Here is a 54,841-nt window from a genome sequence, read left to right on the forward strand (position 1 = left end):
GAGATGGTCATGCCCGGTGACAATATTCACATCACCGGAGAGCTGATCACCCCGATCGCGATGGAGGCTGGTCTTCGTTTTGCGATTCGCGAAGGTGGACGCACCGTTGGCGCTGGCGTTATCAGCGATATTATCGAATAAGAGGAGTTCTGATGATTCCCACGGATAAAATTCGTATCAGACTGAAGGGATACGATCATAAGCTGCTTGATCTTTCTACCAAGGAAATTGTTGATACTGCCAGACGGACTGGTGCAACTATTGTTGGACCTATTCCGTTACCGACCAGCATTAATAAATATACTGTCTTGAGATCTCCGCATGTTGACAAGAAATCTCGCGAGCAGTTTGAAATGCGTACCCATCGCCGTTTGCTGGACATTTTAGAACCAACCCAGCAAACGATTGATTCGCTTATGAAACTTGAACTCTCGGCAGGTGTCGATGTGGAGATCAAGCTTCCTTAAGGATGTTCGGATAAAGAACGCAGCTTGCGCTTTTGACATAGCAACATCCAAGTGACTAAGAACTGAATTCAGGTAGACAAATGCCGAAGACAAAAGGAATATTAGGGCGTAAGGTTGGCATGACCCGTGTGTATGACGAAAATGGTCGGTCCATACCTGTTACCGTCATTGAGGCCGGACCCTGCACGATACTGCAGAAAAAGACCGTTAATAAGGAAGGCTACAATGCTATTCAAGTTGGCTTCATTGAAAAAAATGAGTCACGTTTGAATAAGCCTGAAGCAGGTCATTTTAAGCGATCCGGTGGCAAGGGATATTATCATATTAAAGAATTCAGAGTTTCGGACCCTGAATCTTATGAAGTCGGGCAACAGGTTACCCTAACCGATGTATTCTCGATTGGCGATCTTGTCGATGTCTCGGGAAAGAGCAAGGGGCGCGGGTTCCAAGGTGTTATCAAGCGCCACGGTTTTGCCGGCGGTCGCAAGACACATGGTTCCAATTTTCATCGCGCACCCGGATCAATAGGATGTAGTGCTTGGCCTTCAAGGGTGCTTAAGGGAAAGCGGTTGCCAGGCCGCATGGGCAACGACTTGGTCACTCAAAAAAATTTGAGAGTGATCGATATCAGGACCGAGGAAAACGTTCTGCTTGTCCATGGCACAACACCTGGGGCTAAGAACGGCATTCTGAATATTTATTCAAAAGCGTAATCGCCAAAACTGCTTTTAAGGAGATTCTCATGGCAGTTTGTGATGTCTTAAATACTCGAGCTGAAAAAGTTGGCGAAATCGAACTGAACGACCTGCTCTTTGGCGTAGAGGTGAATACTGGAATTTTGCACGAAGTAGTTTGTATGCAGCGTGCAAATCGTCGAAGCGGAAATGCCTGCACAAAGACACGTGGTGAAGTGAGTGGTGGCGGTGCAAAACCTTGGCGGCAAAAGGGTACCGGCCGTGCTCGCTCGGGAAGTAGGACTTCACCTCTTTGGCGAGGTGGTGGCACTGTTTTTGGGCCGAAACCTCGTGATTACAGTTATACAATGCCCAAAAAGGTTAAGAGACTTGCGCTGAAAATGGCGATGAGTGCTCGGCATCAAGAAGGAAATCTTGTGATTGTAGATGCTTTCGAATTGCAACAGGTCAAGACAAAAGACTTTGTTGGCATCATGAAAAATTTCCAGTTTGAAAATTGCTTGATCATCACTGGCGATGTTGATGAAAAAGTCTCTTTGTCTGCCCGAAACGTAGTCGGTTTCAAGGTGTTACCTGTTGCGGGACTCAACGTCTACGATATTTTAAAACATTCCAAGCTAATGTTGGTACAGACAAGTCTTGCAAAAATAGAAGAGAGGCTGATGGCATGAAAGCGATATACGATATTATTAAAAGCCCTTGTTTGACCGAGAAAGGTAATTTTTTGCAGGAAGCGCAAAACAAGGTCGTTTTCAAAGTTGATGGCCAGGCAAACAAAATTGAGATAAAAAAAGCTGTTGAAAAACTTTTCAATGTGAAAGTGTCTAAAGTGACAACAGCTAACATGACTGGCAAACAAAAACGTGTAGGGGCTAAATCCATTGGTAGGACTAGTGATTGGAAAAAAGCTTATATAACACTTGCAGAAGGAAAAATTAATTTCCTTGATGAGCTTTGATCTAGTTTGAACTGATTTAAATCTGCCGAGATTAGATTATAGGAATTGCAATGTCTATAAAAATCCACAAGCCGACATCACCCGGGAAGCGCCATCACGTATCGGTTCATCAAGACTATTTGTCAGATAAAGAACCGGAAAAAGCGCTCATCGCTACTTTGCAGAAAACCGGCGGTCGCAATGCCTACGGTAGAGTTACTGCACGACACAAAGGGGGCGGTCATAAGCGCAAATACAGAATTATTGATTGGAAGCGGAACAAGGCTGATATTCCAGCCAAGGTTACTGCCATAGAATATGACCCCAACCGTTCGGCTAATCTTGCTTTGCTGACCTATGCCGACGGGGAGAAGACATACATATTGGCTCCAAACGGATTGGCCGTCGGTGATACGGTTGTCTCCGGGGCAGGAGTGGATATCAAGTTGGGTAATTGCCTCCCCATGATCAATATTCCTTTGGGTACGGTAATCCACAACATTGAAATGAAGATTGGAAAGGGTGCTCAGTTGGTGCGATCTGCCGGAACTGCAGCTCAGTTAATGGCAAAAGACGGCAATCAGGTGCTTGTGAAGTTGCCATCTGGCGAGGTCCGCCGTTTTCACAAAGATTGCAGGGCATGTATTGGCCAGGTCGGCAACTCGGAACACGGAAGCCAAAAGCTCGGAAAAGCAGGCCGGTCCCGGTGGAAGGGGATTCGCCCCTCTGTGCGTGGCGTGGCGATGAACCCTGTTGACCATCCTATGGGTGGTGGCGAAGGTAAAAGCTCCGGTGGACGTCATCCTTGCTCGCCTTGGGGTATGCCGACCAAGGGATATAAAACAAGGAAACCTAAGACTTCCGATCGTGATATTGTCAACAAGCGGAGCTAGTGAAAGGAGAAGATTATGGCCAGGTCAATTAAGAAAGGTCCATTTGTCGATGATCATCTGATGAAGAAGGTCGAGCAAGCTCAGGAAACAGGGTCGCGTAAAGTTATTAAGACTTGGTCTCGTCGTTCTGATATTTTGCCTGAAATGGTTGGATTGACTTTTGCTGTGCACAATGGCAATAAGTTTATTCCCGTCTATGTAACGGAAAATATGGTTGGTCATAAATTAGGCGAATTTTCACCGACACGGACCTATTATGGTCATGCTTCGGATAAAAAAGGTAAATAAGCCTGCTTGATTTTACTGTGAGTCACTTTCAGGAGTGAAATGATGGAGACGAAAGCCGTCGCAAAATACATTCGCATTTCTCCCCAAAAAGCACGTTTGATTGCAGACGTCGTCCGAGGAATGAATGCTGAAAAAGCGGTAACCACTTTGCGTTTTATGCCTAAAAAGGCAGCCAGGATGATTCGGAAAGTACTTGAGTCAGCTGTTGCAAATGCCGACCAGATGGAATCGGTGGATGTTGACACTCTTTACGTTAAAGAGATTACTGTGGATGGCGGACCGATGCTCAAGCGCTTCAGTCCACGAGCTCAAGGTCGCGCTACACGAATTCTTAAGCGCACTAGTCACATTACTGTTGTTGTTGCCGAAGCCTAGCCTGTCACGCTGAATATTTCGAGATTAACTGTAGAGGGAACGGAGGAACATCTTGGGACAAAAAGTTAATCCCATCGGACTGCGCATCAACATTACGCGATCTTGGGAATCCATCTGGTATGCTGACAAGGAATATGCCAAGAATTTGCATCAGGACCAACTTATTCGGAAATTCCTGAAACAAAGGTTATACCACGCCGGTGTTTCGAGGATTGTGATTGAACGGACAGGCGATAAAGTTAAAATCAAGCTTTTTACTGCTCGACCTGGAATTGTTATTGGCAAAAAAGGCACTGAGATTGAAGGATTAAAAAAGGAACTCGAACAAAAATTTAATCGTTTTTGTTTTATTGATATTCAAGAGGTCCGCCGTCCTGAAGCAGACGCTCAGTTAGTTGCCGAAAATATCGCGACTCAACTTGAAAGGCGTATTGCTTTTCGCCGGGCAATGAAAAAATCTATTAATTCGGCGCTTCGTTTTGGGGTCCAGGGGATAAAAATTTCTTGCTCTGGTCGTTTGGGAGGTGCCGAGATGTCACGAACCGAGTGGTTTAAAGAAGGGCGAGTTCCTTTGCATACTCTTCGAGCTGATATCGATTACGGAACCGCAGAAGCAAAAACTACTTATGGAATTATTGGCGTCAAAGTTTGGATTTTTAAGGGTGAGATTCTCTCTGACACCACGCCGATTGCTGAACAAATTTCGCAAACAAATTGATCTGCTGTTGTGCAGTCTTATTGGGCGAAGCCTATAGGAGCTCAAAATCATGTTAAGTCCTCGCAAAGTTAAGCATAGAAAGCAATTCAAAGGAAGAATGCGCGGAGCAGCCTATTGCGGTTCTGATCTGGCCTTTGGAGATTTTGCCCTGAAAGCTTTAGGGTGCGGGCGGATGACTTCCCAGCAAATAGAAGCTGCTCGAATTGCTATCAACCGTAAGGTTAAACGTGGTGGGCAGCTTTGGATACGGATTTTTCCCGACAAACCAATTACCAAAAAACCTGCCGAAACCCGTATGGGAAAAGGAAAGGGATCTCCCGAATATTGGGTTGCAACAATTCGTCCGGGAAGAATTTTGTATGAAATCAAAGGAGTACCCGAAGAATTGGCCCTTGAAGCACTGAAATTGGCAAGTTTTAAGTTGCCTTTTCCAACCACAGTCATCAGCAAGAGTAATTCGATATGAAAGTTAAAGAACTTAGATCTCTTTCTGTTGAGGATCTTTTGAAAAAAAATGCTGAATTGCGTGAAGATCTCTTTAAATTGCGTTTTCAGCATGGTATTCGTCGGCTTGAAAATCCTGCCAAGCTTAGCTTGTTGCGAAAGGATATAGCTCGCATTCAAACCTTGCTAGCCGATAATAAAAATAAATAGTTGCCTAACTTCAATCATTGTTCTTGGATGAAAAAATGAGCGAACAAGTAAAGAAAACACGACAAGGCTTTGTTGTCAGTAATAAGATGGATAAGAGCGTTGTCGTGGTTGTCGAACGAAAGATACCGCATAAACTTTACGGGAAATATATTCGACGACAGGTAAGATATATGGCTCATGACGCCACGAACCAATGTCAGATTGGTGATTTGGTTCTAATAGAAGAATGCCGTCCATTATCAAAAAGAAAAAGATGGCTTGTGCGTAACATTATTGAACGCGCCGCTTAATGTGGCTTATGAACAAACGAACTGCTTAAGTGTCGATTCGAGTCGATAATCGGGTGAGGTCATGATCCAGACAGAAACTGTTTTAAATGTTGCCGATAACTCCGGTGCCAAAAAAGTGCTCTGCATTCGAGTCTTGGGAGGAACCAGGAAGCGGTACGCCAGTATTGGTGACATTATCGTTGTCACTGTTAAAGAAGCGATACCACACGCCAAGGTGAAAAAAGGCGACGTACTGAACGCTGTAGTTGTTCGTACCGTTAAGTCGATCAAGCGCCCCGAGGATACAAGCGTTAAATTTGACGAGAATGCTGCAGTTTTACTGGCGAATAACGGTGAACCTATAGGTACACGCATCTTTGGACCAATTGCAAGAGAACTTCGTTCTCTTGGATTTATGAAAATTATATCCCTTGCTCCAGAAGTACTTTAACTGAAATTTAATCATCAGAGCGATTGAGGACATATAATAATGCGTCAGGGACACACGAGCTTGCGGGTAAACGATAAGGTCGAAGTAATTGCCGGCAAGGACAAAGGAAGAGTGGGAAAAGTTTTACGCATCGACAAGGACAAGAGTCGTGTAGTTGTCGAGCGTATTAACATGATAAAAAAACACCAAAAAGCAACCGCTTCACAAGCCGGACAAATTATTGAAAAAGAAGCATCTATACATCTTTCAAATGTAATGCTTGTTTGTCCTGAATGTGCTGAAACAGTAAGAATTGGAATAAAATTACTGGAAGACGGAACAAAAGTTCGTGTGTGTAAAAAGTGCCAAGCAACAATTGCAACTGCAAGCAAATAGTTTTGTTTGTTTACGGAGTACATAATGGCCACGCTTAAAGAACAGTACGAAAAAGAGTTGAAAGAATCCCTTCAAAAGCAATTGGGTATAGCCAATGTCATGGATATACCTAAAATTGAAAAAATTGTTTTGAATATGGGCCTAGGGGATGCGGTTCAAAATCCTAAAGTTGTTGAGAAGGCGGCACAAGAGCTTACGTTAATAGCTGGCCAAAAAGCAGTGGTGACCAAAGCAAAAAAGTCTATCGCTACTTTTAAATTACGTGCTGGCATGCCAATAGGTGCTCGTGTCACGCTTCGCAAGGAAAGGATGTATGATTTTCTTTCCAAGCTTATAAATATTGCCTTGCCAAGAGTTCGTGACTTTCGAGGTGTATCTCCGAAGGGCTTTGACGGTAAAGGAAATTTTTCCATGGGTGTCACTGAACATATTATTTTTCCGGAGATCGATTATGACAAAATTGATCAAATCCGCGGATTGAATGTCACCATTGTCACATCGGCAAAAAACGATGATGGGGCCAAAGCGTTATTGGATGCTATCGGCATGCCATTCAGAAAGAAATAATATCCGTAGAGTTATCTACTTTTGAGGAGGAATCTGTGGCAAAAAAATCACTCATTGCCAAGGCGAGTCGTAAACCCAAGTTTTCTGTACGCGCATACAACCGTTGTCCACTGTGCGGGCGGGCTCGTGCTTATTTCCGCAAATTTGGATTGTGTAGATTATGTTTCCGCAAACTCGCTTCCCAAGGCGAGATAACCGGCGTCACCAAATCGAGTTGGTAAAGCTTGATCGTTGTGAGTAACCAGTAGTTAATCCAAGCAAGAGGAACGTTCAATGTCCATGAGTGATCCGTTAGCAGACATGCTGACAAGAATACGGAATGCCACAAAATCTCGTTTCCGCACCGTTGAAATGCCCCTTTCGAAGTTGAAAGTGAGTGTCGCCAGCGTTCTGAAGAGTGAAGGATTTATTGAGGAATACCACATCATTGATGATGGACCTCAAGGTACATTGAAAATCGATCTGAAATATGGGTCTAATAATGAGCGTGTAATTAGTGGTGTGCGCCGGGTGAGTAAACCGGGGCACCGTCAATACAAGCCAAGCGACCGGATTCCGAAAGTTATGAGCGGTCTTGGTATCGCCATTCTAACTACTTCCCAAGGCGTCATTACAGACAAGCAAGCACGTCAGTTGAATGTGGGTGGCGAAGTGCTGTGTGAAGTCTGGTGAGATACGATTGCATTTTGTGAAAGGAGAACAGCATGTCCAGAATCGGTAAACAACCGATACCAGTTCCTAATGGTGTCAAGGTTGAGATACAGGGGACAAGTATCAAAATTTCGGGGAGCAAGGGTGTCCTTGAGCGTTCTGTCCGGCCTGAGATCGAGATCAAGATGGAGGATAACCATCTCGTTTGTACGCCTAAGGGTACGAGTAAACGTGTGATGGCTTTTTGGGGGATGACTCGTTCGCTTGTGAGCAACATGGTTACCGGAGTCAACCAAGGGTTTTCCAAAAAATTGATGGTTGAAGGCGTTGGCTACCGAGCAAGCGTCGCTGACCGAACACTGTCCTTGAATGTCGGCTATTCCAGTGCGGTTGATTATGTTTTGCCCGAAGGTGTCTCTGCCACTGTGGACAAAGATAATTCGATCACCTTGCAAGGAATTGATAAAGAGCTCATCGGATTGACGGCTGCGCAAATTAGAGGCATTCGCAAGCCTGAGCCATATAAAGGCAAGGGTATTCGTTACGAAAATGAACACATCGTCCGCAAGATTGGTAAAGCTGGCGGTAAAAAATAACTTTACACTAGTGGTCAATTAGAATGGCTAAGACAAATCCAAAAGTTACAGCACGGAAAAAGCGAATTCAAAGAATTCGCGTTAAAATCTTTGGAACTGCTGAACGGCCTCGGATGAGTGTGTATCGGAGCAATAGGCACATTTATGTGCAACTTATAGATGACGCTCAAGGGCGAACTTTGGCTGCCTTGTCTACCGATGACAAGGCTTTTGATAGCAGTGAGTTGAACAGTAAATGTGAAAGAGCCAAAAAAATTGGTCTGCTCATAGCTGCAAAAGCCAAAGCTGCTGGAATCGATAAAGTTGTCTTTGATCGCAGTGGCTATTTGTATCATGGCAGAGTCAAGGCGCTATCGGATGGTGCTCGCGAAGGTGGGCTGGAATTCTAGCAGGCATTGTTCTTCTTTCATCGATTAGATAACCGAACGGGGGTGTTTCTTGGCTGAGTTTAAGCGAGCAAAGGAAGGAGTTCAGGAAGAACTCGTTGAAAAAATAGTATATATCAACCGAGTTGCCAAGGTTGTTAAAGGCGGTCGCCGTTTTAGTTTCAGTGCCATCGTTGTTGTTGGCGATGGGAACGGCAAGGTAGGCTATGGTTTGGGTAAGGCAAACCAAGTCCCTGAAGCAATTCGGAAAGGAATAGAACAGGCGCGTAAAGACATGCAGAATGTCTCGTTAACCGATGTGTCTATTCCTCATGATATAATCGGAAAGTTTAAGTCGGGAAGTGTTATGTTGAAACCGGCTTCTGACGGAACTGGCGTGATTGCCGGTGGAGCTGTTCGTGCGGTCCTTGAAGCAGCTGGAGTACAGAATATTTTGACCAAGTGCCTTGGTTCAAATAATCCGCACAATTTGGTAAAGGCAACTTTAGACGGCTTGAGAAAATTGAGAACCGCCGAGCAGATTGCAAAGTTACGCAACCAGAAAGTAGATGAATTGGTTGCGTAACATCTCATACGGGAAGAACTTGCCATGAAGGATACAGTCACATATTCGCAAATCAAAAGCTATATAGGCAGCACTCAAACTATCCGTTCAACTCTCATTGGACTCGGGCTCACGAAAATGCATAAAACTGTGACCCGAAAAAATACACCTGAGTTGCGCGGGATGTTGTCCAAGGTTCTGCACCTTGTCAAAATTGAGGAGTAACACATGCTCACATTAAATAATCTTGCACCAAGTGAAGGGGCTCGAAAAGCCAAGAAACGGGTTGGCCGAGGCCCAGGTAGCGGCAGTGGCAAAACGGCGGCACGTGGTCATAAGGGTGCCAGGGCACGGTCAGGTTACAGTGCCCGGGCTGGCTTTGAAGGCGGCCAGATGCCGTTGCATCGGCGGCTCCCCAAAAGAGGCTTCAACAATATTTTTAAAAAAATTTGCACCTTGATTTCTTTGGATCAGCTTAACGCTTTTGATGCTGGTACTGTTGTCGATTACGAAACATTGGTAGCCGCTGGATATGTAAAAAAAGCGGGTCCGGTCAAGGTGCTGGCCAACGGAGAGATCAGCAAGGCTCTCAAAGTACGAGTTGAAAAGGTGAGTCAAGGTGCCAAAGATAAAATCATCGCCGCTGGTGGTTCGGTCGAGGAGTAACGGATGAGCGGTCTTTTCAGCGCAGCCAGCATACCGGAATTACGCAAGAGAGTGATTTTCACTCTCTTGATGCTTTTGGTCTATAGAATGGGAGTGCAAATTCCCACACCCGGTATCAATGGTGATGCTCTTGCTGCTTTTTTTGAAAAAAATGCAAGCACACTATTTGGCATGTTTAATATGTTTTCCGGTGGTGCGCTGGAAAATTTTTCCATTTTTGCATTGGGAATCATGCCGTATATTTCGGCATCGATTATTATTCAATTATTGACCGTTGTTGTACCGCAACTGGAGGCTCTTTCCAAAGAAGGTGAAGCGGGCAAAAGAACCATTACCAAATACACTCGGTATGGAACGGTTGTTCTTTCCGTGATTCAGGGTTTTTTTATTGCGACTGGTCTGGAAAATATGACAAGTCCCAATGGTGTGCCTATCGTTATTGATCCGAGTTTGCAGTTTCGGCTGATGACTGTACTTACGCTCACATCTGGCACAGCCTTTATTATGTGGCTCGGTGAGCAAATGACAGAACGTGGTATTGGCAACGGCATTTCAATGATTATTTTTTCCGGCATTGTCGCCCGGATGCCTGCTGCGGTAGCCAATACGGTTGAGTTAATTAAATCAGGTGAGTTGTCACTGATTTTCTTGCCAATTATTGTGGCAATGATGTTTTTAGTGGTTGGTTTTATCATTTTTGTCGAGACATCGCAAAGACGTATCCCTATTCAATATGCGAAAAGAGTTGTAGGTCGGCGTGTATATGGTGGCCAATCTTCTCATTTGCCGCTAAAAATTAATGTGTCCGGCGTTATTCCCCCAATTTTTGCGTCATCAATCATGATGTTTCCCGCAACCATTGGTTCGTTTATTCATGTTGATTGGGTGCAACAATTTTCAGCGGCATTGTCGCCTGGAACCGTATACTACTACCTCATGTATGTGGGCATGATTGTTTTCTTTTGTTTTTTCTATACTGCTGTCACATTCAAACCAGATGATGTTGCTGAAAATTTAAAAAAGAACGGTGGTTTCATTCCTGGCATAAGACCTGGAAAAAAGACTGCGGAATTTCTTGATCATGCCCTTGTTAGACTTACTGTTGTCGGTGCTGTCTATTTAAGTGCAGTTTGCGTTATGCCAACATTGCTCATTCAGCAACTTAATGTACCTTTTTATTTTGGTGGTACAGCCTTGCTTATTGTCGTTGGTGTTGCCATTGATACCATTGCCCAGATTGAATCCCATTTAGTCATGCGTAATTACGATGGATTCATGAAATCCGGACGTATTAAAGGAAGGCATTGATCTGTCGTGGGGCACAATCGACCTGAGCAAGCGATAACAATTAAAACTCCTGAAGAAATAGAAATTCTTTTTCAGGCCAATCAGATTGTTGCTGGAGTCCTTGAACTTTTAAAGACAAAGGTCTTGGAAGGGATATCTACCTACGATTTGGATCGTCTTGCTGAAACATTTTGCTGTGATCATGGTGCGCAACCAGCGTTTAAAAACTACAAGGGGTTTCCCGCAAGTTTATGCGCATCGGTGAATGAGGAAGTAGTTCACGGAATTCCTTCAAAAAAGAAGATTCTTCGATCGGGTGATATTATTTCCCTTGATTTTGGTGTTTATTATCAAGGGTTTTATGGTGATGCCGCAATCACCGTTGCGGTGGAAAATGTCGTACCAGAAGTTTCGCTTTTGATGGAGATAACGGAGGCGGCGCTTTTGAAAGGTATCGAGCAGGCCAGAATTGGCAACAGAATTTCCGATATCTCCCGTGCGATTCAGGACCATGTTGAGTTGCATGGCTTTTCGGTGGTCCGGCAATTTGTTGGCCATGGTATAGGCTCCAGCCTTCATGAGCCCCCTGAAATTCCAAATTTTTATCAGCAGCGGCAAGCATCGCCAAGAATTGTTGAGGGCATGGTATTGGCCATTGAGCCTATGGTCAATTTGGGAGGGGCAAAGGTTAAAATTCTACATGACCAATGGACGGTGGTCACGGCCGACCGAAAACCTTCTGCCCATTTTGAACACTCAGTAGCTATTTGTTCCCAGGGCCCAAGAGTTCTCAGTCAGAAGCCTTCGGTGTGAGCTTTGTGGGTGGCAATTAAAAATGCTTGAAAAAACATTCTTAATTCGATATTAGTAAAAGCTTCGTTTGATTGACTAGGAGTAGCAGAGATTTATGGCAAAAGAAGAGGCCATTGAAGTTGAGGGGACTATCATCGAACCCCTGCCCAATGCCATGTTTCAGGTTGAACTAGACAATGGACACAAGGTATTGGCTCATATTTCCGGCAAGATGCGTATGCATTACATAAAGATTTTGCCGGGTGATAGAGTAACGGTCGAGCTTTCTCCTTACGATTTGACACGAGGAAGAGTGACTTTCCGGGCAAAAGGCGGAAAAGGCAAGAGCAAATAATATAGTTAGAGGCGTTCTTATGAAGGTTCGGTCATCTGTTAAAAAGATATGCAGCGAATGTAAAATTTTGAAACGAAAGGGCGTCGTTCGAGTCGCTTGTGCGAATAAAAAACATAAACAACGCCAAGGATGAACGGGTCTGTAACTAACCTGAGCAAGTTTCGATAAAGGAGCACGAATTTGGCACGCATAGCTGGTGTGGATTTACCACGCAATAAACACATGGATCGAGCACTGACCTATATTTACGGTATTGGTTTGACAACAGCCCGCCAAATTCTTGATAAGGCAGATCTTCCTTATCAGATGAACAGTGATGATTTAAGTGCTGACGATGTCAATCGGGTTAGAACTATCATCGAAAATGAATATGTCGTGGAAGGTGACAGACGGCGTGAGGTATCCATGGATATTAAACGCCTTATGGACCTGGGTTGTTATCGGGGCCGGAGACACAGAAGAGGGTTGCCTGTCAACGGACAGAGAACAAAGACAAATGCTCGCACTCGGAAAGGTCCTCGCAGAGGGGCAGCTGTTCGGAAAAAATAATTGATGTTTTATTGAACCTTTGCTAGGCGGATCATCAGGAGAAAAAATGGCTAAAGCAGGGAAAGTTAACGTTAAAGTTAAGAGAAAAGACAAAAAGAATGTCCCGGAAGGAATAGTGTTCATCTATTCGACATTTAATAATACTGTTGTCACAATTTCCGACCGCCAAGGGAATACCTTGTCTTGGGCAAGTGCCGGTGTTCTTGGTTTCAAGGGATCGAGAAAGTCGACACCGTTTGCTGCTCAAAACGCTTTAAGCGATGCCGTTGCCAAAGCCAAAGAACACGGACTGCGAAAAGTAGAGGTACGGGTGAAGGGGCCCGGTCCGGGCCGAGAGGCTGCTTTGCGCGCCTTGACGACCGTAGAGCTTGATGTTACCCGCATCGTCGATGTCACTCCGTTGCCGCATAACGGCTGCAAGCCTCCCAAAAGAAGGCGTGTGTAGACTTTCTTTTCATCTGTTATTGACGTCTTGTTGGTGATCCAAGGCAATTATTGGAGGTAAAAGTTGGCTAGATATACAGGCGCATCCTGCAGGCTTTGCAGACGAGAAAATTTGAAGATGTTTCTCAAGGGAGACCGCTGCTATTCGGATAAATGTGCATTCGAGAGACGTTCATTTGCCCCGGGACAGCATGGCCAAAACCGATTCAAAAAGGTTTCGGATTATGCCGTTCAGCTTAGGGAAAAACAAAAAGTCAAGCAAATGTACGGCATGCTAGAGGCTCAATTTCGTCGGTACTTTGAAAAAGCAGATAGGGCAAAGGGTGTTACCGGTGAAATTTTACTCATCATGTTGGAACGTCGATTCGACAATGCGCTTTATCGATCAGGTTTTGCCAGTTCCCGCGATCAGGCCAGACAAATGGTTCGGCATAACCTGTTTACGATCAACGGAAAGAAAGTAAATATACCTTCCTATCAGGTTAATGCTGGCGATATCATTGCTTTAAAAGCTAAAAATCAGAAGAATCCTGTCATCGTTGATAATCTTGAAGGTGCCGTCCGTAGAGGCTTACCCAGTTGGCTGAATCTCGACCAAGCTAAATTTCAATGCGTTGTTACCGCATTGCCGAATCGTGATGAAATAACGATGCCCATTCAGGAACAGCTCATTGTAGAGTTGTATTCCAAGTAACTTTTATTGTTATAGGTATCGCATGCCACATGAAATACGGGATGAAAATCCCTTTTACAATAATTGGCATACTCTCATCGTTCCTGAGAAGCTTGAAGTTGATGAAGGATCGTTGACCAGCCGCTACGGTAAATTTGTCTGCCAACCTTTGGAAAGAGGATTTGCAACTACTATTGGTAATTCTCTTCGCCGGATTATGTTATCTTCGATCAGAGGTGCAGCTATTACCTCGATTCGGCTGGATAACGCATTGCATGAATTCACGACTATTGACGGTGTTCATGAAGATGTTGCTGAGATAATCCTCAATCTCAAACAGGTCCGGCTGAAATTGAATGGACCAGAGGCTCGCACGGTTGTTCTTGAGAAAACCGGACCAGGGAAGGTGTATGCCAGCGATATCAATGGCGGAGCCTATGTCGAAGTCATGAGCCCAGAATTGGTTATTTGTACAATAACCACCGAAACAACTTTTCGAGCTGAGTTGGAAGTGCATTGGGGAAAAGGATATGTTTCAGCCGAGTATAACAAGAAGGAAGGACAACCAATCGGTGTCATCCCTGTAGATTCAGCTTTTTCTCCCATCAAGCGAGTGCAATATGTTGTCAGTCAGTCCCGCGTAGGTCAGCAAACCGACTACGATCGTCTGACCATGGAGATCGAGACAGACGGCAGCGTTGAACCCCAGAATGCATTGGCCTATGCGGCCAAGATTCTGAAAGAACAGATGACAATCTTCATTAATTTCAATGAAGAGATTGCCAAGGCTCCCGATAATGCTGACGGAGACGATGACGGTAAGGCTTATCCGCCCTTTTTGGATAAAAACGTCGAAGATCTCGAGCTGTCGGTTCGGTCAGCCAACTGTTTGAAAAACGCTCAAATCCAGTATATTGGTCAGCTTGTCACCAAAACTGATGCAGAAATGCTCAAGACGAAAAATTTTGGCCGTAAGTCATTAAATGAGATCAAAGCCCTGCTTGCGGAACATAATTTGACCTTGGGAATGAAGTACGACGGTTGGGTAATTCCTGAAAAAAGAGAGGATAGGCCTGAAGAGTAATCTTTTCTTTTTCGCCCGGGATAATTTTTGCTAACGACGAAAGGATAGACCATGAGACATAGAAAAGCTGGCCGTAGACTTGGCCGTACTTCATCGCATCGTGATGCCATGTTGAGGAATATGGTCACTTCGCTTTTGGATCAAGAGCGGATCGTGACCACAGTTGCGAAGGCCAAGGAGGCACGCCGAGTTGCTGAGCAAATGATTACGCTGGGAAAGAAAGGCGATTTGCATGCGCGGCGGCAAGCACTGGCCTACATCCGTTCGAAGAGCGTTGTTGCTAAGCTTTTTGATCAGCTGAGCAGTCAGTATGCCGAACGCCAGGGAGGGTATACCCGTATTATTCGTACCGGAACCCGGATGGGCGATGCCGCACCCATGGCCATTCTAGAATTGGTTGACTATAGCGAGACCTCTGGCGGTACAAAGGCCGAGCCGACGCAGCAGTAAGCGGGTAGCCATTTTCTTTTTGAATGAAGCTGGTACGATGATTTCGTGCCAGCTTTTTTTATCTTTGCACGAATCGCAATGGATTTTGACCATCTTGTGCCCCCTGATCGCACATTGATCGCAAACGGCACCTTTCAGTTTCATTGTCATGCCGCAGTGCCCTGCTATCGCAGCTGTTGCTGCAATGTCGACATACTTTTGTTTCCTTATGACGTCATTTTCCTGAAGAACCGGCTGAACATTTCTTCGGCGGAATTTCTCCAGGCTCATACCCGGCTTTGCGCTGGTAGCCACCCATTTTTTCCAGGATTGCAGTTGAAGATGCTGGAAGATGAGCGACATCCGTGCCCTTTTCTGGCTGAAGCGGGCTGCAGCGTATATACCCATCGTCCTTCTGCCTGCCGCACTTATCCGCTCGAACGTGCGGTAGAACGTCCCGGCAGCGGGCAGCCGCTCCGCATCCATTATTTTCTTACCCATCATCCCTATTGCCAGGGACATTTCGAAGAACGCCGTTACTCGATCAAGCAATGGGAGCGCGACCAGATGCTTGACGAATGCAATCTATACAACGACCTCTGGGCCGAGGTCGACGCGTTCTTCGCCACCAATCCCTGGGCAGGGGAAGGTGCTGCCGGACCGTATCAACAACTGGCGTTCATGGTGTGCTACAACATTGACGATTTCCGTTCGTACGTCGAAAATCACGATCTTGTATCGCGCTTCAGGCTGTCCAAGGAAGACAGGCGCCGAATCGGCAGGGACGATGGCGCCTTGTTGCGCTTTGGTTTTGACTGGCTGGAAACCATTCTTGGCGGCCGAAAAAAATTGGTCCGTTAAACTCGCAAAGTTTTTTTGCTGCGAGCTGAAACAGCAAGCGGTAGGACACTCTTGAAATTCATGATTTATCGTGATAAGAAAAGAGGTTCGTTTAACAGGTGCTGGCGTGCTTAAACGGCTACCGGCTCATTACGCACATCCCTTGCAACAGCCTGTGGTGTCCCGTTACGGGATTGGCAGAGGGATGGAGGAATAACCAAAATAGAGGAGCAATTATGACAATGGTCACCATGAGGCAAATGCTTGAGGCCGGACTTCACTTCGGGCATCAAACCAGACGATGGAATCCGAAAATGAAACCCTACATTTACGGGCCTCGGAACGGCATTTATATCGTCAACCTCGATATCACCATGAAGCTGTTCAGGAAAGCGTACGGGGCCATGGTCGATGCGGTCGCGAACGGCGGCTCGGTACTCTTTGTCTGCACCAAGCGGCAGGGGCAGGCTATCATTCAGGAAGAAGCCTCGCGTTGTGGCATGTTCTACATCAACCATCGTTGGTTGGGCGGCATGCTCACCAATTTCCAGACGATCCGTCATTCCGTTGACCGTCTCAAAAAGATAGAAGCCATGCAGGCCGACGGGTCGATCAATCGCTTCCCCAAAAAGGAAGTGTTGCAGATGGAAAAAGAGCGCGTCAAACTTGATCGTAATATCGGCGGTATCAAGAATATGCGCAGCCTGCCCGATGTGCTGTTCGTCATCGATCCGAAAAAAGAAGACATTGCGGTGGGAGAGGCCAACAAGCTCGGTATTCCGGTGATCGCCCTGACCGATACCAACTGCGACCCGGATGGAGTGGATTTCGTCATCCCCGGCAACGACGATGCGATTCGGGCTATCAAGCTGATCACCTCGATGATGGCCGAGGCTGTTTTGGAGGGGAAATCGCGCCGGGGCGAAGAGGCCGAGGCCAACGTCGATGAGCTGGAGTCGGCCATGTCCACCGGCCTCGACGAGGAATTGGCGGCGAAAATGGACGAGGAATAACAAACCGTCGCTTAAAACGTACGATAGTGCGGATAAAGGAGGGGCGGCAGGGCGACTGCCCGGCCGCTTCTTTTCCGCATTGCCGAGTCCATGCCGGAATTTTGCAGAAAATTAGTTTTGGGATAAGGAGAGTGAACGTGACGATTACAAGTCAGATGGTAAAAGAGCTGCGCGATAAAACCAATGCGGGCATGATGGATTGCAAAAAGGCCTTGACGGAAACCGCGGGTGACATGGAGAAAGCTGTCGATCTGTTGCGGCAAAAGGGATTGGCGGTCGCTGCCAAACGCGCCGGCCGTGAAACCAAGGAAGGGGTGATCGAAAGCTACATCCATGCCGGCGGCAAATTAGGCGTGATGGTGGAAGTCGGCTGCGAGACCGATTTCGTAGCCAAAACGGACGATTTCAAGGCGTTTGCCAAAAACGTGGCCATGCATATCGCCGCCGTCAACCCGGTTGCAGTCACCCGTGAGGAGGTTCCCGCCGACATCCTGCAACGGGAAAAGGACATTTATGTCAACCAGGCGCTCGAGTCCGGCAAGCCCCAGCAGATCGCCGATAAGATGGTTTCGGGCAAGATCGAGAAATACCTCGCCGAAGTGTGCCTGATGGAACAAAAATACGTGAAGAATCCCGACCTGAGCGTTCAGGATCTGTTAAACGAACTGGTCGCCAAGATGGGAGAGAATATCTCGATCAAGAAATTCGCCCGGTTTCAAATCGGGTAAGAGCAGGATCGATCTTCGGAGCCTTATACCGGCACAGGAGCGAGCGCGTTCCTGTGCCGGAAACGGATATGTCGCAGGGGGCGGTACCATGAAATTTAAACGCGTGCTCTTGAAAATCAGCGGAGAAGCGCTGATGGGCGAAAAGGCCTACGGGATCAGTCCCGAAGTGGTCAAGTTCCTTTCCCAGGAAATCCAGGCTCTGCACAATCTCAAGATCGAATTGGCCCTCGTGATCGGGGCCGGCAACATCTTTCGCGGCGTTGCCGGGGCTGCCAGCGGCATGGACCGGAGTTCCGCCGACAACATGGGCATGCTCGGCACGGTGATGAACTCGCTTGCGGTGCAGGACGGCCTGGAAAGCCTGGGCATACCGACCAAGGTGATGTCCGCCATCACCATGCTCAACGTCTGCGAGACCTATGAACGGCTCAAGGCCATCGAGCATTTGGAACGGAAGCGGATCGTCATCTTTGCGGCGGGTACCGGCAACCCCTACTTCACCACCGACACCGCGGCCGTGCTGCGCGCTTTGGAAATCAAAGCCGACGTGATCATGAAGGCCACCAGGGTTGACGGGGTGTACGATAGAGATCCCGAAAAAGATCCCAATGCCGTCAGGTATCATACCCTGAGCTACTCCACTGTCCTACGCGACGACCTCAAGATCATGGACGCCGCGGGCATCTCCCTAGGGCGTGACAACAACTTGCCCATCTTTGTCTTCGACATGACCAAGCCCGGCAATATCGTCAAGGCGGTCGTGGGCGAGGACGTCGGCACGCTCATTACCAATTAACTTTCCCCGACAGGTGCGGACGCGACCCGAAACAGGGAGCGGAGCCACCGGGGGCCTATTCTCCCAAGACAGCAAGCTGCTGGAGCGAGGATGCTATGACACATGCTCTCACCGATCAATTGAAGGATAAAATGGCATCAAGCATCGAGGCCCTGAAACGGGAGCTGGTGAAAATCAGGACCGGACGGGCATCCCTGTCCCTGCTCGATGGGATCAAGGTGAACGCCTATGGGGCGCAGATGCCCATAGATCAGGCCGGCACGCTGACCATTCCTGAAAATAACATGATTGCCATCAAGCCATGGGATCCGCAGCTGTTGCCCGCCATCGAAAAGGCAATCCTGGCCTCCGGTCTGGGGCTCACCCCGCAAAGCGACGGCAATGTCGTCCGGCTGACGATTCCTCCGCTCACCGGCGAGCGCCGCAAGGAGTTGGTGAAGCAGGTTAAAAAAATCGGCGAGGAGTACAAGGTCGCCATTCGCAATGTTCGACGCGATACCAACGAATCCTTGAAGAAGTTGAAGAAAGACAAGGCCATTTCCGAGGACGAGATGTTCCGACTCCAGGAAGAGGCGCAGAAGATGACCGACGGCTACATCAACCAAGTCGATGAGATTGCCGGGGGAAAAGAAAAAGAAGTCATGTCGGTTTGATCGCGCGGCCCAGTGACCGTGGATGCGCCAGATCAACATAATCCCGTGCCGCGCCATGTGGCTATCATCATGGACGGCAACGGCCGCTGGGCCGAGGAACGGCACCGCCCTCGCTTGTTCGGACACAAGGCGGGCGTGGAGTCGGTGCGGGAGATCGTGGAGGTGGCCCGCGAGATCGGGGTCGCATTCCTGACCCTCTATGCCTTTTCGACCGAGAACTGGAACCGGCCCAATCTCGAAGTCAGCGGCTTGATGACCCTTTTGAAAAGCTATTTGCAGTCGGAGTTGCGCACCATGCTGCGCAACGACATCCGGCTGCGCTGCCTGGGCGAGCAGGACCGTCTGCCCGAAGACGTCCGCTCCGTGCTGGGACAGGCCATCGCCGACACCAGTGCTTGCGGAGGCATGACCCTGAACCTGGCGCTCAGTTACGGCGGCAGAAGCGAACTGGTGGGCGCGATCCGGGAGATGGCGCGAAAATGCCAGGAAGGAAGCCTTGACTGGAACGCACTTTCCGAGACCGACATCAGCGACCACCTTTTCACCGCCGGGCAACCCGATCCGGATCTCCTCATCCGCACCGGAGGCGAGCATCGGCTGTCCAATTTCCTCTTGTGGCAGGCCTCCTACGCCGAACTCTATTTTACCGAAATCCGCTGGCCGGATTTCAGGAAACAGCAATTCCTGGACGCCATCCACACCTTCCATCTCAGGCAACGCCGCTTCGGTCGGACCGGGGCGCAGGTGACCGGGGAGTAGCGGCATGAGTCGTGTCATTCCCGGAATCTGCATGGTCGCAGGCTGGCTCCTCCTGCTCTTTCAGGGGCCTTTCGTCCTGTTCTGGGCCGTGATCCTGATCGGGGCCGTGCTGGCGCTCCACGAATTTTTCCGCATGACCCTGGCAAACCTGCGCCACTGGCGGCAAGCGGCCACCATCGCCTGCTGCCTCGGCCCTGTCCTGGCCGCCTTGACCGGCCACGGCGACATGATCCTTGCGGGGATGATGTGCAGCTTGCTCGGCCTGGCGATGCTGGCGCTCCACGGATACGGTGCCATGGACGATTCGCTGAAGTATGCCGGATACGCCGGTTTTGCCTGCGTTTATGTCTCGGGGTGCATGGCCCACATGGTGCTGCTGCGCGAGCATCCGCAGGGCGTCTTCTGGCTGACCATGTTGGTGGCGATTGTCGCCGGCTCGGATACCGGGGCCTATTATGCGGGCCGGGCCTTTGGCAAACGCAAGCTCTTTCCCCTCATCAGCCCCAAGAAAACCGTGGCGGGCGGGGTGGGCGGCATGGTAGCCGGTGTGGCGGCCGCCGAACTCGTCAATCTGATCTTTCGGCAGCCGGCCCATCCGGGCGCACTGTTGTTGGTGGCGGTTGTCCTGGTGGCGATCGGTATTGTCGGCGACCTGACCGAATCGATGATCAAACGATCGGTGGGATGCAAGGATTCGGGCACCATTCTCCTGGGGCATGGCGGTCTGCTGGACCGTCTCGACAGCCTCTTGCTCACGGCACCGGTGCTCTATTACCTGCTGCGTTTCGGTATGGTGTGATGAAAGCCCTGGCCTTGCTCGGTTCCACCGGTTCCATCGGCTGCAACGTCCTGGAAGTGGTGCGGCAATTTCCCGATCAATTCAGGATCGTCGGCCTTTCGGCCGGGCGCAATGTCGAGTTGCTGGCCGCCCAAGTGAGGGAATTCGAGCCGGAATGCATTTCGGTGGGAGCGGCGGATGCGGCCTCGGCCCTCGCGGCCCTGCTGCCCGCCCACTACCGTGCCCGGATTGTCACGGGCACCGAGGGCAATTGCCAGATCGCCTCCCTGCCATCGGCCGAGATGGTCGTCTCCGCGGTGGTCGGTTCGGTGGGACTGCTGCCGGCTCTTGCCGCCATCCAGGCTGGCAAGGATCTCGGCCTGGCCAACAAGGAAACCCTGGTGATGGCCGGCCGCCTGATCATGGATGCGGTCCGCTCGCACGAGGTGCGCCTGTTGCCCATCGATTCGGAGCATAGCGCCATCTTTCAGGCCCTGGAAGCCGGGCGCCGGGAGGATGTGGCCAAGATCATCCTCACCGCTTCCGGCGGGCCGTTTCGTACCTGGGACAGCCGCGCCCTGGAGGCCGCCGTGCCCGAGCAGGCCCTGGCCCACCCCAACTGGAGCATGGGCCGCAAGATTTCCATCGACTCGGCCACCCTGATGAACAAGGGTCTGGAGGTGATCGAGGCCCGTTGGCTGTTCGATGTCGAACCGGAGCGGATCGAGGTGGTCGTGCATCCCCAATCCATCGTGCATTCCCTGGTCGAATACCGGGACGGCTCGGTGGTGGCCCAACTGGGCATCCCGGACATGCGTATCCCCATCGCCTACGCCCTCTCCTATCCCAAGCGACTGGAGCTGGGTTTGTCCCGCCTTGGTTTGGCGCAATGCGGCGGGCTTTCCTTTGAACAGCCCGACCACCAGCGCTTTCCCGCCCTGCGGATGGCGTACGAGGCGCTGGCCGCGGGTGGCGTCAAGCCGGCGGTGCTCAATGCCGCCAACGAGGTTGCGGTGGACGCCTTTCTTGCCAAACGGATCGGGTTCACGCAGATCACGACCGTCGTTGCCACCGCCTTGGAGGCAACCGGCCAGGGCGACGAATTGGATCTCCAGGCGATCCTGACTGCCGACCGGGAAGCGCGGCTGGCGGCCGAACGGGCGATCGGCGCGCTGTGAGCGGTTGCCGTCCGCCCTCCATTTCCCTACTCTTCATCCGATTGATTGTGTGCACGGTATGAATGCTGTCCTTTCTTTCATCATTGTTCTCGGCGTCCTGATTTTTGTGCATGAGCTCGGCCATTTCCTGCTGGCCAAGGCCTTCGGGGTGCGGGTGCTGAAATTCTCCCTCGGCTTCGGCAACAAGCTGGTCGGCTGGCAGTGGGGCGAGACCGAATACCTGATCAGCGCCTTTCCCCTGGGCGGCTATGTCAAGATGTACGGCGAGCATCAGGGTGAGGAAGAGGTGCAGCCGGAAGACCGGCACCGCTCCTTTTCCCACAAGGCGGTATGGCAACGGTTCGGCATCGTTTTCGGCGGGCCGTTCTTCAACCTGTTGTTTGCCGTGGCGCTTTTCTTTTGCCTGTTCTTTTTTGCGGGCATTCCCGAACCGGTCGATTCCACCCGGATCGGGGAGGTCTCCGTCGGCTCGGTGGCCGATCAGGCCGGTTTGAAGCCCGGGGACATCATCCGTTCCATCGACTCCGTTCCCACCGTCTCCTGGATCAAGGTGTCCGAGCGGATCAAGGACAGCGGCGGCAAAGCCGTGACCCTGGTCGTGGATCGACAAGGCAAGGAGTTGACCTTCACGGCCAAGCCGGTTTTGCAGAAAGAAAAGAACCTGTTCGGCGAAGAAGTGGGCGAGCGCTACATGCTCGGCATTGTCCGTAGCGACGAAATCCGCTACAGGCCGGCCTCCATCGGCGAGTCGGGCGAAGCGGCCCTGTTGCAGACCTGGAACCTCGGCTATCTGACGGTGATGGGGATCGTCAAGATGGTCCAGCGGATCATCCCGGCCAGCGAGTTGGGCGGACCGATTCGGATTGCCGAGATTGCCGGGCAGCAGATGGAGGCGGGCTGGATGAACCTGCTTTATTTCATGGGCCTGCTGAGCGTCAATCTCGGCATTCTCAACCTGCTGCCCGTGCCGGTGCTCGACGGCGGTCACCTGGTTTTCCTCTCCCTGGAAGCGGTTCGGCGCAAGCCCTTGAGCGATCGAACCATGGAAATCAGCCAGAAAATCGGCATCGCCATTTTGGGGACCTTAATGGTGTTCGTTTTCTATAACGACATTCTCCGGCTGGTCAAACGATGGCTGATGTCCTGATCCTGGCCATCGAGACCGCGACCGGCTGCGGCAGCGTGGCCCTGACCCGGGGTGCCGGTCCGACCGGCAAGGTGCTGGCCGAATATACCCTGCAGCCCGAAGTCACCCACGCAAGGCGCTTGCTGGGATCGGTCGCGGCGGTCATGGCCGCAGCCGGGGTCGACTGGAACGAACTGTCGGCCGTGGCGGTCAGCCAGGGGCCGGGCTCGTTTACCGGCTTGCGAATCGGCATGGCGGCCGCGCAGGGCCTGGCCATGGCCCTGGGGACGCCCCTGCTGCCCGTGCCCACCCTGGACGGCTTGGCGGCCCAGGTCGTTGGTCACGATCTGCCGCTCTGTTGTCTGCTCGATGCCAGGAAACAGCAAATCTACGCGGGGTTTTATCGATACCGCCAGACGGGTTGGCACCGGGAGGCTCCCTTCCTCGTCCTGAGCCCTAAGGAACTGGCCCGGCGGATTCAGCAACCGACCCTGCTGGTCGGTCCCGGCCTGCAAGCCTGCCGGGAGGAGATGGCCGCCCATCCCCTGGCGCGGCTGGGCGATGCCGCTCCGCTCCATCCCAGGGCGGCGAGCATCGGCCTGGGCGCCGGCCGGATGCTGGCCGACGGTGCCGTTGTTGGGGCGGGTGGGGCCATTCCCCTGTATGTTCGGGCTTCCGAGGCGGAGCTGAATTTGCATACGATGCAGGAGGCGAACCGGAAAGCGGTATGATCGCACGTAGAACAACCCGCCAAATCCATGTCGGCCCGGTGGCGGTCGGCGGCGGCGCTCCCATTGCCGTCCAGTCGATGACCAATACCCTGACGGATGATGTCGAGGCCACGGTTCGGCAGATTCACGAGCTGGAACGGGCCGGATGCGAGATCGTCCGAGCGGCGGTGCCGGACATGGCCGCGGCCCGCGCCCTCACCGCGATCAAGGAACAAATAGCCATTCCCCTGATCGCCGATATCCATTTCGACGCCCGGCTGGCGGTGGCGGCCATGGAGCATGGCGCCCAGGGCATCCGCATCAATCCGGGCAATCTCGGAGGGCCGGACAAGCTGGCCCGGGTGGTGGATGCGGCCAAGTTGCACCGGGTACCGATTCGGGTGGGGGTCAACTCCGGCTCCATTGAAAAGAGGCTTTTGGCCCGATTCGGCTATCCGACCCCGGAACGGCCGGATGCCTTGATCGAAAGCGCGCTCGACAATGTCCGCCTTTTGGAGGAGCACGGCTTTTACGAGATCAAGATCTCGATCAAATCCTCGGATGTCCTGACCACCATCGCCGGCTATCGCCAACTGGCGGACAGAACCGACTATCCCCTGCACCTCGGAGTGACCGAGGCGGGCGGCCTGATCGCCGGCACGGTCAAGTCGAGCGTGGCCCTGGGGATTCTGCTGGCCGAGGGCATCGGCGACACCTTCCGGATTTCGCTGACCCGCGATCCGGTGGAGGAGTTGCGGGTCGGGTTCGAGCTGCTGCGCGCCTTGCGGATTCGCGAGCGTGGCCCGGAACTGATTTCCTGCCCCACCTGCGGCCGCACCCGGATCGACCTGTTTACCCTGGCCGAGCGGGTGGAACGGCACCTGCAAACCATGCGCTCGCCGCTCAAGGTGGCGGTGATGGGCTGCGTGGTCAACGGGCCGGGCGAGGCCAAGGAGGCCGACATCGGCATTGCCGGCGGCCACGGAGTGGGCATTATTTTCAAGAAAGGACAGCTGTTTAGGAAGGTTCCGGAAGCGGATCTGCTGCCGGTCTTTCTCGAGGAACTGGAAAAAATGGAAGCCGAGCGGCAAGCGAACGCTTGAACGAAGAGCTGCGTCGGACCGATTTTGTGAGTCTGGGGACGGAGATCAAATATGCGTTATTCTCAGTTGTTACTGCCCACCACCAAGGAAACGCCTTCCGAGGCCGAGGTTGTCAGCCACCAGTTGCTGGTGCGGGGCGGGTTCATCCGCAAGTTGACCTCGGGGATGTACACCTACCTCCCCCTGGGGTTTCTCGCCCTGCAGAAGGTGGTCGGGATTGTCCGCGAGGAGATGAACCGGGCCGGCGCCCAGGAAATCCTCATGCCCATGGTCCAGCCCGGCGACCTGTGGCAGGAATCGGGCCGGTGGAAAAAATACGGCCCGGAATTGCTCCGCTTTCGGGATCGGCATGACCGCGATTATTGCCTCGGACCCACCCACGAGGAGGTGGTCACCGACATCGCCCGACGGGAGCTGCAGTCCTACCGGCAGCTGCCGATCAATCTCTACCAGATCCAGACCAAGTTCCGCGACGAGATCCGGCCGCGCTTCGGCCTGATGCGGGGCCGCGAATTCGTGATGAAGGATGCCTATTCCTTCGATGTCGACGATGCCGGCGCCGGCCGCAGCTACGAAATCATGCGCCAGGCCTATACCCGCATCTTCGAGCGGTGCGGCTTGGAATTCAGAGCGGTGGAGGCCGACAGCGGCGCCATCGGCGGCTCCTTTTCCCACGAGTTCATGGTCCTGGCCGAGACCGGCGAGGATACTTTGGTGATCTGCGAGGCCTGCCCCTACGCCGCCAATGTCGAAAAGGCCGCCATCGCGCCCTCGACCGAGACGGTTGCCGAAGGTGCGCGGGCGGCGGTCTGCAAGGTGGCCACCCCGGGGTTGAAACAGGTGGACAAGGTGGCGGAATTCCTCAAGGTCGATCCGGACAAGGTGATCAAGACCATGATCTACCTGGCGGACGGCCAGCCGGTGGCCGCCTTGGTGCGCGGCGACCGCGAGGTCCAGTCGGTCAAGCTGAAGAACCTGCTGGGCGCCAACGAGGTGGAGTCCCTCAACGAGGAACAGGTCTGGCAGCAGACCCGCCTGCCGGTCGGCTACATGGGGCCGCTGGGTTTGGAGATCAAGGTGGTGGCCGACCAGGAGGTGATGCACATGGTGGACGCGGTGACGGGGGCCAACGAAAAGGGCTTTCACTGCACCGGCGTCAATCCGGGCCGCGACTTCGAGCCCGACGTGGTCGGCGACCTGCGACAGATCGCGGTCGACGATCGTTGCCCGGTCTGCGGCGGCAGCCTGCGGCTGAAGGAGGGGATCGAGGTCGGCCACATCTTCAAGCTCGGCACCAATTATTCCGAGGCCATGGAGGCCACCTTCCAGGACAGCGACGGTCAGGAAAAACCCTTTATCATGGGTTGTTACGGCATCGGAGTCAGTCGGGTGGTGGCGGCGGCCATCGAACAGAACCACGATGCCAAGGGCATCATCTTCCCGGTGCCCCTGGCGCCCTTCCAGGTCATCGTGCTTAATCTCGGACCCAAGGACGAAACCTTCTGCCTGGCGGCCGAGACCTTGTATAATGGGTTGAAGGCCCGGGGAGTCGATGTTCTGTATGACGATCGGGACGAACGGCCCGGCTCCAAATTCAACGACGCCGACCTCCTGGGCATCCCTTACCGGCTGACCGTGGGCAAGACCTACGAAAAGGAGGGCAAGGTGGAGCTGCGCGCACGCCGCACCGGGGCGACCGAGTTGTTGGCGCCGGAGCAAGCGGTCGACCATATCGCCGGACTGGTCCGGCAGGCGCTCGTTTGAGCATGGACAAGAAACGATAGCACAAAACGGAGAGCGCGAAGCCGCACCGGATGCTGCCTGCCGGCCAGACCGGCGGGGGTGCCGGGCGGTGCCGCCAACGCGAGCCATGTCGGATATCAAGCCACTTCTCTCGCTCGCCTCGGCCTATCTCACCGAGATCGACCTGGCGCCGCTGACCAAGGCCTACGAATTCATCTGCGAACGGCACGACGGCCAGCGTTACGTGACCGGCGAGCTGTATGTCGATCATCTCCTGGCCGTGGCCTCGACCCTGGCCTCGATGAAGCTCGACCTGGACACTATTGTCGCCGGACTGCTCCATGGCGTCATCAAGGAGCAGGTCGGCACCCAGGACGAGCTGAAGAAGAAATTCGGCGAGACGGTCGCCAACATCGTCAATGGCGCCAGCCGGATCACCAATGTCCGCTACAATTCCCAACTGGCCCACGAGGCGGAGAACATCCGCAAGCTGTTGCTGGCCATGGGCGCCGACATCCGGGTGCTGCTGGTCAAGCTGGCCGACCGCCTGCAGGACATGCTCAACCTCGACGCGGTCGACGAGGAGGAACGGCGGATTAAGGCGCGGGAGACCATGGACCTGTACGCGCCCCTGGCCAGCCGGATCGGGATCGAGTGGATCAAGCGCGAGCTGGAGGACCTCTCCTTCAAGTATCTCCTGCCGGCGGAATACGCCGACCTGACCGGCCACCTGGAAAGCACCCTCGACGATCGCCAGGCCTATGTCGACGAGGTGACCGGCATCCTCCTGGCCAAGCTCCGGGCCAACAAGATCGAGCCGGTTCGGCTCATCGGCCGACCCAAGCACATGTATTCGATCTACAAGAAGCTGATGGCCCAAAAGATCCCGCTCGAGCGGGTCTACGACAAGGTGGCCTTCCGCATCATCGTCCGCACGGTCAAGGAATGCTACCAGGCGCTGGGCATAGTCCATGCCGACTGGACGCCGGTCCCCGGCCGGATCAAGGACTGGATCAGCGCGCCCAAGTCGAACAATTACCAGTCGTTGCACACCACGGTGGCCGGTCCGCTGGGCCAGTTCATCGAGATTCAGATCCGGACCGAGGAGATGGACCGGGTCGCCCAGGAGGGCGTGGCCGCCCACTGGGCCTACAAGGAAGGGCAGAAAATCACCGGCGGCGATGCCCGGTTGTTCAAGGATTTGAAGCGGCTGGTGCAATCCCTGCAGGAAGTCGAGGATCCCAACGAGTTCATGGAGTCGGTGCGGGGCGAGTTGTTCGAGCCCGATGTCTTCGCCTTGACGCCCACCGGCGAGGTCCGGGAACTGCCGCGGGGCAGCACGCCGATCGATTTCGCCTATGCCATCCACACCGCGATCGGCGACACCTGCGTCGGCGCCAAGGTCAACGGCCAAATCGTCCAGCTCAAGCATGAGTTGCAAAGCGGCGACATCGTCGAGATTCTCACCCAGAAGAACCAGCACCCCCGCCGTGCCTGGCTGCAACTGGTCAAGACCAGCCGGGCCCGGACCCGAATCCGCCAGTACCTGAGGCGGGAGGAAAAGGAGCGTTCGCTCAAGCTGGGCCGCGAGATCTGCGAGCGGGAACTGAAGAAGTACGATGTCAATTTTCGCGGATTGCTCAAGAGCGGCCACCTGCGCCTGCTGCTCAAGCAGCTCAACTGCCAGTCCCTGGAGGAGCTGCTGGTGCGGGTGGGCAACGGTTCCATCACCGTGCCTCACCTGGTGCGGACCCTGCAGCCCGAGGAATTCCGCGAGGCCGAGGAAAAAAGGCGGATGGCGGAGATGGTCGAGCGGGCCCACCGCGCGGCCGGGGAACATCGCTCCACCGCCTCCCGGCGCAACGCCATCGACATCGATGGCGTCGACGGCATGTTGGTCAAGGTGAGCCAGTGCTGTCACCCGGTTCCGGGCGACCCGATCATCGGCTTCATCACCACCGGCACCGGCATCTCCATCCACCGCACCGATTGCCACAACCTGCTGGCCACCGACCCCAAGCGCTGGCTGGAGGTCTCCTGGGCCGGATCGCCGCAATCCTCGCACCGGGCCGGGTTGCGCATCCGGGCCGAGAACCGGAAAAGCATCCTGGCCGAGATCAGCGCCGCCATCAGTGCCGACGATGCCGATATCGTCGAACTGAACGCCCGCACCACGGTGGAGAACATCGCCGAGCTCGACGTGCTGCTCAACGTGGTGAATCTCAAACATTTGCAGACCTTGCAGCAGCACCTTTTGCAGATGCCCGAGGTGATCGAGGTCCGGCGCCGGTAGTATCGGCGTGGGGATGCGAGGAGCCTGAACGGAGCCTACCATGGCATCGGCATTGTGCGAGGTCTGCGGTAACGAACTCGAATGCGGCCTCGGCCAATGTCCCTATTGCCAGGCGCCCTGCGTGCCCGGCAGGATGGGCGCCACCGGCCCCTTCCATCGGGTGGTCAACCTGGAGAAGGGCATGCCGCTGGTCCAGCAGGCGCTCGACCGACTGGAGGCGACCGTGGCCGTTGCCGGCAGCCAGGGGTACAAGGCGCTCACCCTGATCCACGGCTACGGCTCCAGCGGCACCGGCGGGGCCATCAAGGCCGCGGTCCAGCACCAGCTGCAGTTCTTGCGCCTGCAGGGCAGGATCAAGGAGATCGTGCCCGGCGAGGAGTTCGAGGGCCGTTCCAAACGCGGCAGGCACCTGCTGCGCCGCTTTCCCTTTCTGGCCGGCCACCGCGACCTCAATCGCGCCAATCCCGGCATTACCCTGGTCATCCTCTAATCCCGGCCCTTGCCGGCGATCTTCCCCCGCCTCGACTCACCAACGGAGAAACCATGCGCAACGGTCATCGTCTTGCCAACAGCCTGCGGCCGGTAGGCATCGAATACGGCGTCCAGCCCCACGCCGACGGCTCGGTCCTGATCCGAATGGGCCACACCCACGTGCTGTGCGGCGTGACCGTCGAAGAGAGGGTTCCGCCCTTCCTGAAGGACCGGGGCCAGGGCTGGATCACCGCCGAATACGGCATGCTCCCGTGCGCCACCCATAGCCGGGGCCGGCGGGAGGCGGTCTCCGGGTTGTCCGGCCGAACCCACGAGATCCAGCGCCTGATCGGCCGATCCCTGCGGATGATGGTCGACTTGCGGCTTTTGGGGGAACACACCCTTCGGGTCGATTGCGATGTGCTCAATGCCGACGGCGGCACCCGCTGCGCCTCGATCACCGGAGGGGCCCTGGCGGTGCGGATGGCGCTGGGGAAGATGGTGGCCCGGGGCAAGCTGGTCGCCATGCCGCCGCTGTTGCCGGTGGCGGCGGTCAGCGCCGGGGTGGTCGGCGGTCAGCCGGTGCTGGATCTGGAATACAGCGAGGATTCGAGCGCCGATGTCGACGCCAACTTCGTCATGAGCGGCGACGGGCGCTGGATCGAGGTGCAAACCACCGCCGAGGGCGCCCCTTTCAGGCCCGAACTGTTTACGGCCATGACGGCGCTGGCCACCGAAGGCATCGGCCAATTGTGGGCGTTGTGGGATCGGGAAGGCTGGCAGGGATAAGCGCGTCCCGCAAGACGGGCGGCAGATTCCTCGCCGCGGCTCATCCCCTCCGGTCGTGCGGCAGGAGCCGGAGCAGGGCCAAGCCGTCCGGGGTGACCGGTTCCGTTTGGTTCAGTACCTCGATCCGGTCGAGATCGATGAACCGGCCATAGTCGATCTCCTCCTGCTGCAGGGTGAAAGGACCCTCGCTGATGCAGGAAAAAATGCGGCCCCACACCCGATTGCCCTCCTCCTCGAAATACTGGTCGAACAGCTGGGCCAGCTTGACCCCGGCCAGGCCCAATTCCTCCCGCAGCTCCCGCTGCGCCGACTCCAGATAGGATTCGCCGGCCTGCACCACGCCCCCGGCGGCCAGATCCCAGTATCCCGGATAGATGTCCTTGGTGAGGGTCCGCTTCTGGATGAACAGCTGCCCCTGGCGATTGAACACCAGCACGTAGGAAGCCCGGTGGATCAGGTTCTGCTGGCGCATGATCCGGCGGGTGACCGCGCCGATGGGAGTGTTGTCCCGGTCGACGATCTCGACCAGTTCCTCGGTGGGATGGGTGAACACGGTGTCTGTCTCCTCGGAATGCGGGGGGATCAGGGGCGGTGGCGGAATTCCCAGCAGCGGTGGATGCGGCGGTTGCGCTGGAAATCGAAGGGGATGGTTTCGTCGCTGATCTCTTGGACCTCGAAATCGCGGCCCAGCGATTCCTCCAGGGCGAATTTGCGAAAATTGTTGGAGAACAGCAACAGGCCGCCCTTGGTCAGCCGTTGCATGGCCAGGCGGAGCAGGGCGGGGTGGTCCTTCTGGACATCGAAGAGCAGCTTGCGGTGCCGGGAGTTGGAGAAGGTGGGCGGGTCGATGAAGATCAGCCCGTACCGTTCCTGGGCGCGTTGCAGCCACTCCTGGCAGTCGGCCTCGATCAGCTGGTGCTGCGGTCCGCCGAAGCCGTTGAGGGCCAGGTTGGCCCGGGCCCTGGCAAGATAGGCGTCCGAGATGTCGACCGTGGTGGTGGCGGTGGCCCCGCCCATGGCCGCGTGAACCGTGGCCGTGCCGGTATAGGCGAACAGGTTGAGAAAGGTCTTGCCCTGGGCAAGCGCGCCCAGCCGCTCCCTGGTCAGACGGTGGTCGAGAAACAGGCCGGTGTCGAGATAGTCGGTGAAGTTGACCAGAAAGCGGCATCCCCCCTCGCGGACCTCGTGGAGCGTTCCGCCTCCCTCCTTTTTCTGGTACTGCTGCGCTCCCTTCTGCTTTTTCCGGGTCTTGATGAACAGCCGGCTGCGCGGTGCGTCGAAGACGGCGCGGATGACCTGCAGGGCCTGGGTGAACCGCTGCTCCGCCTTGGCCGGATCGACCGTGGCCGGCGGCGCGTATTCCTGGACATGCACCCACTCCTCGTAAAGATCGATGGCCAGGTTGTATTCCGGCATGTCGGCGTCGTAGACCCGAAAACAGGTGACCTGCTCTTCCTGTGCCCACCGCAGCAGGGGCTCGCAGTTTTTGATCAGCCGGTTGGCGAAATCCTCGCCGGGCGTGCCGGCGGGCAGGGGAGCCGGGGTCCAGCGATGAAGGGCTTGCTCCTGCAGGGTATTTTCCCGGCCGGTCAGCAACTGGCACTTGAGCGGCCCGTTGAACAGCCGATGCCGTTCCTGCCATTGCATGCCGGTCATTTCGGCCAGATCGGGATTGGCGGTGAAAAACGCCAGGGTCCAGCCGGCAAACTGGTCCCGGAAGATCCGGCCCAGGCAGCGGTAGAGATATTTGACCGCCTCCTTCTCCGACAGCCGTTCGCCGTAGGGCGGGTTGGTCAGCAGGCAGCCGGCCGGCGCCGGGCTGTTGAGCCGGGCCAGTTGGCGCTGCTTGATGACCACCACCTCGCGCAGGCCGGCGGCAATCACGTTCTTCCTGGCCGCGGCGACCACCTTGGGATCGGCGTCGTAGCCGATGAATTGCGGCCAGATTGCGGGCATGCCCCGGCTTTCCCGGTCCACCGCCTCCTGTACCAGCCGGTCCCAAAGCTGCGGGTCGTGCTTGTTCCAGGCCATGAATCCGAAGGTCTTGCGCAGCAGGCCGGGGGCGCTGTCGCTGAGCATCAGGGCCGCCTCGATGAGCAGGGTGCCGCTGCCGCACATCGGATCGAGCAGCACCGGTTCGTCGCCGGCCCGGTCGAGCCAGCCCGAGAGCCGGACAATGGCGGCCGCCAGGGTCTCCTTCAAGGGGGCCTCGCCGCTGTCGACCCGGTAGCCGCGCCGGTGGAGGCTGTCGCCGGAAAGATCGAGGGACAGCGCGGCGCCGGTCCCCTGGACATGAAGGTGGAAGCGCAGGTCGGGACGCAGGGGATCCACGTCCGGCCGCCGGCCGAAACGCTTGCGGAACTGGTCGACAATGGCGTCCTTGACCCGGAGCGAGGCGAATTGGCTATGGTTTATGGCGGCGTTGACCAGGGTGGTGTGGACCGCAAAGGTCGATTTCCAGGTGAAATGATCGTCCCAAAGAATGGTGCTGGCCTGGGCGTAGAGGGCGTCCGTGGTGGGGGCGTCGAATCGGGCCAGCTCCAGAAGGACGCGCGAGGCAAAGCGGGACCAGAGGCAAGCGCGGTAACCGGTCTCCAGGCTGCCGCTCCAGCTGACCGCTCCGGGATGGGTGGCGAGGGCCTCGCCGCCACATTGGGCGATTTCCTCGCTGACCAGGGGTTCCAGGCCGAAGCCGCAGGTGGCCGTGAAACGCAGGGGTTGTTTTTTCTTTTTTCTGGCGGTGGTGGCGACGGGCTGCATGGACTCTCGCGGTGGCGGTTGAACGGAAGATGGCGGGGACCGGCCGCAGGACCGGCCGCGGGGCAAACCGGCACGCACCATAGCCAAACTCCGATGGTAAGTAAACAACAACCAGGCGGGCATGGCATCGGTCCCGGACATTCGCCCCGGGCCCATGGCGGGGAGCAAGGCTGGCTCAACCGGGCAAGGCCGGTCGCATCCTGCTCTTGACCATGAAATACAGCACCGGCACCGCCATCCGGCTGATGAGCAGCGAGGCGATCTCGCCGAACATCAACGAAATGGCCAGCCCCTGGAAGATGGGATCGGCCAGGATCACCGAGGCGCCGACCACCACCGCCAGCGCGGTCAGGAGCATGGGCCGGAACCGGATGGCGCCGGCTTCGACCACCGCCTGGGCCAGGGGCAGGCCGTGGCTCAGGCGCAGTTCGATGAAATCGACCAGGATGATCGAGTTGCGGACCACGATGCCCGCCCCGGCCATGAAACCGATCATCGAGGTGGCGGTGAAGAAGCCGCCCAGCGCCCAGTGGGCGGGCAGGATGCCGATCAGGGAAAAGGGGATGGCCGCCATCACCACCAGGGGCGTGACATAGTCCTTGAACCAGCCCACCATCAGCATGTAGATCAGCACCATCACCACGCAGAAGGCCAGCCCCAGATCGCGGAACACTTCCAGGGTGATGTGCCATTCGCCGTCCCATTTCATCGCCGGTTGGCTTTCCAGAAACGGCTGGCTGAGATTGAGGATCGCCACCGGGCCGCTCGGGCCGCCGAATCGGTCGGCGTTGAGCTCGTGCAGCCGCTTGTTCATCGCCAGGATGGGATAGACCGGGCTTTCGGCCGCGCCGGCCACATCACCGGTGACGTAGATCACCGGCTTGAGGTTCTTGCGGTAGATCGGCTGGTCCACCGGCTGCTCGCTCACCCGGACCAACTCCCTGAGCGGCACCAGGGGCGCGTGGGGATCGCCTCCGGCCCGTAGCGAGATGGCCAGCAGGTTGTCGACCCTGGCCCGCTGTGCCGGCGGCAGTTGCAGCACCAGGTCGATTTCTTCCTTGTCGCGGGGCTGGTGGAACAGGTCGACCGAGCGGCCGGACAGCCCCATGGACATGGCTTGGGCGATCTCGCCCTCGGACAATCCGTTCAAGGCCGCCTTTTCCTTGTCCACGGTCAGCACCAGTTTGTGGCGCTCCCGCTCCCGGTACCAGTCGATGTCGACCACGCCGGCGGTGGTGGCGAAGATGTCCTTCACCTCGCGGGCCAGCCGCACCCGGCTGGCATCGTCCGGCCCGTAGATTTCGGCCACCAGGGTCTGCAGCACCGGCGGTCCGGGAGGCACTTCCGCCACGGCCACGGTGGCGCCGTATCGTTCGGCAATGCGGGCAAGGGCCGGCCGCATGCGCTTGGCGATGTCGTGGCTCTGGCGGTCGCGCGCCCCCTTGGCCTTGAGGTTGACCTGGATGTCGGCCACGGTGGGGCCGGAGCGGAGAAAGTAATGGCGCACCATGCCGTTAAAGTTGTAGGGCGCGGCGGTGCCGGCATAGACCTGGGTATTGACCACCTCCGGTGCCCGTTCCGCCTCCCTGGCCATTTCCAGGGCCACCCGGGCGGTCGTCTCCAGGGTCGAGCCCTCGGGCATGTCGAGGATGATCTGGAACTCGGACTTGTTGTCAAAGGGCAGCATCTTCACCTTGACCTTGCCGACCAGGACCAGCGAGCAGGCAAGCGCCAGCAGGGCGAGAATCAGGGCGAAGAAGCCGAAGCGCCAGCGGCCGTGGGTCAGCAGCGGGTCCATGATGCGATGGTAGAGACGGGTGAACCAATCGTCGGGGGCGTGGTCGTCGTCCCCCTGCACTCGGTTCTCCGGCTGACGCAGAATGCGGATGGCGGCCCAGGGCGTGACCGTGAAGGCGATCAGCAGGGAAAAGACCATGGCCGCCGAGGCACCGATGGGAATGGGACGCATGTAGGGGCCCATCAGCCCGCCGACAAAGGCCATGGGCAGGATGGCGGCAATCACCGCCCAGGTGGCGAGAATGGTGGGGTTGCCGACCTCGATCACCGCGGCCACGGCGATGTCCTTGAGCGAGGCCAGCCGGCTGGTTTGCAGACGCAGGTGGCGGACAATGTTCTCGACCACGACGATGGCGTCGTCCACCAGAATGCCGATCGAAAAGATCAGGGCAAAGAGGGTGATCCGGTTGAGGGTGTAGCCGTAGAGATAGAAGAGCAGCAGGGTGAGTGACAGGGTGGACGGGATGGCCAGCAGGACAATGAGCGACTCGCGCCAGCCGAGAAAAAGAAGGATCAGCACGGCCACCCCGAACACCGCGATGCCCATGTGGAGCAGCAGTTCGTTCGATTTTTCGGCCGCGGTCGCGCCGTAGTCGCGGGTGACGCTCACCGTCACCTCGGGCGGGATGAGCGAGCCCTTGAGGCTTTCCACCTTGCGCAAAACCGTCTCGACCACCTGGACAGCGTTGGCGCCCGGCCGCTTGGCCACCGACAGGGTCACCGCCGCTTCGGGGTTTCCATCCCGGCTGCCGAAGAGGACATAGGACCGCGGCTCTTCCGGACCGTCGGTCACCGTGGCTACTTCGCCCAGGTAGACCGGCGCCCCGCCGTGCACGCCGACCACGATCCGTTCGGCTTCCGGAGCCGACTGGAGAAACAGGCCGGTCTGCACCGAAATCTCGGCATTGGCGGCACGCAGGATGCCGGACTGCGACTGGCTGTTGGCCTGTTGCAGGCGGCGCTCCAGGTCGGCCGGGCTCAGGTTGCGGGCCGCCAGCAGCAGCGGGTCGAACTGGACCCGCAACTGCCGCCGGGTGCCGCCGATCAGTTTGGTTTCGGCCACTTCGAAGATCGACTTGACCGCATCGTCCACTTCGGCGGCCAGGCGGCGGAGGGTGAAGTGGTCGTAGGAGGCCGAATGGAAGGTCAGGGCCAGGATCGGGACATCGTCGATGGTGTGCGGCTTGATCAGCGGCAGCGACACTCCGGGCGGAATCCGGTCGAAGTTGGTCTGCAGCTTCTGGTTGAGGCTGACGATCGCCTTTTCGAAATCCTCGCCCACGTAGAAGCGGGCGATCAGCAGGCATTGGCCGGGCATGGAGGTCGAGTAGATGTATTCGACGCCCGGAAGCTCGTAGAGCAGCTTTTCCATGGGAATGGCCAGCCGTTGCTCGACTTCCTTGGCCGAGGCGCCGGGCATGGTCACCATCACGTCGATCATCGGCACCTTGATCTGCGGCTCTTCCTCGCGAGGTAGCAGGGTCAGGGCCAGCAGACCGAGGAGCAGGGAGGCGACCAGGCCGATCGGGGTCAGTTTCGAGCCGACAAAGGCCGCTGCCAGCCGCCCGGCAAAGCCCGGTTCGGCCGGATGCCGGCCCCCGTTCATGGCGTAACCCGCAACGGCTGCCCGTCCATCAGCAGCCGGTTGTTGCCGGTGGCAACGGTTTCGTCGCCGTCAAGGCCGGAGAGAATCTCGACCATGCCGTCGCGCCGCATGCCGGTCCGCACCAGGCGCAGGCTGGCGCGGCCGTCGGCAACCGCGAAGACCCGGTCCAGCTGTCCGCTCGGGACAACGGCGCTCTCCGGCACCAGCAAGGTGCGAACGTCGGGTCCGGCAACGAACAGGCGGGCGAACTGTCCGGGACGCAGGCCGGGGTTCGGAAGCAGGTTGAGGACCACCGGCGCGGTGCGCGACTGCGGGTCAACCGCGGGCGCGACCTCGGCCACCGTGGCCCGGACGTTCAGCCCGGCCGCCTCCACCTGGACCGTGAGTGCATCGCCGGGGCGTATCCCCAGAACCAGACTTTCCGGCACCGCGGAGCGGACTTGCAAGGTCCGCAGACTCTCCACCTGGAGCAGCACGGTCCCCGGAGTGGCGAGATCGCCGGCCTGGGCGTTTTTCCCGGTCACCACCCCGTCGAAGGGAGCGGTGATGGCGGCATAGCCGAGCATGGTCTTGGCTTCCTGGTAGCCGGCCTGGGCCATGGCGAACTGGTCGGCCATGGACTTGACCGTCTCCGGGGTGGAGGCGTGTTTGGCCAGCAGGTTCTGTTCCCGCTCCAGGTTGCGCCGGGCCTGGTGCAGCAAGGCCTCGGCCTGGTTCAGCCGGGCGGCGATTTCCCCGGCGTTGATGGCCACCAGCAGTTGGCCCGCCTTCACCGTGGAACCGAGAACCACCGGAATGTCCGTGATCGTCCCGGTAATCTTGGCGGCAATGGCGGCCCGCTCGGCGGCCTGGACCGTGCCGGCCACCTCGATCGAAACGGGGAGATCCCGCGCGCTCACCCGCGCCACCGTGACCTCGACCGGCTGGGCGGGTTCTTCGGCACCGGCACCTGATGCGGCGAAGCACAGCGGCAGCGTGCTCAGCAGCAGGACAACAACGAAAGGACGCGCCATGCGATTGCTTGCCATGAATCAGTTCCTCTGGTCGAATTGGCCGAGACCGGCGGCCCGGCGTAGGTCGGCGATGGCTATTTTGTGGGCGGCCGTGGCCAGGCTGTGGCTCAGTTGGGATTCGATCAGGCGATTTTCCGTGTCGATCAGCTCGGAGGCGAGCAGCACGCCTTCCTTGAACCGGAGGCGGGCCAGCCGGGCGCTTTCCGTCGCCGAATCCACCATCTTGCCGGTCACCTTGAGCCGTTCCTCTTCCTGCCGCACGGCCAGGACCGCCTGTTCCATCTCCAGGCTGCAGGCCAGCTCCAGCTTGCGTTCCTCTTCCCTGGCCGCCCGCAGCCGGGCCGTTGCCCGCTCGGTGGCGGCCGCGGTCCGGCCGCCGTTGAACAGGGTGTACTCCATCCGGACCCCGGTGACCCAGGAGTTGCCGGAGCCTTCGTCCAACTCCGTGCCCTTGTCGGCCTGATAGCTGCCGAAGACGTCGGCGGTCGGCCAGTGGCCCGACTCCGCCTGCTTGATCCGGGCCTCCAGCGCCTTGACGGTGGCGGCCATGGCCGCCAGTTCCGGACGATTGCGGAAGGCGCGTTCCGCCGGGATCTCCTGCTCGCGATAGTCCGTGGGATCGACGGCCGCTTCCGCCCCGGTGCGGCCCAACAGGTGCAAAAAACCGCGCTGCGCCAGTTGGAGGCCGTGCCGGGCCTGGATCAACTGTTCCGCGCTCCGTGCCTGCTGGACCTCGAGGTTGAGCACGTCCTCCCGGAGCAGGCCGCCTTCCTCGAAACGGGCCCGGGCCACGGCCAGCGACGCGTCGATGGCTTGGAGGGCCGATTGCCTGGCCCTGACCGACTCCCCGGCCTGAACAATGGTGCAGAAGGCCCGCACCACCTCGAATTCGAGCCGGTTGCGGACCGCGGTCCGGTCGAATTCCGCGGAACGGCCCTGTTCGCCGGCCGCCTTCAGCGCCGCCTGGTCGCGGCCACCGTTGTAGACCCGGTATTGGATCATGGTCTTGGCCTGCAGGTTATCGGTGGTGCCGGGATCGTTGAAATCGATCGCGTTGGTGAACATGCCCTGATTGAGGATGTTGCCGAAGGAATACATGGGGTTGTTGGTCCGGCTGTATTCGGTGGCCACCGAGACCTGGGGGTAAAAGGCGGCCCTGGCCAGTTTGATGTCGGCATCGGCCGCCTTGATCCGCTCCAGGGCGGTGGCGGCGTCGGGGTTGTGGCGCAGGGCGTAGCGAACCGCCTCTTGGACGGTCCAGGGCGAGGAGCCAATTTCGCTGTTGTCGGCGATCAGATTGCAGGGTAGAAAAGACAACATGGCCACGAAGGCCACAGTGAGGCATGGGCGACGCATGATTACCAACCTGTTTTGGTGGACATCAATGAAACAATGGCAAGGTCCGGGCCATAGGAAGAAACACAGACACGGTCGGGCCGGATGCTGGATATTTCTGCTTATGCAGTCATATTCGAGGGAAAATAGGTTCTTCGCTTGAAAATTGCAATCATAATGCATATCAAGCCCGGAAATGAAATCAATCTCGCAGCAAAGCGGAAGGAGAAATCAATGAAAACGATGCAGACGATCAAGGGCATGGTGTGTTGCGGCTGGGCCGCGGCCATAATGGCGTTCCCGGTTTTCGGTCAGGCCGAGGAACAGGCGGCGCCGGGGGGCCAGCAGGCCGGCGCTCATCAGGAGGCGCGTTCCCATCAGGAAACCGGTACGCATCCGCAGGAGAGCAAATGGAGCGCGGCCGGCAAGGAGGTCAAGGAGGCGGCCGGGTCGGTGGCGGAAGCCACCAAGGAAACCACCGGCTCGGCCTGGGGGACCGTGAAAGACGAATCCTCGTCCATGTGGGAAAAGACCAAGAGCGGTTCCCGCGAGCTGTACGACACCGTGGAGGACAAATCCAAGGAGGCCTGGCATACGACCAAGGAGGAGTCGAAAAATATGTGGGAAAAGGGGAAGTCGCTGATTCATGATGCGACCGCCCCGGATACGCCCGCGGCTCCGGCCGTCCCGGCGACGCCGCCCGCTCCCGCCCAACCGCCGGCCCCGGCGACGCCTGCCGTCCCGCCGGCACCGCAACCGGCCCAGGCCGTTCCGCCGGCAACATCGCCGACCGCCCGGTAGAGAAGCGCAGAGACGGTTTCCCCGGGGAGTTCCGGGGCCGATGCCGGCCGGCGGGTTCGGTTGCCGCTGGCCCGGCTACAGGGTAAACGACTGGTGCAGGCGGGGCATGGCGACCGTGGTGCCCGTGAGCTGGCCGGCCAGGGCCTGCATGGCCATTTCCTCGCCATGGACCAGGAAAGTTCGTTCCGGCGTGCCGGTCAGCGCGTGCCACTTAAGCAGCTCCCGCTGGTCGGCATGGGCGGAAAAGCCGCCGATGGTGTGGATCTCGGCGTTCACCTCGACCTCTTCGTGCAGGACCCGGACCGTTTCGGCGCCCTCGATGATCTGCCGGGCCAGGGTGCCTCCGGCCGCATAGCCGACAAAGACCACCGAGGCCTCGGGCCGCCAGAGGTTGTGGCGGAGGTGATGGCGGATGCGGCCGCCGGTGCACATGCCCGATCCCGCGATGATGACCGCGCCCTTGACCTGCTTGAGCGCCATGGATTCGGAGGTGTCGCGCACGATTTCCAGGCCGGGAAAGTCGAAGGGATCGCGGCCCGCGGCCACGACTTCCCAGGTCTCCTCGTCGAAGCATTCGCGGTGGCGGCGGAAGATCTGGGTGGCGGATATGGCCATGGGCGAATCGAGATAAACCCGAAGATGGCTCGGCAGCCGTCCCTGTTCAATCCCTTCCCGCAGATAGTACAGAAGTTCCTGGGTCCGCTCCAGGGCAAAGCTGGGGACCAGCACGTTGCCGTCCCTGGCGACGGTGGTGGCGATGGCCTGATAGAACTCCTCGATGGAGGGGGCCAGGCTTTTGTGCAGCCGGTTGCCGTAGGTCGATTCCATGACCACGGTGTCGGCATGGGGCGGCCGGGCGGGATCGGGGAGGATGGCCCGGCCGTCGCAGCCGAGGTCGCCGGAAAACAGCACCCGGTGCTGCCGGCCCCCTTCCTCCATTTCCACCAGGATGCAGGCCGACCCGAGGATGTGGCCGGCATCGTAGAAGGTGGTGCTGATGCCGGGGCAGAGTTGGTGGGCCTGCGCGAAGGAAGCGATATCGGCAAAGGCGCCGAGGCTGTTAAGGGCGTCCAGGGTGTCGTAGAGCGGTTCGGCCGGCTCCTCCCGATTGCGGCGCTTGCTGGCCTTGTAGTTGCGGTAGCGCGCCTCCTCCTCCTGGATTCTCGCCGAATCGAGCAGGACCAGGCGGGTAAGCTCGCGGGTGGCGGCGGTGGTCAGGATCGTGCCCTTGAACCCGAGCCGGTGTAGCAGCGGAATGCGGCCGCAGTGGTCGAGATGGCCGTGGGTGAGCAGGAGATAGTCGATCGAGGCCGGATCGAAACCGAAATCGTTCCGGTTCTCCTCGTCCATTTCCCGGTTGCCCTGGTACAAGCCGCAGTCGATCAGGATTCGTTTGCCCCGGCATTCGAGCAGGTGGCAGGAGCCGGTGACGTTGCGGGCGGCTCCGTGAAAGGCGATGCGCATGCAAGATTCCTCTGGAGTTGGGGTTGGCGGCACCGTTCGCTCGGCATGGGCGTGACGGTTGCCCTATGGTTCTGGTGCCGGCGCTTCGGCGTCCTGGTCAGGATCGCGTTTTGGTGGCTATGGTCTCGGGCAGGACGGTGACCGTTTCGACCAGGCCGGCAAACTGTCCCTGATGGTACCAGGGGGCCTGATGCACCAGCTTGCGGACGCCCGCCTTCACGACAAAATAGCTGTTGACCCGCTGTTGCTCGAGCTGGGCGCGGATGACGGCGTTGGCCGGCTCCGGGTGGCAGGCAAACAGGCTGGTGCCGATCAGCCGCCTGCCGCCGTATCGGTCGTAGGCCTCGATGGCCTGGCGGTTCATGGCCACGATCGTTCCTTGGGTATCGCAGACGGTGACGGCGGCGGGGTAATGCTCCATCCAGTCGAAAGATGTGGCGGTCATGGCGGCGGTTCGGCGGTGGCGGTTAAAGGAAAGGCGGCCGCTCAGAAGCGGCCCAGATCGGCGGGCCCGAAGGGCAGCCAGCGGAAAAGGTGGCGTTCCAGGGTGAGGCATTTGTCGAAGTTCTCCCGGATCAGCGCCTGCCGTTCGGGATTGCCCTTGCCGTAATGGTCGATGATGTACTCCAGCCGCTGGTCGAGATGGACCACCACGTTATGCCGCACCCGTTTGTCGGCGTAGTAGACGAGTTCCAGGGCATCGAAGCGGCCTTGCTCGTAACGGGCGGGGTCAAAATCCCACAGCCGCACATGCTGCTCGACAATGGCGGCGATTTCGGGGTAGCCGTGGCGCCTGCAGATGTCGGCCCCGGCCTTGGCATGGTCGCAGGTGCTGTTGAGGCAAGGGGTCTTGGCGATGTCGTGGAGCAGGGCGCCGCTGATGACCAGGTTGCGGTCGGCCTGATGGCGGTCCGGAGCCACGGCGCAAAGCCCGCCCTGCAATTGTTCCGCCAGGCGGGCGACCACCAGCGAGTGATGGCGGATGTTGGGCAGCATCCCGTATTGCTCCATCAAGTCGATGCATTGGGCGAGCGAAGGGATGGCTGGGCCGGATCGATCCATGCGACACCTCCCGGTGAGGCGCTTACGGTTTGCCGCTGAACCGGTGGACGGCGTCGACCGCGATCCGCACCTGCACCGTCGGCGTCTCCGGCAGGATGCCGTGGCCGAGGTTGAAGATGTAGCCGCGGGCCTCGCGGGCTTCGAGCAGCATGGTCCTGATTCGCTCTTCCAGGCGTTTCTGGGGCAGGAAAAGGGCCAGGGGATCGATGTTGCCCTGCACCGCATGCTGGCCGGCGCGGGCCACGGCCTCACCGATCGGCAGCCGCCAGTCGAAGCCGATGACGTCCGCGCCCACAGTGGTGGTCAGCTTGGTCAAGGTGGCGCCGTTATTGGCGAAATAGATGATCGGCACATCGGTCACGGCCCGGAGGTCGGAAATAATCGAGCGGACATAGGGTAGGGCGAATTCCTCGTAATCGCAGGGGGCGAGCACCCCGACCCAGGAATCGAACAGTTGCAGGGCCTGGGCGCCGGCCCGGGCCTGGGCCTGGAGATAGGCGCTGGTGCAGGCAGTGATCTTGGCCAGCAGGTTGTGGTACAGCTGGGGTTCCTGGTACATCATCTTCTTGGTGTGCAGAAACACCTTGGAGCTCCCGCCTTCGATGAGATAGGTGGCCAGGGTGAAGGGGGCGCCGGCGAAACCGATGAGCGGCACCTGCAGGCGGCTGCGCAGCAGGCGGATGGTCTCCAGCACGAAGGACAGCGATTCCTCCGGCACCGGCACCACCAATTCGTCGACCGCCTGCTGGCTGCGGACCGGTTGGGCAAAGATGGGTCCCTTGCCCTCGTGGAATTCGAGCCCAAGGCCCATGGCCTCCATTGGGATCAGGATGTCGGAAAAGAGGATGGCGGCGTCGAAGCCGAAAATATCGATCGGCTGGAGGGTGACTTCGGCGGCCAGTTCCGGGGTCTTGCACAATTCGAGAAAGCTCACCCGGCCACGGACTTTCTGGTATTCGGGGAGATATCTGCCGGCTTGGCGCATGAACCAGACAGGGGTGTAGGCCGTGTGTTCGCCTCGGCAGGCGTGAAGAAAGGTCTCGTTCATTGAAGCGATATAATCGGTTGGAGGTTAGCGGCTCGGTGGCGTCCTTTCATTGTCCGGGCCGGTAGGCGCAAAACGGCTCGCCGGCCAGATAGTCGCCGGTCATGGCATAGGCCCTGGCCCGGCAGCCGCCGCAGACCTGAAGGTATTCGCAGCGGCCACAATGGTCCTTGTATCCTGCAAAGTCGCGCATGTCGAGAAGAAGTCTCGAATGTTCCCATATTTCCCGGAACGACTGGGTCCGCAGGTTGCCCGCCGACAAGGGGAAGTAGCTGCACGGCAGGACATTGCCGTCGACATCGATCAGGCAGATCAGCTGGCCGGCCAGGCATCCCTTGGAGCCGCCGGTGGAAAATTTGAGCGAGCGCCGCTTGAACCGCTCGCCCTCGGCCTTGGCGCGCTGGAGCACGATGCGGTAATATTGGGGGGCGCAAGTGGGGCGGACCAGGAGGTCGTGTTCCTCCCTTTCCATGTCGTAGTGCCAATTGAGAATGTCCTCGTACTCTTCGGCCGGGATCAACTCGTCCATGATGTCCTCCCCCCGGCCCGTGGGCACGATCATGAACAGGTACCAGGCGGTGGCGCCCAGGCTTTTCACCAGCCGGTAGATTTTCGGCACCTCCGCCTTGTTGCGCCTGGTGAAGGACGAATTGACGAGGAATTCGATCCGGTGTTCGTTGAAGAGGCGGATGGCCTCCATCACGCCGGCAAAGGCACCGGGCTGGTTGCGGAAGTTGTCGTGCACCTCGGCCGTGGCCCCGTCGAGACTCAGGGACACCATCTTGATGCCCGCCTCCTTGATGGCGCGGCAGACGGATTCGGTGACCAGGGCGCCGTTGGTGGCCAGGCACATGCGCAGGCCCAGGCCGGTGCCGTAGGCCGCGATGTCGAACACGTCCGGCCGCAGCAGCGGTTCCCCCCCGGACAACACCATGACCGGGTTGGCGTAGGCGTGGATATCGTCCAGAATCCGTTTGGCCTCGGCCAGGGAAAAGTCGGGATGACCTTCGATCTCAAGCTGGGAGGAGGAGCGGCAGTGGACGCAGTTGAGATTGCACCGGCGGGTGATTTCCCAGGCAATCCATTTCGGAGTGAATTCCATGGCAATGTTCGGCAGGGGCCGGAGAGCAAGATGAACAAGGTGGTACCGCCGTTCGGCGCAACGGGAACCCTTTCCGGTCGCGGCGGATGCCAGCGGGATGACGGCCAAGCGGATAAGCGGCTGGCAGTATAGGCACGATGAGGGGCATGGTCAACAGCTTTGTCCGTTCATCGGGGATGTGACGGGGCGATGCAGTTATTCGTGGTGAAAAATGCCCGAACGAGATAAGCTGGCGGCATCAAGTGAATTCCTACCATCTTCTTTCAGATAAAGGAGGTCTTGCATGCAGGCGATCAAACGTATCCTGACTCCAGTGGATTTTTCGGACAATGCCGGCAAAATCATCCAGGCGGCGACCTTCATGGCCGGAACGTTCAAGGCGGAACTCTATCTGGTGTTCGTGGCCCAAACGTTCGAGGATTACAGCGGTTTTTTCGTTCCGCCCATCAATCTCCCCAACCTGGAAGAGGAGCTGTTCGCCTCGGCGCAGCAGCAGATGGAAACCTATATCGAGGAAAACAAGGCGATGTTTACCGAGGCCGGAGTGGCGCAGGTGACCGGCAAGGTCCTGTCCGGCGACATTGCCGAGGAAATCCTCAAGTATGCGGTCAGAAAGAAGATCCAGTTGATCGTCATGGGAACGCATGGCTACAAGGGCGTCGAGCGGATCATGTTCGGCAGTGTCGCCGAGAAGGTGGTGAAATCCTCCTGCTGCCCGGTGATGACGATCAATCCCTACCGCGAGGAATGCGAAGACAACACGAAATGATCCGGCCGCCGCTGGGCGGCAGCAAGCGGAGCCTGTCTCGGCCGTGAGGTAATGGCCCTCCGGCGGCGGCAATGATTTTTGGAGGTGCAATGGGAGAAAAACGCAAACATCCGCGGATGGCGGTCAGGGACATGTCCATCGACGTGTCCGATGGAATGCGATGTTGTTCGGGGATTGTCCAGGACATTTCCGAGGCCGGATTGTGCCTGGCCGACATGACCAGCCGGTTTGGCAAGCACATCGAGGTCTATACCGTGGTGGCGACCAGCGGACGCCGCTCGTTCAAATTCCGGGTCCGGCCCAAGTGGGAGGAGGCCATCGGCTTGAACAAGCGGATGGGCGTGGAAATCAAGGAGCCCTCCGGGGCATGGCTCGAATACGTGCAATCGCTGGGAATCCAGAACGCTACCCCAGCTTCCTGAACAAGCGTGCCGGCCTGCTCAAACCGTTCTGAGCAGGCCGACGACGCCACCCTCGTCCTCTTCGCCGGCGTCCGGGCGACCGGAACCGCCATCCGCGAAACTTTCCGAAAACAATCGGGCCGCAGACGCCCGGGGAAAGAAATACAGTTCCAGTACGGCCGATGCCGCCGGCGGCACTGCCGCCGAGTCGGCCGTGACCCGAGCCCATTGCTCCAGGCCCGAGCGCAACAGCTGTTCGCGCTCAGCCGAGCATTTGAGGCCGGAGCCATGGGCGGCGATCTCGGCCAGCAGCCTGTCGAGGTCGGGACACCGCCGTCCGGACGGCTCATCGGCGCCTGCCGTTTCCCGGTCCGCGGCCGGCACGGGGATGGCGATCTCGGCCAGCAGCAGGGCGCTCTGCCGCCATCTTTTTTCGTAGACTTCCTGCAACAGGTCGATCGCTGTCCGGTGGCGGGAGACCAGCAACCCGGGGGCACTCCTGCCGCCGTGAAAACAAAGCCGGGTCCAGGCCTTGAGCCGATGGCGGAGGATGGTGTCCGCCTCCGGGCCGTCGTCCTGTCCGGCAGCGGGCAGGGCAAAGGGCTGTTCCTCTTCCTCGCACAGCTCGGCGAACAGGGTGTCCTGTCTGCGGGCGATGGTCTGCAGGGCGTCGCTCAGTTCGGCCTGCTCGATGTCGTACGCCTCACCCAATTCAAGCATCAGCCGCGACTGCCAAAGCATCAGCTCGGTTTGCTCCTGTTCCCGGATATCGGCCCCGCGCAGCAGGCCGGCCAGGATCGCGTGGGGCGGATCGGGCTGGTCCCGGCGGCCCAGGCCGGCCAGGGTGGTCATGCTCAACTGGCTGATATACGTGTCGCCGCGGTGGCGGATATCCCGGGCCAGGGCGAGAAACCGCTCTCGCTGCTTCCCGAGGGGCACGGGCGTGAACGCCGCCAGGCGTCCCCGCTGCCGGCAACGGTCCATGAACGCGGTGGCGGTTCTTTGCTCCGGCGGCGCGTTTTCAATGGCTTGCATGTGGACAACCTGTCCGAAAACCTGTACAAGGGGCAGCAGGAAGTGCTCGGCGGGCAGGGTTTCCGGAAACACGCAGGCAATGCTGTTGTTCATGATATGAGTACACTACGGGAAAAGATCACATTTATTCTGACGGCCCTGGCCTATCTGCTCTTTCATCTGCGCCTGGGCCCCGATGTCGGCACCGTGGTGAGCGGCACGGTCTATCAAATGCTGCTCACCGCTCCCTATGCCCTGGGGTTCACCTATATCGTCGCCGTGGTGTTCCGGCGGCTCACCGACAAAGGCTGGCTGCCCTGGGACCGGTTGTTCCGGATTTTTTTCACCGTCGGCATCCTGTTCGCTTTCTTTTTCGCCCTCTACGAATACGCCGGCCAGGGCAAGCCGCTTGAGGACCGCGCCATGCAGTCGGACTCTAGCGCAGCACGCTTTTTCGAGGATGTACTCCGGCGGGTGCGGTAGTATTGGGCATGAGCAGGCTGTCCGGCCCCATGATGGTGCCCGGACTGGTCACGGCGTTGCATCCGGTCTGCGAGCCGTCGCCGATGATGGCCCCCAGCTTCTTCAGCCCGGTGTCGAGGGTGACGTCGCCGTTCTTCAGCTTGACGTTGCCTGAGAAGAACCTGAGGTTCGCGCACTTGGTCCCGGCGCCGAGGTTGACGCGGTTGCCGAGGATCGAATCGCCCAGGTAGGCGAAATGGCCGGCCTTGGCATCGTTGAGGAAGATGGTGTGCTTGACCTCGGTGGTATGGCCCACCACGCAGCGCTTGCCGATCAGGCAGTTGCCGCGCAGGTAGGCCCCCTGGCGGATTTCCGACTGGTCGCCGATGATGGCCGGGGATTTGACCATGGCTCCGGATTCGATCAGCACGCCCTTGCCGATCTTGATGTTCTTGCCCAGGATGACCGCTCCGGCCATGATCACCGAAGCGCCCTGGAGGAACTGGCCGTTTTCCCAAACCGAAAGGCCGCCTTTGGTGGCGTCGCCATAGGTGATGACGCATTCGCGGGCATTGCGCAACCGGCCGTTGAACCAGATGTAGGGGCTGTCCAGCGGTACCCCGTCGGTGATGCAGAGGTGCTGAAAGGTGGGGGCGGTCTGGCTGGCGATATAGGCTTTCAGCTTTTTCAGCGGCACCCAGACATAGGGACAGTCGGCGAAAAGTTCCTGGTCGGGAAAGTCGGCAAGATCGAAGAACGACCCGATGGTCAGCATGATCGGCTCCAGAAAAGCGGGTGGTCGGAAGGACGGATGACAGCCCTTTGTATATTGGCGGGCCGGCAATTATTCAAGTGAAATTTTCTCCTCGGGCTCGGGGCGGGGCGTCGTCTTGACTTCGGGTGGGGTTGTGTTTACTGTCGTGGGACAATTCAGCGGGCGCATCGGTGCGCATCGCCGCGTTAGGCGGCTCTAAGGAGGGGAAACGTGGAATTTGACGATTCATTATCGACCAGCATGGGGGATTTCGGCGAACAGACGCAGGATCTGGAGATCCCCGAATCCCTGCCCATGATGGCTGTCCGGGATGTCGTGGTCTTCAACTATATGATCATCCCGTTGTTTGTCGGCCGGCCCGGCTCGATCGAGGCCGTGAACGACGGCTTGAGCAACAACAAGCTCCTGATGCTGGTGACCCAGAAGGATCCGACCAAGGACGATCCCGAGGAAAAGGATCTCTACCAGGTGGGCATGGTGTCGATGATCATGCGGACCCTCAAGCTGCCCGACGGTCGGCTCAAGGTCCTGGTGCAGGCCCTTTCCAAGGCCAAAATCCGCTCCTTCCAGCAAAAGAAGCCGTTCTACCGGGTGGCGATCGACCTGATCGAGGAGCCGGAAACCCCGGATGTCACGGTCGAGACCGAGGCCCTGATGCGGACCGTGCGCGAGCACACCGAGAAGATCATGTCGCTGCGCGGTCTGCTGTCCTCGGACCTGATGATGATCATCAACAATATCGAGGAACCGGGCCGCCTGGCCGACTTGGTCGGCTCCAATCTGCGGCTGAAGATCGCGGAATCGCAGAAAATACTTGAGACCATCGACCCGACCGAACGGTTGCGTCTGGTGGCCGACCTGCTCCACAAGGAGTTGGAGGTGTCCACGGTCCAGGCCAAGATCCAGTCGGACGCTAAGGAGGAAATGTCGCGCAGCCAGCGGGAGTATTTCCTCCGGGAGCAGATCCAGGCCTTGAAGCGGGAGCTGGGGGACGAGGACGGCTATTCTCAGGAAATCGAGGAACTGCGCAAGCAATTGCGGAAGAAGAAGATGCCGAAGTACGCCAAGAAGGAGGCGCGCAAGCAGCTGCGGCGGCTGGAGATGATGCATCCCGACGCCTCGGAGGCGACCATTGTCCGCACCTATCTCGACTGGTTCCTCGACCTGCCGTGGCGGCAGTCCTCCACCGACGTGCTCGACCTCAAGGTGGCGGCGGAGGTGCTGGACGAAGACCATTACGGTCTGGACCGGATCAAGGAGCGCATCCTCGAATACCTGTCGGTGCGCAAGCTCAATGCCGACACCAAGGGGCCGATCATCTGCTTTGCCGGTCCTCCCGGCGTGGGCAAGACCTCGCTCGGCCAGGCCATCGCCAAGGCCATGGGCCGCAAGTTCTACCGGCTGTCTCTGGGCGGCATGCGGGACGAGGCCGAAATCCGGGGGCACCGCCGCACCTACATCGGCGCCATGCCGGGCCGGATTCTCCAGGGGCTTAAGAACGTGGGCACCAACAACCCGGTGTTCATGATGGACGAGATCGACAAGATCGGCGACGACTACCGGGGCGATCCCTCCTCGGCCCTGCTGGAGGTGCTCGATCCGGAACAGAACAACACCTTTTCCGACCATTACATGAACCTGCCTTTTGATCTTTCCAAGGTCATGTTCATCACCACCGCCAACCGCACCGACACCATCCCCGGCCCCCTGCTCGACCGCATGGAGGTGATCCAGCTCTCGGGCTATACCCTGGAAGAGAAGAGGGTGATCGCCAACAAATTCCTGTTGCCGCGGCAGATCAAGGAAAGCGGCATCAAGACCGGACAGATCAAGATCGACGACGCCACCCTGGAAATCATCATCAGCAGATACACCCACGAGGCCGGGGTGCGCAACCTGGAGCGGGCGCTGGGCAAGGTTTGCCGCAAGATCGCCCGCAAGGTGGCCGAAGGCGGCCGGGGACCCTATGCGGTCTCCGACAAGACCATCGAGAAATATCTGGGGCCCCCGAAGTACATGCCGGAAGAGGATCTGGACACCAGCGGCCAGCCCGGGCTGGTGATCGGACTGGCCTGGACCGAGGTGGGCGGCGAGTTGCTGCATATCGAGACCTCGGTACTGCCCGGCAAGGGCAAGTTGCTGTTGACCGGCCAATTGGGCGAGGTGATGAAGGAATCCGCCCAGGCCGCGCTCAGCTATTGTCGCAGCCGCAACAAGATGCTGGGGGTCGAGCCCGAGTATTTCGATGCGGTCGATATCCACATCCATGTCCCGGCCGGGGCCATTCCCAAGGACGGACCCTCGGCCGGCATCACCATGACCACCGCCCTGTTCTCCGCCATCAGCGGCAAGGCCGTCAAGCGCGGTATCGCCATGACCGGCGAGGTGACCCTCCGCGGCAGGGTTCTGCCCATCGGCGGACTCAAGGACAAGGCCTTGGCGGCCCTGCGCGCCGGTATCGCCAAGGTGATCATTCCCGAGGAGAATCAAAAAGACTTGGTCGAGATCCCGGAGGAACTGCGCAAGAAAATCACCTTCTTCCCGGTCAAGCACATGGACGATGTCATCGAGTTGACCTTGGGAAAGGTTCCCAAGCACAAGGCCCCTGCCAAGCAGGCCGGCGAGGAGGGGCGTTAACAAGGCGCCGGCCGGCAAGGGAAGGCCGCGATAAGCGGTACCTCCCTGTCGCCGGGTTGTCCGGCCGTTTCGTTTGCCGCCCTATCATGTCATGCGCCGCCTGCTGATCGCCCTGTCCCTGGCCGTGCTCGTTTCCCTTGTGGGAATCGGGCTCTGGTACCGTTCGTACCTGGTTACCCCCGCGCCGGCGGGGCAGGGCGAAGTCGTGGTCGATATCCCCAAGGGCTCCGGGGTGCGGGGCATCGGCGCCCTGCTGGCGGCCCGTGGCGTGCTGGACAACGACATCCGCTATCTGGCCATGGTCTATTTTTCCGGCCTGAGAACCAAACTCAAGGCTGGAGAATACAGCATCCCCCTGGGCCTGACCCCGCCCCAGGTCTTGGAATTGCTGGCCTCGGGCCGCACCCTCCGCCACCGTGTCACCATCCCCGAAGGCCTGACCGCCGCCCAGATCGCCGCTGTGTTCGAACAGGACGGCTGGATCAAGCAGGCCCGCTTCCTCGCTCTGGTCAAGGATGCCGCCTTTCTCCGCCAACTGGGGATAGAGGCCGGTAGCCTGGAGGGATATCTTTTTCCCGAGACCTACACCCTGGTGCGCAACGAGGCCGACGAAGCCACGGTGATCCGGATGATGGTCGCCCGTTTTCAGCAGGTCTGGCAGGCGCTCGACGTGCCGGAATCCTTGGAATTGAACCGTCACCAGCTCCTGACCCTGGCCTCGGTGGTCGAGAAAGAAACCGGGGTGGAGGTCGAGCGACCGCTCATTGCCCGGGTGTTCTACAACCGGCTGGCCAAGAAGATGCGCTTGCAGTCCGATCCGACCGTGATCTACGGCATCGCCGATTTCAACGGCAACCTGACCAAGGCGGACCTGAAGCGGGAGACGCCCTACAACACCTACGTCATCCCCGGCCTGCCGCCCGGCCCCATCTGCAATCCGGGCCGCGCGGCCCTGGAAGCGGTCTTGCATCCCGTCGAATCCGATGCCCTCTATTTTGTTTCGAAAAACGACGGCACCCATATTTTTTCCACCAACCTGGCCGACCACAACCGGGCCGTGCAACGCTACCAGCGCGGGCAGTAATCGCTTGCACTGCAAGGAAACCCGAGTCGCGCCTCCGCAGGCGGCCCGTGCTTGCGAATTGGACTATCGGGCCGGCGAGACGAAAAAAATGTGCGATCCGGGTAAGATGCCATCAAATTCCTTGTTTTTAACTCAATTAATGGTATGTTCGCCGCCAGGAGTAGAACATGCGATATTTTGGAGGGTTAGATTTTCCCTCGGTTGTTGCCGACGAAAGCGACAGGGAATATCGCAGGGATGGAACATTCAGTCCAAGACAAGGAGCAAGAGGGAGCAATGCTGAAAGGAACGGTTAAGTGGTTTAACGAGTCGAAGGGTTTCGGTTTTATCGAACAAGAAGCTGGCAAGGATGTTTTTGTCCACTACTCTGCGATCGCAGGATCGGGTTTCAAAACCCTCAACGAAGGGGACAAGGTACAATTTGAAATCGTTGACGGACCCAAGGGGCCGGCGGCTGCCAACGTCACGAAACAATAATTCAAAACGGTTGTTCGTGCCCGGCGGGAGACCTCTGCCGGGTTTTTTTTGCCCTCGGCACGGGCAGACCTTGTCCCGTGCCGGCGATCATTTCTCCTGGTCGGCTTTTCCTTGCCCGCGCCCGGGGCTGGCTGCACCCGACAGGTGCCGCCGGCAAACAGCAAGCCGAATTTCTTCTCTCTGTTCAATGCATCGTGAAAATAGCCCTTGTTCAGACGAACCCGATTATTGGTGCCTTTGAGCGCAATTTCAGGCAAGTCGCCGCCTGGATCGACAAAGCGAAGCAGGCCGGATGCGAACTGGCTATCTTTCCCGAACTGACCTTGTGCGGCTATCCGCCCCAGGATCTGCTGGAGCGCTCCTCGTTCATCGAAGCCCACGACCGTGCCCTGGCGGACCTGATCAAGGGGCTGGACGGCATCGCCTGCATCGTGGGTGCCCTGGAACGGCGCGAAGGTCCGGGCAAGCCGCTGTACAATGCCGCCTGGGTGATCGAGCGCAACAAGATCGTCTGCCGGGCCCGCAAGCAGCTGCTGCCCACCTACGATGTGTTCGACGAGACCCGCTACTTCGAACCCGGAGACACCACCACGGTCTTTTCCCTGCAAGGGCTGCATTACGGCCTGACCATCTGCGAGGATATCTGGTGGAACAGCGCCGCCTACCATGCCAATCCCATGGCCGGGATGGTGGTCGGTCCGGTGGTTCCGGACTGCCTGATCAATATCTCCGCCTCGCCCTATTATCACGGCAAATTACAGGCCCGTCAGCAGGTCTTCGGTCAGGTCTGCCGGCAGAACAACGTGCCCCTGCTCTATGCCAACCAGGTCGGCGGCCAGGACGGCCTGATTTTTGACGGCCATTCCATGGCGATGACCCCGGCCGGTACCCTGCACAAGGCGGCCGCAGGTTTCGTCGAGGACATGCTGGTCGTCGACAGCGACCAGTGGCACGGCGCCGGCACCGGGGAACGGTTGCAGGACAGCATCGCCGAGGTGAAGAAGGCGCTGGTGCTCGGGGTGCGCGACTACCTGCACAAGACCGGCCACACCAAGGCGGTGCTCGGCCTGTCGGGCGGCATCGATTCGGCGGTTACCGCCGTGATCGGCTGCAAGGCCCTGGGGCCGGAGAACGTGCTTTGCGTGGCCATGCCCTCGCCGTACACCTCGCGCCAATCCGTCGACGACGCCCGGCAACTGGCGCGGAACCTGGGCTGCGACTTCGAGATCATCGAGATCGCCGCCGCCATGGATGCCTATCAATCCGCCCTGGGCCCCCTGTTCACCGGCCTGGCGGAAGACACCACCGAACAGAACATCCAGGCGCGCATCCGGGGCAATCTGCTGATGGCCCTGTCCAACAAATTCAACCGGCTGCTGCTGTCCACCGGCAATAAATCGGAGATGGCCGTGGGCTACTGCACCTTGTACGGCGACATGAGCGGCGGCCTGGCCGTGATCGCCGACGTCCCCAAGGGGATGGTCTATGCCCTGGCCCGGCTGATCAACCGCGAGCGGGAAATCATTCCCGAGCCGATCATCGTCCGGCCGCCGACCGCCGAGCTGAAACCGAATCAGTTCGACCAGGACGACCTGCCGCCCTACGACCTGCTTGACGCCGTGCTGCACGCCTACCTCGAGGAACACCAGAGCATAGCCGATATTGCCGCCGGTGGGGTGGATGTCCGCCTGGTGCGGGATATTGTCCGCCGGATCAAGCTCAACGAATACAAGCGCAAGCAGGCGCCGCTCGGCATCAAGGTGACCAGCAAGGCCTTCGGTCCGGGGCGGCGCTATCCCCTGGTCCAGGGATTTGTGGAGTGAGCGTTGGCCGGAGCATGCCGGCGCGCGGTGCAAACTTCTTTTGACGGCGTTTTTTTTTTTCGTTATTGTGGCCTGACCCTGCCTGGCTGAAAGCAATTCTATCCGAAGCAAACCGGCGCGCGTCATGGCCCGAAAGCCCCATAGTCTCATCCCCATCGTTTTTTTCGTCCCGGTTTGTTTCCTGCTGATCGGCTACCTCGTTGTCCGCGAACAGACCACCAAGCGTCCCGAACAACTGGCCGTCACCACGGCGGGCATGGTCGAGATGTGCCTGAATTGCCACACCAAGGAAAAGCTGGACGGTGCCCACGACAATCAGGTGGTCGGCTGTTCCCCCTGCCATCTGGGGGATGCGCTGGCCATCGACAAGGACAAGGCCCATCAAGGCATGGTCCTCAATCCCGGCGATCTGCGCTGGGCGGGCAAAACCTGCGGCGTCGAGGGATGCCACCCGGCGGATATCCACAAGGTGAAAAATTCCCTGATGGCCACCAACCGCGGCATTCTGGCAACGTTGCTCTATTATTGGGGCGAGCGGGACAGCCAGGACGCCGATATCACGGTCGAACACTTGCTGACCAGCGGCGAAACCTCGTTGGCGCTCGATTATTACCGCAAGCTCTGCGCCACCTGCCATCTGTGGAAACAGAAGGGGGATCTGCCCGGTGCGCCGGCCTTTTTCAACGAGAAAGGCGGGGGCTGTTCCGCCTGCCACTACATTCTGCCTCCGGAGACGCCGCGCAACACGGTCACCGACGAACTCGCGCCCGCCGCTCAGGAGGCGGCCGAAAAAAAGCGGCTCCACCCCAGGGTGGTCAAGCAGGTGCCTGAGGAAAATTGTATTCGCTGCCATAATCGCTCCGGCCGCATCGGTTTGTCGTACACCGGTATTTACGAGGCAGAGGGCTACGGCACGCCCTACGAAAAAGGGCAGCTCTCGCCGCAGCGTCTGGCCGGCGACCGCTTTTACCTCAAGATTGCCGAGGATATCCACCACACTAAGGGAATGGTGTGCATTGACTGCCACATCCGCGACGAAATCATGGGGGATGGCACCAGCTACGCCCATTACGAGGACCAGGTGGAAATCACCTGCCAAAGCTGCCACGACCCCAAACCGGGCACCTCGCGCAAAGGCAAGCCGCTGACCAATGTCGGCGAGCACGGCGGGCAATACATCCTGACCGGCAAGATCGACGGCAAGCAGCATCCCTTGCGGCCGCCGAGCAAACAGGCCTGCCTGGCCCCCGGCCACCAGCGCCTGAGTTGCGCGGCCTGCCACTCCACCT

The 54,841-nt window shown here is 57.9% G+C and carries 66 protein-coding genes and 1 pseudogene (1 of these 67 cut by a window edge); 55 read left to right on the forward strand and 12 right to left on the reverse strand.

Annotated features, from left to right (window positions below; all coding sequences use genetic code 11):
- The 46 genes and pseudogenes from tuf to rph form a co-directional block, all read left to right on the forward strand.
- A pseudogene (tuf, locus tag RMR13_RS09285) lies at positions 1-141 on the forward strand (elongation factor Tu); the annotation flags it as partial.
- A gap of 14 nt (positions 142-155) precedes the next feature.
- Positions 156-467 carry a 30S ribosomal protein S10 gene (rpsJ, locus tag RMR13_RS09290; RefSeq protein ID WP_028319801.1) on the forward strand — a complete coding sequence of 104 codons (312 nt, stop codon included), beginning with the start codon at positions 156-158 and terminating at the stop codon, positions 465-467.
- 80 nt (positions 468-547) lie between these two features.
- Positions 548-1,180 (forward strand): 50S ribosomal protein L3, encoded by a 633-nt coding sequence (gene rplC, locus RMR13_RS09295; RefSeq protein ID WP_310600364.1) that lies wholly within the window; start codon positions 548-550, stop codon positions 1,178-1,180.
- Between the two features lie 29 nt (positions 1,181-1,209).
- Positions 1,210-1,833 carry a 50S ribosomal protein L4 gene (rplD, locus tag RMR13_RS09300; RefSeq protein WP_310600365.1) on the forward strand — a complete coding sequence of 208 codons (624 nt, stop codon included), beginning with the start codon at positions 1,210-1,212 and terminating at the stop codon, positions 1,831-1,833.
- Positions 1,830-2,120 carry a 50S ribosomal protein L23 gene (locus tag RMR13_RS09305; protein ID WP_310600366.1) on the forward strand — a complete coding sequence of 97 codons (291 nt, stop codon included), beginning with the start codon at positions 1,830-1,832 and terminating at the stop codon, positions 2,118-2,120. The genes rplD and RMR13_RS09305 overlap by 4 nt, the downstream gene beginning before the upstream one ends.
- Before the next feature lie 50 nt (positions 2,121-2,170).
- A complete protein-coding gene (gene rplB, locus RMR13_RS09310; protein WP_310600367.1) occupies positions 2,171-2,992 on the forward strand; it encodes a 50S ribosomal protein L2 in 822 nt (273 codons plus the stop codon).
- Between the two features lie 15 nt (positions 2,993-3,007).
- Positions 3,008-3,280 carry a 30S ribosomal protein S19 gene (gene rpsS, locus RMR13_RS09315; protein ID WP_015723513.1) on the forward strand — a complete coding sequence of 91 codons (273 nt, stop codon included), beginning with the start codon at positions 3,008-3,010 and terminating at the stop codon, positions 3,278-3,280.
- A 42-nt stretch (positions 3,281-3,322) separates the two neighbouring features.
- Positions 3,323-3,655 carry a 50S ribosomal protein L22 gene (gene rplV / locus RMR13_RS09320; protein WP_310600500.1) on the forward strand — a complete coding sequence of 111 codons (333 nt, stop codon included), beginning with the start codon at positions 3,323-3,325 and terminating at the stop codon, positions 3,653-3,655.
- 52 nt (positions 3,656-3,707) lie between these two features.
- On the forward strand, positions 3,708-4,373 hold the full coding sequence (gene rpsC / locus RMR13_RS09325) for a 30S ribosomal protein S3 (RefSeq protein ID WP_310600368.1): 666 nt from the start codon (positions 3,708-3,710) through the stop codon (positions 4,371-4,373).
- 49 nt (positions 4,374-4,422) lie between these two features.
- Positions 4,423-4,839 (forward strand): 50S ribosomal protein L16, encoded by a 417-nt coding sequence (rplP, locus tag RMR13_RS09330; protein WP_309412091.1) that lies wholly within the window; start codon positions 4,423-4,425, stop codon positions 4,837-4,839.
- Entirely contained in the window at positions 4,836-5,027 is a 192-nt protein-coding gene (rpmC, locus tag RMR13_RS09335; RefSeq protein WP_310600369.1) for a 50S ribosomal protein L29, read from the forward strand. The genes rplP and rpmC overlap by 4 nt, the downstream gene beginning before the upstream one ends.
- A gap of 35 nt (positions 5,028-5,062) precedes the next feature.
- The gene (gene rpsQ / locus RMR13_RS09340) at positions 5,063-5,317 is read left to right on the forward strand and encodes a 30S ribosomal protein S17 (RefSeq protein ID WP_310600370.1); all 255 of its coding nucleotides are present in this window, start codon (positions 5,063-5,065) and stop codon (positions 5,315-5,317) included.
- 61 nt (positions 5,318-5,378) lie between these two features.
- The gene (gene rplN / locus RMR13_RS09345; protein WP_028319793.1) at positions 5,379-5,747 is read left to right on the forward strand and encodes a 50S ribosomal protein L14; all 369 of its coding nucleotides are present in this window, start codon (positions 5,379-5,381) and stop codon (positions 5,745-5,747) included.
- Between the two features lie 39 nt (positions 5,748-5,786).
- The gene (gene rplX / locus RMR13_RS09350; protein WP_310600371.1) at positions 5,787-6,122 is read left to right on the forward strand and encodes a 50S ribosomal protein L24; all 336 of its coding nucleotides are present in this window, start codon (positions 5,787-5,789) and stop codon (positions 6,120-6,122) included.
- 24 nt (positions 6,123-6,146) lie between these two features.
- Positions 6,147-6,689, forward strand: coding sequence for a 50S ribosomal protein L5 (rplE, locus tag RMR13_RS09355; RefSeq protein ID WP_310600372.1), 543 nt, complete (start codon positions 6,147-6,149; stop codon positions 6,687-6,689).
- Positions 6,690-6,724: 35 nt separating this feature from the next.
- Positions 6,725-6,910 carry a type Z 30S ribosomal protein S14 gene (locus RMR13_RS09360; RefSeq protein WP_084313010.1) on the forward strand — a complete coding sequence of 62 codons (186 nt, stop codon included), beginning with the start codon at positions 6,725-6,727 and terminating at the stop codon, positions 6,908-6,910.
- A gap of 52 nt (positions 6,911-6,962) precedes the next feature.
- Positions 6,963-7,361, forward strand: coding sequence for a 30S ribosomal protein S8 (gene rpsH / locus RMR13_RS09365; protein WP_310600373.1), 399 nt, complete (start codon positions 6,963-6,965; stop codon positions 7,359-7,361).
- Positions 7,362-7,393: 32 nt separating this feature from the next.
- Positions 7,394-7,936, forward strand: coding sequence for a 50S ribosomal protein L6 (rplF, locus tag RMR13_RS09370; RefSeq protein WP_310600374.1), 543 nt, complete (start codon positions 7,394-7,396; stop codon positions 7,934-7,936).
- Positions 7,937-7,959: 23 nt separating this feature from the next.
- The gene (rplR, locus tag RMR13_RS09375; protein WP_310600375.1) at positions 7,960-8,325 is read left to right on the forward strand and encodes a 50S ribosomal protein L18; all 366 of its coding nucleotides are present in this window, start codon (positions 7,960-7,962) and stop codon (positions 8,323-8,325) included.
- 49 nt (positions 8,326-8,374) lie between these two features.
- Positions 8,375-8,887, forward strand: a complete 513-nt coding sequence (rpsE, locus tag RMR13_RS09380) for a 30S ribosomal protein S5 (protein ID WP_309412099.1) — start codon at positions 8,375-8,377, stop codon at positions 8,885-8,887.
- A gap of 24 nt (positions 8,888-8,911) precedes the next feature.
- Positions 8,912-9,091, forward strand: a complete 180-nt coding sequence (gene rpmD, locus RMR13_RS09385; protein WP_310600376.1) for a 50S ribosomal protein L30 — start codon at positions 8,912-8,914, stop codon at positions 9,089-9,091.
- 3 nt (positions 9,092-9,094) lie between these two features.
- The gene (rplO, locus tag RMR13_RS09390; protein ID WP_310600377.1) at positions 9,095-9,532 is read left to right on the forward strand and encodes a 50S ribosomal protein L15; all 438 of its coding nucleotides are present in this window, start codon (positions 9,095-9,097) and stop codon (positions 9,530-9,532) included.
- Positions 9,533-9,535: 3 nt separating this feature from the next.
- Positions 9,536-10,840: a preprotein translocase subunit SecY gene (secY, locus tag RMR13_RS09395; protein ID WP_310600378.1), complete on the forward strand. Its 1,305-nt coding sequence runs from the start codon at positions 9,536-9,538 to the stop codon at positions 10,838-10,840.
- 6 nt (positions 10,841-10,846) lie between these two features.
- A complete protein-coding gene (gene map / locus RMR13_RS09400) occupies positions 10,847-11,632 on the forward strand; it encodes a type I methionyl aminopeptidase (RefSeq protein ID WP_310600379.1) in 786 nt (261 codons plus the stop codon).
- Positions 11,633-11,726: 94 nt separating this feature from the next.
- Positions 11,727-11,966, forward strand: coding sequence for a translation initiation factor IF-1 (infA, locus tag RMR13_RS09405; protein ID WP_310600380.1), 240 nt, complete (start codon positions 11,727-11,729; stop codon positions 11,964-11,966).
- A gap of 19 nt (positions 11,967-11,985) precedes the next feature.
- A complete protein-coding gene (gene rpmJ, locus RMR13_RS09410) occupies positions 11,986-12,099 on the forward strand; it encodes a 50S ribosomal protein L36 (protein ID WP_081457946.1) in 114 nt (37 codons plus the stop codon).
- A gap of 47 nt (positions 12,100-12,146) precedes the next feature.
- The gene (rpsM, locus tag RMR13_RS09415) at positions 12,147-12,515 is read left to right on the forward strand and encodes a 30S ribosomal protein S13 (RefSeq protein ID WP_028319781.1); all 369 of its coding nucleotides are present in this window, start codon (positions 12,147-12,149) and stop codon (positions 12,513-12,515) included.
- Between the two features lie 46 nt (positions 12,516-12,561).
- Positions 12,562-12,960 carry a 30S ribosomal protein S11 gene (gene rpsK, locus RMR13_RS09420; protein WP_309412107.1) on the forward strand — a complete coding sequence of 133 codons (399 nt, stop codon included), beginning with the start codon at positions 12,562-12,564 and terminating at the stop codon, positions 12,958-12,960.
- Positions 12,961-13,023: 63 nt separating this feature from the next.
- The gene (gene rpsD, locus RMR13_RS09425; protein WP_310600381.1) at positions 13,024-13,653 is read left to right on the forward strand and encodes a 30S ribosomal protein S4; all 630 of its coding nucleotides are present in this window, start codon (positions 13,024-13,026) and stop codon (positions 13,651-13,653) included.
- Between the two features lie 22 nt (positions 13,654-13,675).
- On the forward strand, positions 13,676-14,716 hold the full coding sequence (locus RMR13_RS09430) for a DNA-directed RNA polymerase subunit alpha (RefSeq protein ID WP_310600382.1): 1,041 nt from the start codon (positions 13,676-13,678) through the stop codon (positions 14,714-14,716).
- 51 nt (positions 14,717-14,767) lie between these two features.
- Positions 14,768-15,166: a 50S ribosomal protein L17 gene (gene rplQ, locus RMR13_RS09435; protein ID WP_309412110.1), complete on the forward strand. Its 399-nt coding sequence runs from the start codon at positions 14,768-14,770 to the stop codon at positions 15,164-15,166.
- Positions 15,167-15,244: 78 nt separating this feature from the next.
- Positions 15,245-16,006, forward strand: a complete 762-nt coding sequence (locus tag RMR13_RS09440; RefSeq protein WP_310600383.1) for a YkgJ family cysteine cluster protein — start codon at positions 15,245-15,247, stop codon at positions 16,004-16,006.
- Positions 16,007-16,221: 215 nt separating this feature from the next.
- Positions 16,222-16,998 (forward strand): 30S ribosomal protein S2, encoded by a 777-nt coding sequence (gene rpsB / locus RMR13_RS09445; RefSeq protein ID WP_409070282.1) that lies wholly within the window; start codon positions 16,222-16,224, stop codon positions 16,996-16,998.
- 137 nt (positions 16,999-17,135) lie between these two features.
- Positions 17,136-17,726, forward strand: a complete 591-nt coding sequence (gene tsf, locus RMR13_RS09450) for a translation elongation factor Ts (protein WP_310600384.1) — start codon at positions 17,136-17,138, stop codon at positions 17,724-17,726.
- 88 nt (positions 17,727-17,814) lie between these two features.
- Positions 17,815-18,522, forward strand: a complete 708-nt coding sequence (gene pyrH, locus RMR13_RS09455) for a UMP kinase (protein ID WP_309412114.1) — start codon at positions 17,815-17,817, stop codon at positions 18,520-18,522.
- A 95-nt stretch (positions 18,523-18,617) separates the two neighbouring features.
- On the forward strand, positions 18,618-19,175 hold the full coding sequence (gene frr / locus RMR13_RS09460; protein ID WP_310600385.1) for a ribosome recycling factor: 558 nt from the start codon (positions 18,618-18,620) through the stop codon (positions 19,173-19,175).
- Between the two features lie 45 nt (positions 19,176-19,220).
- Positions 19,221-19,934 (forward strand): isoprenyl transferase, encoded by a 714-nt coding sequence (locus tag RMR13_RS09465; RefSeq protein WP_310600502.1) that lies wholly within the window; start codon positions 19,221-19,223, stop codon positions 19,932-19,934.
- Between the two features lie 4 nt (positions 19,935-19,938).
- Positions 19,939-20,733 (forward strand): phosphatidate cytidylyltransferase, encoded by a 795-nt coding sequence (locus RMR13_RS09470; protein ID WP_310600386.1) that lies wholly within the window; start codon positions 19,939-19,941, stop codon positions 20,731-20,733.
- Positions 20,733-21,890 (forward strand): 1-deoxy-D-xylulose-5-phosphate reductoisomerase, encoded by a 1,158-nt coding sequence (locus RMR13_RS09475; protein WP_310600387.1) that lies wholly within the window; start codon positions 20,733-20,735, stop codon positions 21,888-21,890. Before RMR13_RS09470 ends, RMR13_RS09475 begins: the two co-directional genes overlap by 1 nt.
- Positions 21,891-21,948: 58 nt before the next feature.
- Positions 21,949-23,037, forward strand: coding sequence for an RIP metalloprotease RseP (gene rseP / locus RMR13_RS09480; protein ID WP_310600388.1), 1,089 nt, complete (start codon positions 21,949-21,951; stop codon positions 23,035-23,037).
- Positions 23,022-23,747 carry a tRNA (adenosine(37)-N6)-threonylcarbamoyltransferase complex dimerization subunit type 1 TsaB gene (tsaB, locus tag RMR13_RS09485; protein ID WP_310600389.1) on the forward strand — a complete coding sequence of 242 codons (726 nt, stop codon included), beginning with the start codon at positions 23,022-23,024 and terminating at the stop codon, positions 23,745-23,747. The genes rseP and tsaB overlap by 16 nt, the downstream gene beginning before the upstream one ends.
- The gene (gene ispG / locus RMR13_RS09490; protein WP_310600390.1) at positions 23,744-24,829 is read left to right on the forward strand and encodes a flavodoxin-dependent (E)-4-hydroxy-3-methylbut-2-enyl-diphosphate synthase; all 1,086 of its coding nucleotides are present in this window, start codon (positions 23,744-23,746) and stop codon (positions 24,827-24,829) included. Before tsaB ends, ispG begins: the two co-directional genes overlap by 4 nt.
- A gap of 51 nt (positions 24,830-24,880) precedes the next feature.
- Positions 24,881-26,593 carry a proline--tRNA ligase gene (locus RMR13_RS09495; RefSeq protein ID WP_310600391.1) on the forward strand — a complete coding sequence of 571 codons (1,713 nt, stop codon included), beginning with the start codon at positions 24,881-24,883 and terminating at the stop codon, positions 26,591-26,593.
- A gap of 106 nt (positions 26,594-26,699) precedes the next feature.
- Entirely contained in the window at positions 26,700-28,865 is a 2,166-nt protein-coding gene (locus RMR13_RS09500; protein ID WP_310600392.1) for a bifunctional (p)ppGpp synthetase/guanosine-3',5'-bis(diphosphate) 3'-pyrophosphohydrolase, read from the forward strand.
- 40 nt (positions 28,866-28,905) lie between these two features.
- Complete coding sequence (locus tag RMR13_RS09505) at positions 28,906-29,355, forward strand: Smr/MutS family protein (protein ID WP_310600393.1); 450 nt, start codon at positions 28,906-28,908, stop codon at positions 29,353-29,355.
- 53 nt (positions 29,356-29,408) lie between these two features.
- The gene (gene rph / locus RMR13_RS09510) at positions 29,409-30,125 is read left to right on the forward strand and encodes a ribonuclease PH (protein WP_310600394.1); all 717 of its coding nucleotides are present in this window, start codon (positions 29,409-29,411) and stop codon (positions 30,123-30,125) included.
- A gap of 40 nt (positions 30,126-30,165) precedes the next feature.
- On the opposite strand, the gene yfcD is transcribed toward rph, so the two are convergent.
- The 5 genes from yfcD to RMR13_RS09535 form a co-directional block, all read right to left on the reverse strand.
- Positions 30,166-30,678, reverse strand: coding sequence for an NUDIX hydrolase YfcD (gene yfcD, locus RMR13_RS09515; RefSeq protein WP_310600395.1), 513 nt, complete (start codon positions 30,676-30,678; stop codon positions 30,166-30,168).
- Between the two features lie 29 nt (positions 30,679-30,707).
- Positions 30,708-32,885, reverse strand: coding sequence for a bifunctional 23S rRNA (guanine(2069)-N(7))-methyltransferase RlmK/23S rRNA (guanine(2445)-N(2))-methyltransferase RlmL (gene rlmKL, locus RMR13_RS09520; protein WP_310600396.1), 2,178 nt, complete (start codon positions 32,883-32,885; stop codon positions 30,708-30,710).
- 175 nt (positions 32,886-33,060) lie between these two features.
- A complete protein-coding gene (locus tag RMR13_RS09525) occupies positions 33,061-36,288 on the reverse strand; it encodes an efflux RND transporter permease subunit (protein ID WP_310600397.1) in 3,228 nt (1,075 codons plus the stop codon).
- Positions 36,285-37,316 (reverse strand): efflux RND transporter periplasmic adaptor subunit, encoded by a 1,032-nt coding sequence (locus tag RMR13_RS09530; RefSeq protein WP_310600398.1) that lies wholly within the window; start codon positions 37,314-37,316, stop codon positions 36,285-36,287. The genes RMR13_RS09525 and RMR13_RS09530 overlap by 4 nt, the downstream gene beginning before the upstream one ends.
- Positions 37,317-37,319: 3 nt before the next feature.
- Positions 37,320-38,657, reverse strand: coding sequence for a TolC family protein (locus tag RMR13_RS09535; RefSeq protein ID WP_310600399.1), 1,338 nt, complete (start codon positions 38,655-38,657; stop codon positions 37,320-37,322).
- Between the two features lie 213 nt (positions 38,658-38,870).
- Here RMR13_RS09535 and RMR13_RS09540 point away from each other — a divergent pair, with 213 nt between their 5' ends.
- Positions 38,871-39,437 carry a hypothetical protein gene (locus RMR13_RS09540; RefSeq protein ID WP_310600400.1) on the forward strand — a complete coding sequence of 189 codons (567 nt, stop codon included), beginning with the start codon at positions 38,871-38,873 and terminating at the stop codon, positions 39,435-39,437.
- A gap of 75 nt (positions 39,438-39,512) precedes the next feature.
- Here RMR13_RS09540 and RMR13_RS09545 read toward each other — a convergent pair whose 3' ends face one another.
- The 5 genes from RMR13_RS09545 to RMR13_RS09565 form a co-directional block, all read right to left on the reverse strand.
- Positions 39,513-40,901 carry an MBL fold metallo-hydrolase gene (locus RMR13_RS09545; protein ID WP_310600401.1) on the reverse strand — a complete coding sequence of 463 codons (1,389 nt, stop codon included), beginning with the start codon at positions 40,899-40,901 and terminating at the stop codon, positions 39,513-39,515.
- 97 nt (positions 40,902-40,998) lie between these two features.
- Positions 40,999-41,346: a PAS domain-containing protein gene (locus RMR13_RS09550; RefSeq protein ID WP_310600402.1), complete on the reverse strand. Its 348-nt coding sequence runs from the start codon at positions 41,344-41,346 to the stop codon at positions 40,999-41,001.
- Between the two features lie 41 nt (positions 41,347-41,387).
- The gene (locus RMR13_RS09555; protein WP_310600403.1) at positions 41,388-41,963 is read right to left on the reverse strand and encodes an HDIG domain-containing metalloprotein; all 576 of its coding nucleotides are present in this window, start codon (positions 41,961-41,963) and stop codon (positions 41,388-41,390) included.
- 22 nt (positions 41,964-41,985) lie between these two features.
- Positions 41,986-43,011: a uroporphyrinogen decarboxylase gene (hemE, locus tag RMR13_RS09560; RefSeq protein WP_310600404.1), complete on the reverse strand. Its 1,026-nt coding sequence runs from the start codon at positions 43,009-43,011 to the stop codon at positions 41,986-41,988.
- A 46-nt stretch (positions 43,012-43,057) separates the two neighbouring features.
- The gene (locus RMR13_RS09565; RefSeq protein WP_310600405.1) at positions 43,058-44,110 is read right to left on the reverse strand and encodes a radical SAM/SPASM domain-containing protein; all 1,053 of its coding nucleotides are present in this window, start codon (positions 44,108-44,110) and stop codon (positions 43,058-43,060) included.
- A 283-nt stretch (positions 44,111-44,393) separates the two neighbouring features.
- Here RMR13_RS09565 and RMR13_RS09570 point away from each other — a divergent pair, with 283 nt between their 5' ends.
- Positions 44,394-44,879 carry a universal stress protein gene (locus tag RMR13_RS09570; protein WP_309412137.1) on the forward strand — a complete coding sequence of 162 codons (486 nt, stop codon included), beginning with the start codon at positions 44,394-44,396 and terminating at the stop codon, positions 44,877-44,879.
- A gap of 89 nt (positions 44,880-44,968) precedes the next feature.
- Positions 44,969-45,301, forward strand: coding sequence for a hypothetical protein (locus tag RMR13_RS09575; protein ID WP_310600406.1), 333 nt, complete (start codon positions 44,969-44,971; stop codon positions 45,299-45,301).
- Between the two features lie 18 nt (positions 45,302-45,319).
- On the opposite strand, the gene RMR13_RS09580 is transcribed toward RMR13_RS09575, so the two are convergent.
- Positions 45,320-46,408, reverse strand: coding sequence for a hypothetical protein (locus tag RMR13_RS09580; protein WP_310600407.1), 1,089 nt, complete (start codon positions 46,406-46,408; stop codon positions 45,320-45,322).
- A gap of 3 nt (positions 46,409-46,411) precedes the next feature.
- Here RMR13_RS09580 and RMR13_RS09585 point away from each other — a divergent pair, with 3 nt between their 5' ends.
- Positions 46,412-46,777: a hypothetical protein gene (locus RMR13_RS09585; RefSeq protein ID WP_310600408.1), complete on the forward strand. Its 366-nt coding sequence runs from the start codon at positions 46,412-46,414 to the stop codon at positions 46,775-46,777.
- On the opposite strand, the gene RMR13_RS09590 is transcribed toward RMR13_RS09585, so the two are convergent.
- On the reverse strand, positions 46,731-47,531 hold the full coding sequence (locus RMR13_RS09590; RefSeq protein ID WP_310600409.1) for a hypothetical protein: 801 nt from the start codon (positions 47,529-47,531) through the stop codon (positions 46,731-46,733). The two genes, RMR13_RS09585 and RMR13_RS09590, sit on opposite strands and share 47 nt — an antisense overlap.
- Before the next feature lie 210 nt (positions 47,532-47,741).
- Between RMR13_RS09590 and lon the strand changes: the two genes are divergently transcribed.
- The 5 genes from lon to RMR13_RS09615 all read left to right on the forward strand — a co-directional run.
- Positions 47,742-50,168, forward strand: a complete 2,427-nt coding sequence (gene lon / locus RMR13_RS09595; RefSeq protein ID WP_310600410.1) for an endopeptidase La — start codon at positions 47,742-47,744, stop codon at positions 50,166-50,168.
- A gap of 73 nt (positions 50,169-50,241) precedes the next feature.
- Complete coding sequence (mltG, locus tag RMR13_RS09600; protein WP_310600411.1) at positions 50,242-51,252, forward strand: endolytic transglycosylase MltG; 1,011 nt, start codon at positions 50,242-50,244, stop codon at positions 51,250-51,252.
- Positions 51,253-51,528: 276 nt separating this feature from the next.
- Entirely contained in the window at positions 51,529-51,729 is a 201-nt protein-coding gene (locus RMR13_RS09605) for a cold-shock protein (protein ID WP_309412678.1), read from the forward strand.
- A 194-nt stretch (positions 51,730-51,923) separates the two neighbouring features.
- The gene (locus RMR13_RS09610) at positions 51,924-53,552 is read left to right on the forward strand and encodes an NAD+ synthase (RefSeq protein WP_310600412.1); all 1,629 of its coding nucleotides are present in this window, start codon (positions 51,924-51,926) and stop codon (positions 53,550-53,552) included.
- A 124-nt stretch (positions 53,553-53,676) separates the two neighbouring features.
- Positions 53,677-54,841 carry the 5' portion of a hypothetical protein gene (locus tag RMR13_RS09615; RefSeq protein ID WP_310600413.1) on the forward strand. 608 nt of this gene lie beyond the right edge of the window, so only the first 1,165 of its 1,773 coding nucleotides appear in the window; the start codon lies at positions 53,677-53,679; its stop codon lies off the right edge, out of view.

The sequence above is a fragment of the Desulfobulbus sp. genome, from assembly GCF_031547805.1.
Classification (GTDB): Bacteria; Desulfobacterota; Desulfobulbia; order Desulfobulbales; family Desulfobulbaceae; genus Desulfobulbus.

Bases quoted from the DNA above. Each gene is read 5' to 3' on its own strand.
- rseP (WP_310600388.1), top strand. From the start codon at position 21,949: ATGAATGCTGTCCTTTCTTTCATCATTGTTCTCGGCGTCCTGATTTTT.
- RMR13_RS09575 (WP_310600406.1), top strand. From the start codon at position 44,969: ATGGGAGAAAAACGCAAACATCCGCGGATGGCGGTCAGGGACATGTCC.
- rpsQ (WP_310600370.1), top strand. From the start codon at position 5,063: ATGAGCGAACAAGTAAAGAAAACACGACAAGGCTTTGTTGTCAGTAAT.
- rplP (WP_309412091.1), top strand. From the start codon at position 4,423: ATGTTAAGTCCTCGCAAAGTTAAGCATAGAAAGCAATTCAAAGGAAGA.
- RMR13_RS09580 (WP_310600407.1), bottom strand. From the start codon at position 46,408: ATGAACAACAGCATTGCCTGCGTGTTTCCGGAAACCCTGCCCGCCGAG.
- rpsS (WP_015723513.1), top strand. From the start codon at position 3,008: ATGGCCAGGTCAATTAAGAAAGGTCCATTTGTCGATGATCATCTGATG.
- RMR13_RS09605 (WP_309412678.1), top strand. From the start codon at position 51,529: ATGCTGAAAGGAACGGTTAAGTGGTTTAACGAGTCGAAGGGTTTCGGT.
- RMR13_RS09530 (WP_310600398.1), bottom strand. From the start codon at position 37,316: ATGGCAAGCAATCGCATGGCGCGTCCTTTCGTTGTTGTCCTGCTGCTG.
- RMR13_RS09430 (WP_310600382.1), top strand. From the start codon at position 13,676: ATGCCACATGAAATACGGGATGAAAATCCCTTTTACAATAATTGGCAT.
- pyrH (WP_309412114.1), top strand. From the start codon at position 17,815: ATGAAATTTAAACGCGTGCTCTTGAAAATCAGCGGAGAAGCGCTGATG.
- RMR13_RS09500 (WP_310600392.1), top strand. From the start codon at position 26,700: ATGTCGGATATCAAGCCACTTCTCTCGCTCGCCTCGGCCTATCTCACC.
- ispG (WP_310600390.1), top strand. From the start codon at position 23,744: ATGATCGCACGTAGAACAACCCGCCAAATCCATGTCGGCCCGGTGGCG.
- rplC (WP_310600364.1), top strand. From the start codon at position 548: ATGCCGAAGACAAAAGGAATATTAGGGCGTAAGGTTGGCATGACCCGT.
- rplN (WP_028319793.1), top strand. From the start codon at position 5,379: ATGATCCAGACAGAAACTGTTTTAAATGTTGCCGATAACTCCGGTGCC.
- RMR13_RS09470 (WP_310600386.1), top strand. From the start codon at position 19,939: ATGAGTCGTGTCATTCCCGGAATCTGCATGGTCGCAGGCTGGCTCCTC.
- rplO (WP_310600377.1), top strand. From the start codon at position 9,095: ATGCTCACATTAAATAATCTTGCACCAAGTGAAGGGGCTCGAAAAGCC.
- rlmKL (WP_310600396.1), bottom strand. From the start codon at position 32,885: ATGCAGCCCGTCGCCACCACCGCCAGAAAAAAGAAAAAACAACCCCTG.
- tsaB (WP_310600389.1), top strand. From the start codon at position 23,022: ATGGCTGATGTCCTGATCCTGGCCATCGAGACCGCGACCGGCTGCGGC.
- rpmD (WP_310600376.1), top strand. From the start codon at position 8,912: ATGAAGGATACAGTCACATATTCGCAAATCAAAAGCTATATAGGCAGC.
- RMR13_RS09525 (WP_310600397.1), bottom strand. From the start codon at position 36,288: ATGAACGGGGGCCGGCATCCGGCCGAACCGGGCTTTGCCGGGCGGCTG.
- rplQ (WP_309412110.1), top strand. From the start codon at position 14,768: ATGAGACATAGAAAAGCTGGCCGTAGACTTGGCCGTACTTCATCGCAT.
- rplB (WP_310600367.1), top strand. From the start codon at position 2,171: ATGTCTATAAAAATCCACAAGCCGACATCACCCGGGAAGCGCCATCAC.
- secY (WP_310600378.1), top strand. From the start codon at position 9,536: ATGAGCGGTCTTTTCAGCGCAGCCAGCATACCGGAATTACGCAAGAGA.
- RMR13_RS09305 (WP_310600366.1), top strand. From the start codon at position 1,830: ATGAAAGCGATATACGATATTATTAAAAGCCCTTGTTTGACCGAGAAA.
- rpsB (WP_409070282.1), top strand. From the start codon at position 16,222: ATGACAATGGTCACCATGAGGCAAATGCTTGAGGCCGGACTTCACTTC.
- rpmC (WP_310600369.1), top strand. From the start codon at position 4,836: ATGAAAGTTAAAGAACTTAGATCTCTTTCTGTTGAGGATCTTTTGAAA.
- rplR (WP_310600375.1), top strand. From the start codon at position 7,960: ATGGCTAAGACAAATCCAAAAGTTACAGCACGGAAAAAGCGAATTCAA.
- frr (WP_310600385.1), top strand. From the start codon at position 18,618: ATGACACATGCTCTCACCGATCAATTGAAGGATAAAATGGCATCAAGC.
- RMR13_RS09540 (WP_310600400.1), top strand. From the start codon at position 38,871: ATGAAAACGATGCAGACGATCAAGGGCATGGTGTGTTGCGGCTGGGCC.
- RMR13_RS09505 (WP_310600393.1), top strand. From the start codon at position 28,906: ATGGCATCGGCATTGTGCGAGGTCTGCGGTAACGAACTCGAATGCGGC.
- RMR13_RS09440 (WP_310600383.1), top strand. From the start codon at position 15,245: ATGGATTTTGACCATCTTGTGCCCCCTGATCGCACATTGATCGCAAAC.
- RMR13_RS09590 (WP_310600409.1), bottom strand. From the start codon at position 47,531: ATGCTGACCATCGGGTCGTTCTTCGATCTTGCCGACTTTCCCGACCAG.
- RMR13_RS09535 (WP_310600399.1), bottom strand. From the start codon at position 38,657: ATGCGTCGCCCATGCCTCACTGTGGCCTTCGTGGCCATGTTGTCTTTT.
- rplD (WP_310600365.1), top strand. From the start codon at position 1,210: ATGGCAGTTTGTGATGTCTTAAATACTCGAGCTGAAAAAGTTGGCGAA.
- RMR13_RS09565 (WP_310600405.1), bottom strand. From the start codon at position 44,110: ATGGAATTCACTCCGAAATGGATTGCCTGGGAAATCACCCGCCGGTGC.
- hemE (WP_310600404.1), bottom strand. From the start codon at position 43,011: ATGAACGAGACCTTTCTTCACGCCTGCCGAGGCGAACACACGGCCTAC.
- rph (WP_310600394.1), top strand. From the start codon at position 29,409: ATGCGCAACGGTCATCGTCTTGCCAACAGCCTGCGGCCGGTAGGCATC.
- RMR13_RS09495 (WP_310600391.1), top strand. From the start codon at position 24,881: ATGCGTTATTCTCAGTTGTTACTGCCCACCACCAAGGAAACGCCTTCC.
- rplV (WP_310600500.1), top strand. From the start codon at position 3,323: ATGGAGACGAAAGCCGTCGCAAAATACATTCGCATTTCTCCCCAAAAA.
- rpmJ (WP_081457946.1), top strand. From the start codon at position 11,986: ATGAAGGTTCGGTCATCTGTTAAAAAGATATGCAGCGAATGTAAAATT.
- rpsK (WP_309412107.1), top strand. From the start codon at position 12,562: ATGGCTAAAGCAGGGAAAGTTAACGTTAAAGTTAAGAGAAAAGACAAA.
- RMR13_RS09550 (WP_310600402.1), bottom strand. From the start codon at position 41,346: ATGACCGCCACATCTTTCGACTGGATGGAGCATTACCCCGCCGCCGTC.
- RMR13_RS09545 (WP_310600401.1), bottom strand. From the start codon at position 40,901: ATGCGCATCGCCTTTCACGGAGCCGCCCGCAACGTCACCGGCTCCTGC.
- RMR13_RS09555 (WP_310600403.1), bottom strand. From the start codon at position 41,963: ATGGATCGATCCGGCCCAGCCATCCCTTCGCTCGCCCAATGCATCGAC.
- RMR13_RS09475 (WP_310600387.1), top strand. From the start codon at position 20,733: ATGAAAGCCCTGGCCTTGCTCGGTTCCACCGGTTCCATCGGCTGCAAC.
- rplE (WP_310600372.1), top strand. From the start codon at position 6,147: ATGGCCACGCTTAAAGAACAGTACGAAAAAGAGTTGAAAGAATCCCTT.
- rpsH (WP_310600373.1), top strand. From the start codon at position 6,963: ATGTCCATGAGTGATCCGTTAGCAGACATGCTGACAAGAATACGGAAT.
- rplF (WP_310600374.1), top strand. From the start codon at position 7,394: ATGTCCAGAATCGGTAAACAACCGATACCAGTTCCTAATGGTGTCAAG.
- RMR13_RS09570 (WP_309412137.1), top strand. From the start codon at position 44,394: ATGCAGGCGATCAAACGTATCCTGACTCCAGTGGATTTTTCGGACAAT.
- rplX (WP_310600371.1), top strand. From the start codon at position 5,787: ATGCGTCAGGGACACACGAGCTTGCGGGTAAACGATAAGGTCGAAGTA.
- infA (WP_310600380.1), top strand. From the start codon at position 11,727: ATGGCAAAAGAAGAGGCCATTGAAGTTGAGGGGACTATCATCGAACCC.
- RMR13_RS09585 (WP_310600408.1), top strand. From the start codon at position 46,412: ATGAGTACACTACGGGAAAAGATCACATTTATTCTGACGGCCCTGGCC.